At 69.2% G+C, this 44,206-nt stretch carries 37 protein-coding genes and 2 pseudogenes (1 of these 39 cut by a window edge); 15 read left to right on the forward strand and 24 right to left on the reverse strand.

Annotated elements, in window-relative coordinates; translation table 11 throughout:
• The 4 genes from ACFYYF_RS13385 to ACFYYF_RS13400 all read right to left on the reverse strand — a co-directional run.
• Positions 1-696, reverse strand: the 5' portion of a protein-coding gene (locus ACFYYF_RS13385; RefSeq protein ID WP_388774786.1) for a PP2C family protein-serine/threonine phosphatase. The gene continues 543 nt to the left of window position 1, outside the view; the window shows 696 of its 1,239 coding nt (coding positions 1-696); it begins with the start codon at positions 694-696; its stop codon lies off the left edge, out of view.
• A gap of 633 nt (positions 697-1,329) precedes the next feature.
• Entirely contained in the window at positions 1,330-1,557 is a 228-nt protein-coding gene (locus tag ACFYYF_RS13390) for a DUF5133 domain-containing protein (RefSeq protein WP_388774789.1), read from the reverse strand.
• A gap of 156 nt (positions 1,558-1,713) precedes the next feature.
• On the reverse strand, positions 1,714-2,040 hold the full coding sequence (locus ACFYYF_RS13395; RefSeq protein WP_388774792.1) for a plasmid stabilization protein: 327 nt from the start codon (positions 2,038-2,040) through the stop codon (positions 1,714-1,716).
• A 450-nt stretch (positions 2,041-2,490) separates the two neighbouring features.
• A complete protein-coding gene (locus ACFYYF_RS13400; RefSeq protein WP_388774795.1) occupies positions 2,491-3,138 on the reverse strand; it encodes a type III effector protein in 648 nt (215 codons plus the stop codon).
• A gap of 141 nt (positions 3,139-3,279) precedes the next feature.
• Here ACFYYF_RS13400 and ACFYYF_RS13405 point away from each other — a divergent pair, with 141 nt between their 5' ends.
• Both ACFYYF_RS13405 and ACFYYF_RS13410 read left to right on the forward strand, forming a co-directional pair.
• Positions 3,280-3,711: an Hsp20/alpha crystallin family protein gene (locus ACFYYF_RS13405; protein ID WP_388774798.1), complete on the forward strand. Its 432-nt coding sequence runs from the start codon at positions 3,280-3,282 to the stop codon at positions 3,709-3,711.
• A 173-nt stretch (positions 3,712-3,884) separates the two neighbouring features.
• On the forward strand, positions 3,885-4,331 hold the full coding sequence (locus tag ACFYYF_RS13410) for a DUF2267 domain-containing protein (RefSeq protein WP_388774801.1): 447 nt from the start codon (positions 3,885-3,887) through the stop codon (positions 4,329-4,331).
• 449 nt (positions 4,332-4,780) lie between these two features.
• On the opposite strand, the gene ACFYYF_RS13415 is transcribed toward ACFYYF_RS13410, so the two are convergent.
• From ACFYYF_RS13415 to ACFYYF_RS13425, 3 genes and pseudogenes are all read right to left on the reverse strand, one after another.
• Positions 4,781-6,925, reverse strand: coding sequence for an FUSC family protein (locus ACFYYF_RS13415; protein WP_388774803.1), 2,145 nt, complete (start codon positions 6,923-6,925; stop codon positions 4,781-4,783).
• A 230-nt stretch (positions 6,926-7,155) separates the two neighbouring features.
• Positions 7,156-7,618 (reverse strand): annotated as a pseudogene (locus ACFYYF_RS13420) (alcohol dehydrogenase catalytic domain-containing protein); the annotation flags it as partial.
• Between the two features lie 265 nt (positions 7,619-7,883).
• Positions 7,884-9,005 carry a hypothetical protein gene (locus ACFYYF_RS13425; protein WP_388774806.1) on the reverse strand — a complete coding sequence of 374 codons (1,122 nt, stop codon included), beginning with the start codon at positions 9,003-9,005 and terminating at the stop codon, positions 7,884-7,886.
• 354 nt (positions 9,006-9,359) lie between these two features.
• On the opposite strand from ACFYYF_RS13425, the gene uvrA reads away from it, so the two are divergent.
• Entirely contained in the window at positions 9,360-11,828 is a 2,469-nt protein-coding gene (uvrA, locus tag ACFYYF_RS13430) for an excinuclease ABC subunit UvrA (protein ID WP_388774808.1), read from the forward strand.
• Positions 11,829-12,129: 301 nt separating this feature from the next.
• On the opposite strand, the gene ACFYYF_RS13435 is transcribed toward uvrA, so the two are convergent.
• From ACFYYF_RS13435 to ACFYYF_RS13450, 4 genes are all read right to left on the reverse strand, one after another.
• Positions 12,130-12,693: a type 1 glutamine amidotransferase domain-containing protein gene (locus ACFYYF_RS13435; RefSeq protein WP_388774811.1), complete on the reverse strand. Its 564-nt coding sequence runs from the start codon at positions 12,691-12,693 to the stop codon at positions 12,130-12,132.
• A gap of 161 nt (positions 12,694-12,854) precedes the next feature.
• Positions 12,855-13,304, reverse strand: a complete 450-nt coding sequence (locus ACFYYF_RS13440; protein WP_388774814.1) for a DUF1931 family protein — start codon at positions 13,302-13,304, stop codon at positions 12,855-12,857.
• Between the two features lie 348 nt (positions 13,305-13,652).
• Positions 13,653-14,498: an aldo/keto reductase gene (locus ACFYYF_RS13445; RefSeq protein ID WP_388774816.1), complete on the reverse strand. Its 846-nt coding sequence runs from the start codon at positions 14,496-14,498 to the stop codon at positions 13,653-13,655.
• A 101-nt stretch (positions 14,499-14,599) separates the two neighbouring features.
• Entirely contained in the window at positions 14,600-14,803 is a 204-nt protein-coding gene (locus ACFYYF_RS13450) for a hypothetical protein (protein ID WP_388774819.1), read from the reverse strand.
• Positions 14,804-14,936: 133 nt separating this feature from the next.
• On the opposite strand from ACFYYF_RS13450, the gene ACFYYF_RS13455 reads away from it, so the two are divergent.
• Positions 14,937-16,361, forward strand: a complete 1,425-nt coding sequence (locus ACFYYF_RS13455) for an NAD-dependent succinate-semialdehyde dehydrogenase (protein ID WP_388774821.1) — start codon at positions 14,937-14,939, stop codon at positions 16,359-16,361.
• A 336-nt stretch (positions 16,362-16,697) separates the two neighbouring features.
• On the opposite strand, the gene ACFYYF_RS13460 is transcribed toward ACFYYF_RS13455, so the two are convergent.
• Positions 16,698-18,479, reverse strand: a complete 1,782-nt coding sequence (locus tag ACFYYF_RS13460) for a PucR family transcriptional regulator (protein WP_388774824.1) — start codon at positions 18,477-18,479, stop codon at positions 16,698-16,700.
• 275 nt (positions 18,480-18,754) lie between these two features.
• On the opposite strand from ACFYYF_RS13460, the gene dnaK reads away from it, so the two are divergent.
• From dnaK to ACFYYF_RS13505, 9 genes are all read left to right on the forward strand, one after another.
• Positions 18,755-20,653 carry a molecular chaperone DnaK gene (gene dnaK, locus ACFYYF_RS13465; RefSeq protein WP_388774827.1) on the forward strand — a complete coding sequence of 633 codons (1,899 nt, stop codon included), beginning with the start codon at positions 18,755-18,757 and terminating at the stop codon, positions 20,651-20,653.
• A gap of 8 nt (positions 20,654-20,661) precedes the next feature.
• Positions 20,662-21,267, forward strand: a complete 606-nt coding sequence (locus tag ACFYYF_RS13470) for a nucleotide exchange factor GrpE (RefSeq protein WP_388774829.1) — start codon at positions 20,662-20,664, stop codon at positions 21,265-21,267.
• A 6-nt stretch (positions 21,268-21,273) separates the two neighbouring features.
• Positions 21,274-22,227 (forward strand): DnaJ C-terminal domain-containing protein, encoded by a 954-nt coding sequence (locus ACFYYF_RS13475; RefSeq protein WP_388774832.1) that lies wholly within the window; start codon positions 21,274-21,276, stop codon positions 22,225-22,227.
• Positions 22,224-22,631, forward strand: a complete 408-nt coding sequence (locus tag ACFYYF_RS13480; protein WP_382785515.1) for a chaperone modulator CbpM — start codon at positions 22,224-22,226, stop codon at positions 22,629-22,631. The genes ACFYYF_RS13475 and ACFYYF_RS13480 overlap by 4 nt, the downstream gene beginning before the upstream one ends.
• Complete coding sequence (gene clpB, locus ACFYYF_RS13485; RefSeq protein WP_388774834.1) at positions 22,622-25,261, forward strand: ATP-dependent chaperone ClpB; 2,640 nt, start codon at positions 22,622-22,624, stop codon at positions 25,259-25,261. Before ACFYYF_RS13480 ends, clpB begins: the two co-directional genes overlap by 10 nt.
• On the forward strand, positions 25,258-25,704 hold the full coding sequence (gene trxA, locus ACFYYF_RS13490; protein ID WP_388774836.1) for a thioredoxin: 447 nt from the start codon (positions 25,258-25,260) through the stop codon (positions 25,702-25,704). Before clpB ends, trxA begins: the two co-directional genes overlap by 4 nt.
• Before the next feature lie 5 nt (positions 25,705-25,709).
• A complete protein-coding gene (locus ACFYYF_RS13495; protein ID WP_388774839.1) occupies positions 25,710-25,973 on the forward strand; it encodes a UBP-type zinc finger domain-containing protein in 264 nt (87 codons plus the stop codon).
• Positions 25,973-27,790, forward strand: coding sequence for an FAD-dependent oxidoreductase (locus tag ACFYYF_RS13500; RefSeq protein WP_388774842.1), 1,818 nt, complete (start codon positions 25,973-25,975; stop codon positions 27,788-27,790). The genes ACFYYF_RS13495 and ACFYYF_RS13500 overlap by 1 nt, the downstream gene beginning before the upstream one ends.
• A 425-nt stretch (positions 27,791-28,215) precedes the next feature.
• Positions 28,216-28,491 carry a GlsB/YeaQ/YmgE family stress response membrane protein gene (locus tag ACFYYF_RS13505; protein ID WP_388774845.1) on the forward strand — a complete coding sequence of 92 codons (276 nt, stop codon included), beginning with the start codon at positions 28,216-28,218 and terminating at the stop codon, positions 28,489-28,491.
• Positions 28,492-28,677: 186 nt separating this feature from the next.
• Here the strand turns inward: ACFYYF_RS13505 and ACFYYF_RS13510 are convergent, their stop codons facing one another.
• The 5 genes and pseudogenes from ACFYYF_RS13510 to ACFYYF_RS13530 all read right to left on the reverse strand — a co-directional run bounded on the left by ACFYYF_RS13510 (position 28,678) and on the right by ACFYYF_RS13530 (position 33,039).
• The gene (locus ACFYYF_RS13510) at positions 28,678-29,022 is read right to left on the reverse strand and encodes a hypothetical protein (RefSeq protein ID WP_388775702.1); all 345 of its coding nucleotides are present in this window, start codon (positions 29,020-29,022) and stop codon (positions 28,678-28,680) included.
• A gap of 369 nt (positions 29,023-29,391) precedes the next feature.
• Positions 29,392-30,084, reverse strand: a pseudogene (locus ACFYYF_RS13515) (hypothetical protein); the annotation flags it as partial.
• Between the two features lie 999 nt (positions 30,085-31,083).
• Positions 31,084-31,641 carry a hypothetical protein gene (locus ACFYYF_RS13520; RefSeq protein ID WP_388774848.1) on the reverse strand — a complete coding sequence of 186 codons (558 nt, stop codon included), beginning with the start codon at positions 31,639-31,641 and terminating at the stop codon, positions 31,084-31,086.
• 211 nt (positions 31,642-31,852) lie between these two features.
• Entirely contained in the window at positions 31,853-32,125 is a 273-nt protein-coding gene (locus ACFYYF_RS13525) for a DUF4383 domain-containing protein (protein WP_388774851.1), read from the reverse strand.
• 347 nt (positions 32,126-32,472) lie between these two features.
• Positions 32,473-33,039 carry a type 1 glutamine amidotransferase domain-containing protein gene (locus ACFYYF_RS13530; RefSeq protein WP_388775705.1) on the reverse strand — a complete coding sequence of 189 codons (567 nt, stop codon included), beginning with the start codon at positions 33,037-33,039 and terminating at the stop codon, positions 32,473-32,475.
• A 1,156-nt stretch (positions 33,040-34,195) separates the two neighbouring features.
• Between ACFYYF_RS13530 and ACFYYF_RS13535 the strand changes: the two genes are divergently transcribed.
• Complete coding sequence (locus tag ACFYYF_RS13535) at positions 34,196-34,744, forward strand: GNAT family N-acetyltransferase (RefSeq protein WP_388774855.1); 549 nt, start codon at positions 34,196-34,198, stop codon at positions 34,742-34,744.
• A 41-nt stretch (positions 34,745-34,785) separates the two neighbouring features.
• Here the strand turns inward: ACFYYF_RS13535 and ACFYYF_RS13540 are convergent, their stop codons facing one another.
• The 7 genes from ACFYYF_RS13540 to ACFYYF_RS13570 all read right to left on the reverse strand — a co-directional run bounded on the left by ACFYYF_RS13540 (position 34,786) and on the right by ACFYYF_RS13570 (position 42,285).
• Positions 34,786-35,742, reverse strand: coding sequence for an ABC transporter substrate-binding protein (locus ACFYYF_RS13540; RefSeq protein ID WP_388774857.1), 957 nt, complete (start codon positions 35,740-35,742; stop codon positions 34,786-34,788).
• Between the two features lie 146 nt (positions 35,743-35,888).
• Positions 35,889-36,767: a MurR/RpiR family transcriptional regulator gene (locus ACFYYF_RS13545; RefSeq protein ID WP_388774860.1), complete on the reverse strand. Its 879-nt coding sequence runs from the start codon at positions 36,765-36,767 to the stop codon at positions 35,889-35,891.
• A gap of 178 nt (positions 36,768-36,945) precedes the next feature.
• Positions 36,946-38,238, reverse strand: coding sequence for a cyanophycinase (locus tag ACFYYF_RS13550; protein ID WP_388774863.1), 1,293 nt, complete (start codon positions 38,236-38,238; stop codon positions 36,946-36,948).
• Positions 38,239-38,394: 156 nt separating this feature from the next.
• Positions 38,395-39,615, reverse strand: a complete 1,221-nt coding sequence (locus ACFYYF_RS13555) for a M20 family metallopeptidase (RefSeq protein ID WP_388774866.1) — start codon at positions 39,613-39,615, stop codon at positions 38,395-38,397.
• A complete protein-coding gene (locus ACFYYF_RS13560; RefSeq protein WP_388775708.1) occupies positions 39,612-40,364 on the reverse strand; it encodes an amino acid ABC transporter ATP-binding protein in 753 nt (250 codons plus the stop codon). Before ACFYYF_RS13560 ends, ACFYYF_RS13555 begins: the two co-directional genes overlap by 4 nt.
• An 8-nt stretch (positions 40,365-40,372) precedes the next feature.
• Positions 40,373-41,332, reverse strand: coding sequence for an amino acid ABC transporter permease (locus tag ACFYYF_RS13565; RefSeq protein ID WP_388774868.1), 960 nt, complete (start codon positions 41,330-41,332; stop codon positions 40,373-40,375).
• Positions 41,333-41,334: 2 nt separating this feature from the next.
• A complete protein-coding gene (locus tag ACFYYF_RS13570; RefSeq protein ID WP_388774871.1) occupies positions 41,335-42,285 on the reverse strand; it encodes an ABC transporter substrate-binding protein in 951 nt (316 codons plus the stop codon).
• A 319-nt stretch (positions 42,286-42,604) separates the two neighbouring features.
• On the opposite strand from ACFYYF_RS13570, the gene ACFYYF_RS13575 reads away from it, so the two are divergent.
• Positions 42,605-44,038 carry a pre-peptidase C-terminal domain-containing protein gene (locus ACFYYF_RS13575; RefSeq protein ID WP_388774874.1) on the forward strand — a complete coding sequence of 478 codons (1,434 nt, stop codon included), beginning with the start codon at positions 42,605-42,607 and terminating at the stop codon, positions 44,036-44,038.
• Positions 44,039-44,206: the final 168 nt, after the last annotated feature.

Below are 44,206 nucleotides of genomic sequence, written 5' to 3' on the forward strand. Positions count from 1 at the left end.
CGCGACGGCAAATCTGCCCTCGGTCAGGTCGACTACGTCGTACCAGTCGCCGCACACGTTCAGTGACCCGGCGGCGGGCAGATAGCGCACCGCGGTCTCCCGGTGCCGGGCCAGATGAGGCGCGTGGAGCATGGCCTCCTGCAAGGTGACGGCAACCTCGCGCTGCCGGGCATGGGCCTGATGCAGTTCCTCGTTCAACCGCTTGAGTTCACGTGCCCGCGCGTAGAGTTCGACCTCCCTGGCTTCCACGTCGCTGAGCGCGCCGCCTTCTCTCACGTGGGAGTGGGAGCGGATGAACGAGGTCACGTCCTCCCCCCGGTGCAGGATCCACTCCACCTGCCCATCCGGACCGAGTACCGGGGTGTTGATCGCGGACCACCACCGCTCCTCGAACACACCCGGTCGGCCGGCCACGGGAATGTCGTACTTCATCGGCGCCATCGTGTCCCGCTCCTTCGAGCGCAGGACCCGACGTAGGGAAGCGTGCAGATTTCGCACCCCGTCAGCATCCGGGTCCGCCGGATTGTCAGGGAAGGCATCGAAGAGGTACCTCCCGAGCAGATCTTCCCGGGTACGGCCAGTCACCAGGCAAGCTGCCTCGTTGATGTCCGCGAGCACCAGATCCGGGCCCAGCACCATACAGGGGCTGGGGGTGGCCGCGAAGAGCGCCTGGTAGTCGATCGCCGGCTCTGCCACACGGTGCGGCCGCAGACTCTCACCAGGGCTGTCCTCATCCCTCACCCTTACGTTCTACCGGCCGTCGGCGTTCTCGGCACCTTTGCACTTCGCAGTGAGCGTCGCGTTTCCGGGAGTGTGGCAGCCGTGGCGTCACGGGACGATGATCCGCGTCCAACACGATCAGTGTGTCGCCGCGGTCCCAGGTCATCAAGTGAGTTCGGTCGGGTGACATGCGGCAGTCAAGTACGAGGTCCGTGTGGGCCTCGAGGAGTGCGCCGGTGCGGGTCGACCGGATCTGCGTGTCGGGTCAGGCACGGCCGGCCAGTGCTCGGTGGTGGCGAAACGTGTACGTGTCTGTTCCCGCGTGAAGTGCTCACGAAGGCCGCAAGTTCTAGGACGCGGAGGCGGTGAACGTCGCCGATCGCGGTCCACGAGCCGTCCGCGGCCGGCCCGAGTCGGTGGACCTCATGCGGCTGACCGGGTAGCGCCGCGATCAGCAGCCCGGAACACGGGTCCCGGAGCAGGATCTGGCCCCACCACCGCAGGCTGCCAGGGCTGCTCGACCTGCGGCAAGCGCCAGATGTGGCTCCCCTACGACGTGGGCTTCGTTCCTCCTGGACAGCCGCGCCGAGCCCGCGCCGGTCCTCCGTCTCAGGGGCTGATGACCGAGTCGTCCCCGGGGCGAGCGCCAGGCAGCTGGTAACGGGCCGCGATCAGCGCGGTGTCGATGTCACCTGTGCCCGTAACCACACACAGGGTGTAGGAGACGTCGTCCATGCGCTGGCGTACCTCGTCGCTGCCGTTCTCCGCGTGCAGGAGGCGCAGTGTTTCGTACTGCTCGATCAGATTCGTCAAGACTGCCGGATGCGCCATGAGCATGAGAGCCTCCTTGATGATCCCCCGAACCAGTCTGGCATCCCCGCCAGCCTGCTCTTGTCAGGCACCTGAAGACGGGCGCACTGAGCCTCAGCCGGTTCCTGGCGCGCGGTTCGTCCGCGGGACGAGGGAGCCGTCCGCGAGCACGTCACGCTGCCATTACCGGCCCAGAGCGTCCTCCAACTGCTGTTTGTTCATCGAGGAACGGCCGTGGACATTGCGCTTCTTCGCCTCTTCGTACAGCTGGTCCCTGGTGGGGCCCTGTGCGCCACTGTGGGAGCGCTGTCCGCCGCGCTGGGAGGCCGATTTGCGGTCCTGGGTGGACGTCTTGCCGGCGGTCTTCGACTCGCCGGAGCGGGCCGGCTCCTTGTTCACGGTCCGCGCAGCGATCTCCTTCGCCCGCCCTGTCGACTCGCCGCGGTCCTGGGCACCCTTCTTGATGTGCTCGTACTGCCGCTCGCGCTTGGCGCTCGATCCTGCCGGCATGTCGCTGGTCCTTTCCTGCACCCGTGCGGCTGAACATCTCGTTCAACGGCGGCCAGGCGGTCCCGGTATGTCAGGGGTGGTCGGGGCGCTGACCCGGCGGCACTCCGCCGCTTTCGCCATCTTGAGACACCTCCTGGTGCCGGGGTCACGACGACGAGTTCCCCGAAGCACAGGGAGGAATCACGACACCCCGCACCGCCCAGGATGAAACAGCCAGCCCTGTTGCGGGGCGGCCGCCACAACGACTCCAGCAGGGGCTGACCGCCACCCGACCTCGTGGCCGCCGCCTGGCTCGAACCCGCCAGGCGCCGCTGGCGCGACCGCCACCGCGGTCCAACCGCAGGCAGGACCCCGGCCATCGCGCTACGCCCGGCAGCGGACAGAGCCCCAGTGAGGTCATTCCACGGGCCCGTCGGGCTTCTCCTCGGTGACCAGGCCTCCCGATGGCTGTCACTGCCGGTTCGAGGAGCGTTGGCGGTGTTCGTTCTCGCGCATTTCGCGGGTCTGGCGGCCGAGGTCGGTGACGCGGTCCGCGAGGTCGGGATGCGCCGAGCGCAGATGTGGGCCCGCGTCGGAAAGGGGGCCGAGGAGTTGGGACGGATCGCTGTCGCCGAGCGCGGCGTGCAGGGCGGTGAGCGCGCCGTCGGCTGCCGGTGGAAGGTCCGGCAGGGCGGTGATGGTTCCGGCGAGCTGGCGCAGCGCGGCGGCTTGAGCGGTGGCCCAGGTCGTGACGGAGCGGTCGGCGGCGCGCTGGTCGCGAGTGGCTTGCACGCGCTGCTCCTTGGTAGTGCCGTCGGCTCCGGGGCGTACGCGCAGGTATCGGCGCTCGGCGGCTTGGCGGCTTGCGACACCGAGTGGGTGGGCCAGCTCGCCCCAGCTGGCGCCGGCCTGCCGGGCCGTCTCGATCAGCGCGGGTTCCCACAGGACCAGTTGTTCGCGTACCTGACGCAGGAGCAGGAGGGCGGCGATGGCCTTTTCGGGGTCGTCGGTGGAGGCGTCCTCGGCGGTTCGCGCGGTCCGCATGGCCTGTGCGATGGCCTCAAGCGCGGTGGCGGTGGCTTCGAAGGAGGTCGGTGCCGGGACTTCTCCGTCGCTCATTGTGCTCCTCCACTGTCGCCGTCATCGCATGTCGTCTACTGGATGACATGTGAGCTTGTCGTCGTATGGATGACATGGTACAACGGAAACAGGTGAAGCGCATTGGCAGCAACTGCCTGAACTCATCTGGAGGTGTCTACCGTGTTGATGCGCACCGACCCGTTCCGCGAACTCGACCGCCTGGCACAGCACTTGACGGGTCCCGGAACATGGTCCCGCCCCTCGGCGATGCCGATGGACGCCTACCGCGACGGCGACCAGTACGTCATCGCGTTCGACCTGCCGGGGATCACCCCCGAGGCGCTCGACATCGACGTCGAACGGAACATGCTCACTGTCAGGGCGGAGCGACGCCCCCTGCCACGGTCCGAGAACGCCCAGACCGAACTGTCCGAACGGCCTCTGGGCATCTTTTCCCGGCAGATCGTCCTGGCCGACTCTCTCGACACCGAGAACATCTCCGCGGACTACGAAGCCGGCGTCCTGACGCTGCGCATCCCGATCGCGGAACGGGCCAAGCCCCGCAAGATCAGCGTGCGCAGCGGCGAACGCGAACGCGAGATCGAGAGCTGATCCGCCGACAGCCGGCGCGGACCGGCCCCCGCCGTCCGTGCACCCAAGTCTTGTCGGCGCCGGCTCCCCCATCCCCCTCGGACAACCAGTTCGTGCTCGGAGCGCCGTCCAGCGCGCTCCGAGCACGGGCTCGACTTCGCCCAACCGGCCCACGCCAGGAAAGCCGACGCGTCATGACCCATCTCTCGCCCCCCACCCTCTACGCCCCGCCGCCGGCCGTCACCTTCGACCAGATGCTGGAAAAGGTGCGCTACGAGGGCGTCTACTCCACCCCCGGGCAGGCCCGGGACGTCACACGCCGGGTCCTGCAGGCTCTCGGCCGCCAGCTTCCCGACGATGAACGCAGAGAGCTCGCTTCAGCCCTCCCGCAGGAGGCAGCCGAACTCCTGACCTCCCAGGACACCGACACCGTCACCATGCCCTTGACCGGGTGGGGCTTCGTCAAAGACCTCGCCGAGCGGACCGGCGCCAGCCCGGCCACCACTCGCTGGGACACCGGCGCGGTCCTCGGCGTCGTCGCCCGACTCGCCGGAGACGACCTGACAGCACGCATCGTCTGCCGCCTCCCCGAGGGTTACGCTCTGCTGTTCGGACGGGCGCAGCTCCTTCGGGCCGTCTGACCGCCCCAGCAGCCGCGCCCCGGGCCGGACGGTCCTCATGCCACCCGAACCCAGCCGTCCGATGACCGGTACGGGCCGATCACCGAAGCCAGCCAAGGCTGGTCGAAGCACGGTCGGCCCGTCAATCCATCCTGGACGCCGGCGAGGTGCCCTTCTGATGGGGCAGCAGCCCTCCACGCAGACGGAACCTGCTCACCCACAACGGCACGACGAGCTTGCCCGGGGGATCTCGGAAAACCGCAGTAGAGCCGCTCATTGGACTCGGCCGGCACCCACAGACCGGACAGGCCGCGCGCCCGGCTGTGGACCTGGCTCCAGCTGACCGGGCCTCCGGTCTTACGGCAGCGTCAGACATGTCGACCGAGTCGGTCCGCCGTGTGGCGGCGCGCGACACGGCGGGAGGCTGCTTGCCGCTCCAGAAGGCGAGGCGCTCGTCGTTGCCGCCTTCGTCACCCGCCCCGGTGCACGGGTCCTGATTCGTCATCTTCCGCCGCCGCGGCGGCCCGCACTCGCTGGTCCTCGCGAGCAGAGCCGACGTCCCGTTCCAGGGGTGTACGGCTCACGGCTGTCGCGAGGTCTTCCAAGGCCCGTTTCTGCAGTTCCGCCTCGCGCCGTACGACCGGGCTTCCATTGCCGGCGGCGTCCTCCCACGCACGGAGTGCCTCCTCCACGCGTCCCCAGTCCGGATTCCTGTGCTCGCGCACGGCTATTGCCGCCTTAGCGGTGTCCGTCTCCAGGGCCTCAGCGAATCGCTCCGACTCGGGGACGAAACGGCTGTCGGCGCTCGGGACGTGGCCCTCCATGAGCATCGCCGCCCGACCGAACCCCTTGAGCGCCTCCTGCGCTTCTTGCGCCTCGCGCAGCGTCAGACCCCTGGGGCGGACCGGTTCCTGCCTTGCCCGGTCGTACGCCTCCTGCCAGGCAGCGCGTGCCTCCCTGCTCTCCAGCAGTGCCTGGCGCATGTCGGTGTGATGCTCCCAGGTCGGTTCTGCGTAGTCCCGGAGCACCGCGGCCGCGTAGCGGCCGTTGGCAGCGAGCCAGTCCGCGAGCCGACCCGGAAGCCGGGGTGTCTCCCATGCGGGGAACACCACGTACGCCAGCATCGCCAGAGCCCCGCCGAGCAGGGTGAGCACCACCCGCTCCGGGACCGTCTGCTCCCATACCTGGCCGTCCATACCGAGCAGGAAGACGACGTACGCGGCGGTGAAGCACTGGGAGTAGGCGTAGCCGGTACGGTTCAGCATGTACGACAGGCCCGCCGAGACCACTGCCAGCGCGCCGAACACATGGGCGTCCGGAGCCAGGACCCGCACCATGCCGGTGGCGAGCGCGACCCCCGCCAGAGTCCCGGCGAGACGGGCCACCACACGCGCGTACGTCCGGTGGAAGTCCGGCCGCATCACCATCACCGAGACGATGGGCGCCCAGTAGCCGTGGCCCAAGGGCAGCCGGGCGGCGATCAGATAGCCGAGCGTGGCCACCGCCGCCAGGCGGACGCCGTGCCGGAACACGGGTGAGTCCCGGCGGAGTTCGCGGCGGACCGCCCGGACGACGACCGGGACCAGCCGGAGCATCGTCGGGCGCACCAGAAACTGTGCGCCTGCGAGGCCGGGCGGCGTGGGCGCCCTCCCCGGCGCGCAGCCGCTCCCGGCGATCTCCAACGCCTCGCCGAGTAGTTCCACGAGCCGCTCGGCGGCCCGCCGCGCGGGGCCCTCCAGCATGTCGTGCTCCTCGTCGACGCACAGGACGTCCGTGCTCTCGGGCCGCACCTCGACGGGAGTGCCGCGTCGGATCGAACGGGCGGCCGCATCCAGAACGTCGGCAGCCGCGTCGAGCAACTCCCGCGCGCGGTCCCGCCCGGGTCCCTCCGCCGGGGCGCCCACGTCCGGGTCGGCGAGCGCCGCGACCACCGGCCGAATGCGCTCGGCGAGTCCCCGGGGGCCGTGCAGGACAGGGGGACGGGTGCGGGCCTGTGACGGCGTCACGGCAGCCGCGTCCCGAGCCGTCATCAGCGGCTCCGGGTCGAACGGGGCGGTCGGGTCGTGCCGCAACCGGCGGGCGTAGTCCGCTACGGCGGCCAGGGCGTCGGCGAGCGCGTCACGATGCGCTCCCCACCGCCGGATCGGGAACAGCAAGATCAGCACGGCCTGCGTCACTCCCCCGAGTGCGATGACCCCGGCGTGCTCCAGGGCTCGCCCGATGCTCGTGGGCAAGGTAATGGTCACCAGCATGCCGCCCACGGTCGTCGCTGCAACAATCCCAGCGGTCGACCCGACGGCCCACGCCATTCCCGCGGCGAAGGCCCATACGGCCAGCAGCGGCAGGAACGTCACAAGTCGCCCCGCCGCCAAGTAACCCACGAAAGTGCTGAGCGCCAGACCGGCGCCCGCGCCGAGCGCGACGACCTTGCGTGGACGCCAGTTGCGCTGGAAGGTGGCCCCACCCGCGGAGTAGGCGCCGAGGGCGGCGGACGCGGCATACGCAGGGGAGACCAGCCACAGCGCCGACCCGATCACGATCGCCACCCCGACGGCCGCGCGCAGCGCGAGCAGAGGCTCCAGCCGAGTCTCCTCGATCTTGAGCCCAGATCGCACGACTTCCCCGAAAGCCCGCGGCCACGACGCGTGTCCGCCTGGCCGGAACGCCCTGCCGCGTCGCGTCGGCCTGTTCGAGGTGCGGCTACCGTCGGGCAAGGAATCCTCCCACACGGCCCGTCAGCCGGCCGGCGCCGCAGCGGCTGGAGGGGGTGCTGCCACTGAGGACACAGCTGGACGTCTGCCGTCCGTCCTCAGGCCGGCGCGCGGGCAATCGTTGTTGGTCAAGCGGTCTGCCGCTCGGCGGCGTCCTCGCCCAGACGCAGCGCGTTGAAGTCGCCGTAGGGCACGCGCAGCAGTTCCGCCTGGCCCCCCTGGTAGGGGCCCATGTCGGCGAATCCGTAGGCGGCTCCGGCGAGGGCCGGTTCCAGCTGCATGGTCAGGCAGTAGTTGGTCAGGCCCTGCTCGGCACTGCTTGCAGAAGCCGCAGGCGATGGTGAAGGGCAGGACCACGTACTCGCCGACCTGGACCTTGCGCACGGCCGAACCGACCTCCACCACCTGCCCCATGTTCTCGTGTCCCAGGGTGCGGCCGGACTCGAACGAGGTGCGTCCCTCGTACATGTGCAGGTCCGAACCGCAGATGTCGGTGGTGGTGATCTTGACGATGATGTCGCAGGGGTGCTCGATCTTCGCGTCCGGCACGTCCTTCACCGTGACCGTTCGCGGGCCTTCATATACCGCTGCTCTCATGATGACTTCCCTTGATGTCGCGGCATGGCGGTTCTGGAGAGGGCGCAAAGAGCCTGACATCCGGAAGTGTTGCGATGGCGTCCGCGGCTCCGGCGCGCCTCTGGTAGCCGTCCACCTGCGTCAGATGGAACGGTCAGTTGCAGTAAGCCCGCCAGTGAGCTTCGGCGCTCCGGCGGCGTTGTGTCCGGGTCCCCGTCGGCTCCCGAGGCGAAACCACCACGCACCGGCCGATCGGCGTAATCTCCGGACCCGGACGACCACAGACCTACGGCACATCTCCGACTGAGGTCACCCGCTGGTCCCCGTGGTCGTCCTGCAGCACGCTGCGACGTTCCTGTTCGCGTTTGGAGTAGGCGGCTGCCCGGATCGCCTCGTCGCTCTCCAAACCCGATCCAAGGGCTCCGCCCACGGTGGCGACCGAAGCGACGAACCAGGACAACGTCCAGTACTCCGCAGCGTCGAGCGGGGTTCGTGTCGTGGAGGCGAACACCTGGCCGTTGAGGATGAACAGCGCCCACACCAAGTTGATGACCAACAAACCCACGTAGCAGACGAGCACCCCGATCCCCACGGTCATGACCGTCGAGGCGTTGTACAGAGTTGCCCGCTTCCTCGCCTCTGGCGAAACCTCATCCGTTCGGTGCCACAGGTTCGCGTCCACGATCAACCATCCGATCATGATCGCGATTGACCCGACCATGGCGACCACGAGGCGTGGCGTGCCGATGGACGCGGCCAGACTCCAGACGGTGGAGTTCACGGTGGCGGCTGCTCCCGTGGCGAGTGCTGCCGCCAGGGCTTTGGACAAGCCAGGCACCAAGCGCCACGGCCGGTTGGCGCGGACCATACCGAGCAGCACCCTCAGGTAACCGCGCGGCCCACTGACGATGTACCGCAGATCGGCGATCTCCTCCTCACCGACCTCGCCCGAATGGATCGGTGTAAGACGACCGATGAAGGGTCCCCGCAGCGGCTGACTCCCCGGCGACCCCCCAGCCCCCGTGGCCTGCGGGCCCGCCAAGCTGAGCACGGCCTCTTCCACGGCCTGCCGGGCCCGTGTCTGCAGCCGGAAGCCCCCCAGCGCGGGAAGAGACAGCAGCGCCAAGCCGTGTACGTGACTCAGATCCACCACGAGCTTGCGCCCGTGTGAGTACAGCGGAAGATCGGTGAGGGCCACGACGACGTCCCAGTTCCCCTCACTTCCGCGGTCCATGATCCGGTGCATCAATGTGGACAGGTCCTCGGTCCCTGAGGTGAAGGGTTCACTGACCACCTCGACGTCGAACCGTTGCCCCCTGCCTGACCTGTCGGTGAGCCGATCAGGAAGTGTCCGAGCCATGCGCTGAGCGATATCCGTCGGCGCGTCCGGATCCGCCAGAAGAGCCACGATCGTAACCTCCTGAGACGGCACCCGCATGACTCCTTATCGTCGGCTGCTTCCGCGATCGCACGTGGCCACAGGATGCCCCCGAGGCAACGCCGACGCCGCGTGACACGCTGGCCCCCGCCAGCCGGGGCGGATCGAGAGTGGGTGCGAAACGCCGTCGCCTCGCGGCGGGAGCTCCATACGGCTTCAGCCGAACGATCGTCCACCTGGGCAAAGGGCGGGGCCCCAGGGACACAGCTCCCTTCATGCCCGCGTACGCGTCAGCGGTGAAGCAGGCTCGAATGTCTCCCGGGAGCGGGGCGCGGTGACGGCGCCTGTCGCGCGGTTCGCGGCGCAATCGGGTAGTCAGGAACGGTGAACAAGGACGCGACCGACCCCTTCGTGCATGTCCGGGGCGCCGGCGAGAACAACCTGCGCAACATCGATGTCGACGTTCCGCGGGACGCGATGGTCGCCTTCACCGGCGTCTCCGGTTCGGGCAAGTCCTCGCTCGCGTTCGGAACGCTCTACGCGGAGGCCCAGCGGCGCTACTTCGAGTCCGTGGCACCGTACGCCCGAAGGCTGTTGCAGCAGGTCGGCGCACCGCACGTGCAGGAGATCACCGGACTGCCGCCGGCCGTGGCCCTGCGGCAGCGACGCGGATCGCCCAGCTCGCGCTCGACGGTCGGCACCATCACCACGCTGTCCAATCTACTGCGCATGCTGTACTCCCGCGCCGGCACCTACCCGCCCCAGGCCGCACGGCTGGAAGCCGAGTCGTTCTCACCCAACACCGCGGCCGGCGCCTGCCCGGAATGTCACGGTCTGGGCGTCGTGCACGACGTCGCCGAGGACCTGCTCGTCCCGGACCCCTCACTGAGCATCCGCGAGGGGGCGATCGCCGCCTGGCCGGGCGCCTGGCAGGGCGCCAACCTGCGCAGCGTCGTGAAAGGCCTGGGTATCGACATCGACCGGCCGTGGCGCAGGCTCAGGAAGAAGGACCGGGACTGGCTGCTGTACACGGACGAGCAGCCCTCCGTGTACATCGAGCCGGAGGAGCACCGCGTCGACTACGGCTACCAGGGCACGTTCTGGAGCGCCCGCAAGCACGTCATGCACGTACTCGCCGACTCCAAGAGCGAGAGGATGCGCGAACGGGCGCTCCGATTCGTCAGGAGTGTGCCCTGCCCCGCCTGTCACGGCAGTGGACTACGGCCCGAGGCGCTCGCCGTGACCTTCGCCGGTCGTTCCATCGCCGAGATCAACGGGATGCCGCTCACCGAGGTCGCGGCGCTGCTGCGGCCCGTGGCAGCGCGGTCCGAGGCCGACGCCACCACGTCGACCGCACGGTCCGGGGAGACGACCGAGGTCGCGGTCCGGATCTGCGGCGATCTGGTCGCGCGGATCGGCGTACTGCTCGAACTGGGCCTCGGATATCTCGCCCTCGGGCGCCGCTCGACGACCCTGTCGCCCGGCGAGGCGCAGCGCCTGCGGATCGCCACCCAGCTGCGCTCGGGGCTGTTCGGCGTCGTCTACGTCCTTGACGAACCCTCCGCGGGCCTGCACCCGGCTGACGCGGAACCGTTGCTGGACGTCCTGGACCGCCTCAAGGGTGCGGGCAACTCGCTGTTCGTCGTGGAGCACGACATGGACGTCGTACGGCGGGCGGACTGGGTCGTCGACATCGGCCCCGGCGCGGGCGAGGGCGGTGGCCGCGTGCTGTACAGCGGCCCGGTCGCCGGTCTTGAGCGCGTCGGGGAGTCGGCCACGAGCCAGTACCTGTTCGGGCGCGCCCAGCCGCTCGATCACCGCCCGCGCACCCCGCACGGGTGGCTGCGCCTGGGCGGCGTCTCTCGCCACAATCTGCACGACGTGTCCGTCGACGTACCGCTCTGCGTACTGACGGCGGTGACGGGCGTGTCCGGTTCCGGGAAGTCGACGCTGGTGACGCAGGTGCTCGCCGAGGTCGTCCGTGGCCACCTCGGACTCGCGTCCGAGGAGCCCGACGAGGCGCGGCTGGAGGTCGACGTCCAGGACGCGTCGGGGGTCGAGTCGTTCGACCGGCTGGTCCTGGTCGACCAACGGCCCATCGGCCGGACTCCCCGGTCCAACCTGGCCACGTACACGGGGATGTTCGACGCGGTGCGCAAGCTGTACGCGGCGACGGACGAGGCCAGGGCGCGCGGCTACTCCGCTGGGCGATTCTCCTTCAACGTGCCCGACGGGCGCTGCGAGACCTGCCAGGGCGAAGGCTTCGTCGCGGTGGAACTGCTGTTCCTGCCCGGCACCTACGCGCCGTGCCCGACCTGCGATGGCGCCCGGTACAACGCCGAAACGCTGGAAGTCACCTACCGCGGCAAGAACATCGCGGAAGTGCTGGCGCTGTCCGTCGACGCCGCCGCCACGTTCCTGTCCGCCGTCCCGGCCGCCTCCCGCAGTCTGGAGACGTTGCGCGAGGTGGGACTGGGGTACCTGCGGCTGGGCCAGCCCGCGACGGAACTCAGCGGTGGTGAGGCGCAACGCATCAAACTGGCCACCGAATTGCAGCGAGCCCGCCGCGGGCACGCGCTCTACCTGCTCGACGAGCCGACGGCGGGGCTGCATCCCGCGGACATCACGCTGCTGCTGCGACAGCTCCACCGGCTCGTCGACGCGGGGAACACGGTCGTCCTCGTCGAACACGACCTGGACACGATCGCCACCGCCGACTGGGTCATCGACCTCGGCCCGGGCGGCGGTGACGCGGGCGGGCGGGTGGTCGCGGCGGGACCGCCGGCCAAGGTGGCGAAGGCCCGCCGCAGCGCCACCGCGCCCTACCTCGCGGCCCGGCTCACGCGCTCCTGACGACGGCGCGCGGAGCCCGCCGGTCAGCCGGCTGCGGGGCGCGGAGTCGCGGGCGTCGCCATGCCGCGTCCCGGCTTGTGGCGGAAACGGCCCTCGATCTGTCCCGTCGGGGCCCGTTGCACGAAGACTCCGGCGCGACGTGGCGCACCTTGATGTGCACGTGGGCGTGTCGGCATTCGACGGCGGTGCTACGGACGGCAGCCGTACGGAGGCGGCCGTCCAGGCCGCCCGGCCCGTGGGGTGGAGAGCGGGGCCGGCGGGGCCACCCGCACCGTGCACCGACTGCGACCAGGCCGCCGGGTCAGCCGGGCAGGGGGTGGTATGCCCGGGCGAACTGTTCCACGACGGCGGCGCAGAAGGCGGGCAGGTCAGCCGGGCTGCGACTGGTGACCAGCTGCCCGTCGACGACCACCTCCTGGTCGACGACCTCCGCTCCGGCGTTTCTCAGGTCGGTGCGGATGCTGGGCCAGGACGTCAGACGGCGGCCGCGCACGGCGTCGGCCTCCACCAGGGTCCACGGGCCGTGGCAGATCGATGCGACCGGTTTCCCGCTGGCCATGAAGTCCTTGACGAACTGCACCGCGTCGCGGTCCATGCGGAGCTGGTCGGGGTTCATGGTGCCGCCGGGCAGGAGCAGGGCGTGGTAGTCGTCGACGGACGCATCGGCGACCAGGCGGTCCACCGGGAAGGTTCCGGCCGCGTTGAGGTCGAACTGGCGGGCCTGTATCTCGCCGGGGTGCAGCGAGACGATCTCGGTCTTCGCCCCTGCGCCCTGCAGCGCACCGCGCGGTTGATCGAGTTCCACGCGCTCGACGCCGTCGGTGGCCAGAATCCCCACCCGCATCCCCCTGAGTTCCTGTGTCATGGTGCGGTTCCCTTCACGGGTCGCTGTTGCTGGGCCGGGAGCGGTCGGGACACCCGGCAGGTCTACCGCCTTGTCGACCACGAGTTCGTGGGAGACGATCCGCGGCGGCCCGGCCTTCGGGGTCCGAGACGAGTCCGGCGATACGTACCGGGACGCGAGTGCTACAACAACTGGTCGAACACCGCGGTCACGCCCTCCCAGTGACTGGTCTGCGGGTTCTTGACGTCCGGATAGATGATTTTGAACGTCTCGGCCAGGGCGACGCTGAGACCACCGATGATCTCGGGGTAGCGCTCTTCGGTCTCCTCAGTGGGTGTCCTGTCGAGGGGAGGGTGTGCGGCGAGCTGTTCCAGGATCGGCTTCAGGTCGACCTCCTCGTCGAGCTGCCGGAACCGGTGGATGCTCTCCTGGAGGCCCTTGGTGATCGGTAGATCCCACGGTTCGACGGTATCCCTGCCGTTGGCCTTGGCCGACGCCTGGCCGACGACCATGAGGTCGTAGAGCTTGGCGTCGACGAAATCGCCGTACCGCTTCAGGTCGTTCTTGTCCACGTCGAGGCTCGCGGCGGCGCGGAAGAACCTCTCGAACTTCGACACACCCATCACGGTCATGCCTCTCGCCTCCTCACCAGGAACGGACGGCGCCGTGCGTTTTCGCCCGCGCCGCCGTCGGCTGTTACCCGGTCGAGATTCGCAGAGCCCCCTGCTGAGCGCTTCCGCTCTCCAGGCCGAAAAACGGCGCCCTCTCCTCCCCTGGCAGAGCAGCATGGGGCGCTCAGACATCCCCCGGCCAGTCGTGCGGCCCTCCGCAGGAGGCTGCACGGCGTTGCGACGCCTCGTACGACAATTACCGACCGGACGACACGATCAGCGTGCCTGCTCGGCGTCGGCACACGCGGCGGGGTGCGCGGCGGCTCCTGATTCCGCGACGAGCGGGGCCGTGCCACCTTGGCAACCCCTTCAGAGCATCTCCAGGGGCCCGGGCCTGTCGGGCGGGGGGAACGCCTCGTCGAGGGCGTCGAGCGCCTCGGTGGGAAGGCGGAGGTCCACCGCGCCGCGGTTCTCCCGGACGTGGTCGGGTGATCCGGAACGCGGGATCCCGGCCACCCCCTGTTCCAGCACCCAGGCGAGTGCCACCTGGGCCGGCGTCGCTCCGAGGGCCCGGGCCACGGCGCCCAGTGCGTCGGCCCCCAGGAGCCGCCCCTGCTCGATCGGGGAGTAGGCCATGGCCGTCACCCCGGCCTCGCGGCACCAGGGGAGAAGATCCCACTCGATGCCGCGCCGGGAGAGGTTGTACAGCACCTGGTCGACGGCCGCGGCGTCGCCACCGGGGAGGGTGGTCAGCTCGGCCATGTCGGCGACGTCCAGATTGCTCACGCCCCAGTAACGGATCTTCTCCGCCTCCATCAGGTCGGTGAATCCCGCGAGGGTCTCCTCCAGCGGCCACCGCCCCCGCCAGTGCAGCAGGTACAGGTCCAGCCGTTCCGTGCGGAGCCGCCGCAGGCTGCCCTCGCAGGCGGCGACGGTGCCCTTCCGGTCGGCGTGGCCGGGCAGCACCTTGCTGACGAGGAAGACCTCTTCCCGGCGTCCCCTGAGGGCCTCTCCCACGAGTTCCTCGGCTGCGCCGTCGCCGTACATCTCCGCCGTGTCGACGACGGTCATACCCAGGTCCACGCCCAGCCGCAGGGCGGCGATCTCCTGTTCCCGCCGGCCCGGGTCCTCGCCCAGGTACCAGGTGCCCTGCCCGAGCGCCGCGATCTCCTCACCGGAGGGGAGCACAACTGTTCTGGCCGATTCCACAGACATCTCGGGGCCTCCCGTCCGCCGCGGATCCGTGTCGCGCGACCTCCACCGGGTGCCCAGGTCCGCGCTTCCCAGACAGCGGTGGCGCATGGGACACGAGGAGGTCACGAGGGGCGAGTGGACCGCGCCGAGAGCTCGCCGGGACCGGGTGCGCGATCCCGCAACGCGACGACCACCGACACGACGGCGCCGCAGGAGAGGATCGTCGCGAAGCCGGTCAGCGCGGTCTGCACGGGGAAGTGCCGCGGGGCGATGCCGAACAGGACGAAGGGCAGCCCCGTTCCCAGGTACGCGACGACGAAGAACACGGCGAGGACCTCCGCGGGTGAGGCGGGCTCGGCCAGTGAACCGGCATTTTCTCGATTGCTCGAATGAGACGAGTATGCATGTGTGAGCAGGCCCGGCGTGGAAACCCGGGGTGCCCCACCACAGGGAGGCATCATGGATGCCCATGTCACTGCCCAGGGAAGCCCCATCGCCACGGTCAACCCGTACACGGGTGAGAGGATTCGTGAGTTCCCGGCGCTGAGCGCGGAGGAAGTGGGGCGCGCGATCGACGCGGCCCACCGTAGCTTTCCGAACTGGCGTGCCCGGCCGACGGCGGGCCGGGCGGCCGTCGTGCAACGCGCCGGCCGGCTCATGGGGGAGCGCAAGGAGGAACTGGCGCACCTGCTGACGCTTGAGGTCGGCAAGCTGATCAGCTCGAGCCGTGCGGAGGTCGACCTCGCGTCCGACATCCTCACCTACTACGGCGAGCACGGCCTCGAGCTGCTGGAAGAACGGCCTCTGCCGGTGCCCGAGGGCACGGCTGTGCTGGTGAACGAACCGCTCGGCGTCCTCCTCGGCGTGATGCCGTGGAACTTCCCGCTGTACCAGGTGGTCCGGTTCGCGGCTCCCAACCTCGTCCTCGGCAACACGATCCTGCTCAAGCACGCGAGTAGCTGCCCCCAGTCCGCACTGGCACTCGAGCAACTGTTCAGGGACGCGGGTGTGCCGAGCGGGGTCTACACGAATCTTTTCGTGCGGGGCAGAGACGTCGGGAAGATCATCGACGACCCTCGAGTGCAGGGAGCGTCACTGACCGGAAGCGAGCGAGCGGGCGTGAGCCTGGGCGAGATCGCCGGCCGCAATGTCAAAAAGTCCGTCCTCGAGCTGGGTGGCAGTGATCCATTCGTCGTGCTGGACGGTCACAACCTCGAGCGCACCGTGTACGCCGCGTTCCTCGGCCGGATGGGCAACACCGGGCAGTGCTGCGTGGCGGCCAAGCGCTTCATCGCCCTGGGCGAAGTCTACGAGGCCTTCCTCACCGGGTTGCGTGACCGGATGAGCGAACTGCAACCAGGAGATCCGGTCGATCCCGCCACCACGCTCGGCCCGCTGTCCTCCGAGGCGGCGGCCGAACTGCTGATGGAGCAGGTTCGTGACGCGGTGGACAAGGGAGCCACGGTGGTGCTGGGCGGCGGGCGGCCCGACCTGCCGGGTGCCTTCGTCGAGCCGACCCTGCTCACCGATGTCACACCGGACATGCGGGCCTACCGGGAAGAGCTCTTCGGCCCCGTCGCCACGGCCTACCGGGTCGCCGACGAGGATGAGGCCGTGGCACTGGCCAACACCTCCCCCTATGGCCTGGGAGGCGCGGTCTTCGCCGCCGACCCGGAGCGTGCTCGCGGGGTCGCGGACCGGCTCGAGGCGGGCATGGTGTGGATCAACCACCCGACCGCGTCCCGACCGGAGTTGCCCTTCGGCGGCATCAAGCGCTCCGGCTACGGGCGCGAACTCGGCGACGTGGGCATCATGGAATTCGCGAACCGCAAGCTCGTGCGCTACGTCGACGCCGACGCCCCGATCGGAGAGGTGCTGGGCTGAACCACGAGCCGGCCGACCGCTTCCTCGCGGCGAGCTGGGGTTCGGGAACGGGACATGGTGGCGTTCGAGCGGCCCCATGGTGTTCGGCCCGGCCTACCGAGGCCGCGTCCAGACCGACTGGCCGTACGCCCGGCGTCGGGCGGCGATGAAGGCGCCTCTGCCGGTGGGCCGGCCACCGTGGCCGGTGTCCAGGACTCCCCAGCCGGCCCCCGGCCGCTCGACCAAGTCGCAGCCGGCCGTCCCGGCATCCGCGGTGCGGCCCAGATGTTCCTCCGCCGTCCGGCCCACCCACTCCAGCGCTGCTGACACCACACCCCCATGAGTTCGAGCGACGCGTCAGCCGCGTCCGCCCAGAACGATCCTCCACACTCGGGTCGCCACCTGGAGGTTCAGCCGGTCCTCGACGTTCGCGAGGTCGTGGCCGCTGATGTCGCGGATGCGCTGGAGCCGATAGCGCAGTGTGCTGCGATGGATCGTGAGGGAGTCGGCGGTCTCGTCGTAATTGCCGCCGCAGTCGAAGTACCGGGACAGGGTCTCCACCATCGCCCCGTGGTGCCGGGCGTCGTAGTCGATGAGCTGCCCGAGCCACTCGTGGACGAACGTCTCCAGTTCCCGGTGATCGCTGCCGGGTCCCAGGATGCGGTAGAGGCCGAGCTCGTCGAAGAACGTCGCGCCGTAGCGCTCGCGGGAGTGGCGGCGCACGTCCAGGGCGCGCCGTGCCTCCTGGTAATGGTGGGGGATGTCGTCCACGGCGTCGCAAGCGGCGCTCACCCCGATCGTCCCGGACCGTGTTCCGGTCTCCCGGGCGAGCGCCTCGTACAACGCGCGGACGTGTGGCCTGTGGCCTGTGATGAGGATGACGTGATCGGCGCGGTGCGTCAGCAGCGAGCGCATGCCCACCGCAACGGCCGCCCGACTCACGGTCTGCGCGAAGGAATCGTCCGCGGCCCGGTTCGACCACTGCACCACGACGACGTAGTGGCTGCCGTGCAGATCGTGTCCGACTGCCGCCGACCGGGCGTAGGCGCTCGGCTCGTCCGTCCCTGCCAGGAGGTCGTCGGCCAGCTCGCGGTGCAGCCTCAATTCCACTTCGGCCAGATCGCGCAGGTGCGTCAGCTCCAGGGAGAGCGACGCGGCGGCGTGTCCAAGCGCGAGTACGGTGTGCTCGTCGGCCTCGTCCCGGGCATCGACCAGCGCCAGCACGCCCAGGATCTCGCCGTGCGGGCGGATCAGGGTGATCAGCCGGTCCTTTATCCGCACCGGGCCGGCCTGTTTGGCGATGGCGTGCAGCATCTCGTCCTGGCGCAGGGGGTCCGGTTCGGGATAGGGGACGGGACGGCCGGGACCGGTCCAGGACCTCAGCCGGCCGAAGCGGTCCTCGATCAGCGCGGGAAGTCCGGTGAGCCCGTGCAGTGCGCGGGTGACGGCTTCCTCGCCGCCACCCGAGGCGGCGACGTCGGCCATGAGGGTGTGAACGGCTCGCTCGTAGCCCAGCTCCGCCACCACAGAGATCAGTTGCCGCTGGAGGGCTGTGTGTTCCTCCCCCAGCCGGCGCAGCTCCAGCGCGTCCTCCCGTTGGCGGCGGTGTGTGAAGACCACTGACAGTGCAGCAGCGGTGTGCCGGACGAGTAGGGCGAGCAGGGATCGCTCGGCCCGGGTGGGTTGAGAGCGGGACGTGACCACGAGGTAGCCGTGGAGTCCCCCAGGTCCGCGTAGCCCCAGGGCCCGGCTCCAGGGCCTGCCGGGCAGGGTCACGTCGCCGTCCTGTCCGGCCAGCTCCCGCACCCTCCGGCCCACGGTCAAGGCATGCGTCTGCCCGTTCCTCGGGCTGGGGACCAGGTCACCGCCCACCTTGAGGTATCCGGCCTCGGCGCTGTACGGCCCCGCGGCGCCTATGTGGTCCATGGTCAGGCGCAGGATCGCACCTTCGTCCGGAGCGCTGGTCAGGGCGCGGGAGAGCGCGACCAATTCGTGGAGGTCGTGGTCGGCCGGGATGCGAGTGGGCAGACGGGGCCCCTTGTGCGTGGCCGTGGGGTGCCGCCCGGCGCTACCCCGGGAAAGGCTGCCCTTCCGGTCGGCGTGGCGGTGGTACAGGCCGTACGCCCGGCTGCCGACCATGGGATCACTCCGTTCGAGGCGGTCGGCTTTCGCGTACCCGCTTCCAGGCCGGTGTACCCGAGACGTGTGGTTTCTTTCTCTCGTGCTCGTGGGGCGACTGGACCCGCGCATTCCTGGCTTGCCAGGCGCAGGCGTGGAGCCACTCGGTTCGTCACCCTGGGGAGTGCTCGAGATTCTCCGTGCGCACCGGTGGGAAACCGGCTGAGATCCCCCCGCCACCTGAACGTATGCGATCCGGAGAGTCGACGCAGGCGCCGCAGCGGGAGGAGTTCCTCATGGCCAAGGCAGTGGGCATCGACCTGGGCACCACCAACTCGGTGATCGCCGTGTGGGAGGGCGGTGAGCCGTCCGTCGTGCCCAACAGCGAGGGCAACCGCACGACACCGTCCGTCGTGGGCTTCACCGACACCGGGGAACGTCTGGTGGGCCAGTTGGCCCGGCGCCAGGCGATCCTCAACCCGAAGGGCACCATCTACTCGGCCAAGCGGTTCATCGGCCGGCACTTCGACGAGATCTCCGACGAGGCGAGGGCGGTGGCGTACGACGTCGTCGAGGGCGACGGCGGGGCGGCCCGCTTCAAGGTGCGCGACAAGCTGTACGCGCCTGAGGAGATCAGCGCACAGGTGCTGCGCAAACTCGCCGACGACGCGTCAAAGCAACTGGGGGAGAAGGTCACGGAGGCGGTCATCACGGTGCCCGCCTACTTCAACGACGCTCAGCGCACCGCCACCAAGGACGCCGGACGGATCGCCGGACTGGAGGTGCTGCGGATCATCAACGAGCCGACGGCGGCCGCCCTCGCATACGGCATGGACAAGAAGGAGCACGAGACCGTCCTCGTCTTCGACCTGGGCGGCGGCACCTTCGACGTGAGCATCCTCGACGTCGGCGACGGCGTGGTGGAGGTCCGCTCCACCGCCGGTGACAGCCACCTGGGCGGCGACGACTTCGACCGGCGTCTGGTGGACTACCTCGCGGACGACTTCCAGAAGGAGAACGGCATCGACCTGCGCAAGGACCCGCAGGCGCTGCAACGACTGTTCGAGGCGGCGGAGAAGGCCAAGACCGAGCTCAGTTCGGTGACGCAGACCCAGGTCAGTCTGCCGTTCATCACCGCCGACGCCTCGGGTCCCAAGCACCTCACCGACTCGATCATGCGGTCCACCTTCGAGCAGATCACCGGCGACCTGGTCGAGCGTTGCCTGGGACCGGTGCAGCAGGCGATGGCCGACGCGAAGGTCGGCGAGAGCGACATCGACGAGGTCATCCTCGTCGGCGGTTCCACCCGCATCCCCGCCGTCCAGACTCTGGTCCGCCGGCTGACCGGCGGCAAGGACCCGAACATGAGCGTCAACCCCGACGAGGTCGTGGCCCTGGGCGCCGCGATCCAGGCCGGGGTACTCAAGGGCGAGGTCAAGGACGTCCTGCTGCTTGACGTCACCCCCTTGTCGCTGGGTGTGGAGACGCGCGGCGGAGTGATGACGAAGATCATCGAGCGGAACACCACCATCCCGGTGCGCCGCAGCGAGACCTTCTCCACCGCCGAGGACAACCAGCCGGCCGTCGACATCGTCGTCCTGCAGGGCGAGCGCGAGCTGGCCGCCGACAACCGGGTGCTGGGCCGGTTCCAGCTCACCGACATCCGGCCGGCGCCGCGGGGCGAGCCGCAGATCGAGGTCACCTTCGACATCGACGCCAACGGCATTCTCAACGTCAAGGCCCAGGACCGGGACACCGGCAAGGAACAGGGCATCACCATCAGCGAGAGCTCCAACCTGGACCGCAGTGAGGTCGAACGCATGGTCCAGGAGGCCGAAAGCAACCGGGGCCAGGACCAGGCGCTCCGCGAGGCCGTCGACGCCCGCAACGAACTCGACGCCGTGGCCTACCAGGTCGAGAAGCGGCTCGCCGAACTGGGAGAGGCAGCGCCCGCGCACGAGAAGGCACGCGCCGAGATGCTCGTGTCCGACGCCCGGGCGGCGGTCAAGGAAGAGGCGGGCGTGGAGCGCGTACGGCCTCTGGCCTCAGAACTCCAGCAGGTGCTCGCCGGGCTGGCGGCCCACCAGGACGCCGCCGCGGACGGCGGCCCCGGCCAGGACGCCGCCACCGGCGGTCCCACGAGCGGCGGTGGCGGCGACGATGATGTCATCGACGCCGAGTTCGACAAGAGCTGAGGCGCGCCATGCCCACCCACCCCCAGGAACCCGACCCGGCCGTGTCGGATCCGGGCGCACGGGTCCCGGAAGGCGCCGGACCCGCTCACGGGAATCTGCCCCAACCGGGTCCGCACCCGCCCGAGGCAGCGAACGGCGAACCGGGACCCGATGCCGCCAGCCCCGCGCCTGCCGAGGACGAGTACACGACCGCGATCCAGGAACTGGAGGACCGCTGGCGGCGCGCACTTGCCGACCTCGACAACCTTCGCAAGCGTCACGCCAGGGAACTGGAGCGCGAACGGGCGGTCGAGCGGTCCCGCACAGCGGCCGCCTTCCTGCCCGTCCTCGACAACCTCGAACTCGCCCTGACGCACGCCGGCGCCGATCCGGGCGCGATCGTGGAGGGTATCCGAGCCGTACGCGACCAGGCGGTGAACGTCCTCGAACTGCTCGGCTACCCGCGGCATGCGGAGACCGGCGTCGCCTTCGACCCGGCCCGGCACGAGGTGGTCGGTGTCGTCCAGGACTCCGACGCCCCACCGGGCACGGTCGTCGAGGTGCTGCGCCCCGGCTACGGGGACGGTGAGAGGCAGCTCAGGCCCGCCGCCGTGACGGTCGCGAAGCGGGAGTGACCGGTCATGGCACGGGACTTCTACGAGGTGCTGGGCGTATCACGGAGCGCGAGCCAGGACGAGATCCAGCAGGCGTATCGCAAACTCGCCCGCCGGTACCACCCGGACGTCAACAAGGACCCCGGGGCGGAGGAGCGGTTCAAGGACCTCAACGAGGCACACAGCGTCCTGTCCGATCCCAAGACCCGGGCCCGTTACGACCGCTTCGGCGAGGATTTCCGCAAGATCCCGGAGGACTTCGACGAACGGGTCGCGGCGGGAGCGGGCGGCGGCTTCCGCGGTCGGAGGACCGCAGGCGGTGGCGGTCCCCACGTCCGGTACGCCACCGGCTTCGGCGACGACTTCGGCGCGGAGGGCATCGACATCGAGGACCTGCTCGGCTCCATGTTCGGAGCCGGAGCCACCCGAGGCGGCGTCCCCGGAGCGGACCAGGAGGCGGAACTGCCGCTCACCGTCGAGGAGGCGTACCGCGGCGGCCGTCGCACCGTCACACTCGCCGGCCCCACCGGGCAGCCGCGGCGCTACGAGGTCGACGTGCCACCGGGCGTCACCGACGGGCAGCGCATCAGGCTTGCCGGTGAGGGTGGCCAGGGCAGTGGTGCCGCCACCGCGGGCGACCTGTACCTGAGGGTACGCATCCAGCCCCACCCCCGGTTCCGGCTGGACGGCCGTGACGTGCACGTCCAGGTCCCGGTCACCCCGTGGGAGGCGGCCCTGGGTGCGACCGTGCCGGTACCCACGCCCGGCGGCGGCACGGCAAAGGTCACGGTGCCCGCGGGCTCGTCCAGCGGCCGACGACTGCGACTGCGCGGCGAGGGCATGCCGAACCCGCGAGGCGCGAACGGCGACCTGTACGCCGAACTCCGCATCATGGTGCCTCCCACCCTCGGCGACCGGGAGCGCGAACTGTTCGAGGAGCTCGCCGCCACTTCCTCGTTCGACCCCAGGAGGACGCGATGAACGACCGACCCCCGGGAGCGGGAGGCATCGGCTGGGCCGGCGCGGGCGCCCGTCCGGTACGAACGGGCGCCGACATCACTGCTTCGACGGCCGTCCGGTACGCGCTCGTGCCCATCCCCAGGCTCTCCCTGGCCACTGTGGCCCTTCGCTCCGGGCTCCACCCCGATCTGATCCGCCGGTTCGTCGCCCTCGGCCTGGTCGACGCCGAACGCGACTCCGGGGGGCGACTGGTGTTCGACGCCACGGCCCCGGCGGTTCTCGCCCGGATCCAGCGGCTGCGCACCGGACTCTGCCTCAACTACGCATCCATCGGCCTGGTGCTCGACCTGCTCGACCGCATCAGTCTGCTCGAAGCCGCCTTGCGCGGCCGCGGCACGAGGAGTGAAACACCCCCATGGACATGAACCGTCTCACCCAGAAGTCCCAGGAAACCCTCCAGCAAGCCCAGAGCGCGGCCGTCGGCATGGGGCAGACCGAGGTCGACGGGGAACACCTGCTGCTCGCGCTTCTCGATCAGGAGGACGGTCTGATCCCGCGGTTGCTGCAACAGGCCGGCGCCGAGCCGAAGGAACTGCGCGCGGCCGTGCGCGAGGAACTCTCCCGCCGCCCGAAGGTCACCGGTCCCGGCGCGGCACCCGGCCAGGTCTTCGTCACCCAGCGCCTGTCCCGCCTGCTCGATGCCGCCGAGCGGGAGGCCAAGCGCCTCAAGGACGAGTACGTGTCTGTGGAACACCTCCTGCTCGCCCTCGCCGAGGAGGGCTCGGCGACCGCCGCCGGACGCCTGCTCAAGGAGCACGGTGTGACCCGGGATTCGTTCCTGGGTGCGCTCACCCAGGTCCGCGGCAACCAGCGTGTCACCTCCGCCAATCCTGAAGTGGCCTATGAGGCTCTGGAGAAGTACGGCCGCGACCTGGTCCTCGATGCCCGGTCCGGGCGGCTGGACCCGGTCATCGGCCGGGACGCCGAGATCCGCCGCGTCACCCAGATCCTGAGCCGCAAGACCAAGAACAACCCCGTCCTCATCGGCGATCCCGGCGTCGGCAAGACCGCCATCGTCGAGGGCCTGGCCCAGCGCATCGTTCGCGGCGACGTCCCCGAGGGCCTGCGCGACAAGACGGTGTTCGCTCTCGACATGGGCTCCCTGGTGGCCGGCGCCAAGTACCGCGGCGAGTTCGAGGAACGGCTCAAGGCCGTCCTGTCCGAGGTGAAGGCCGCCCAGGGGCGCATCCTGCTCTTCGTCGACGAACTGCACACCGTCGTCGGTGCGGGCGCCGCCGAGGGGGCCATGGACGCGGGCAACATGCTCAAGCCGATGCTCGCCCGCGGCGAACTCCACATGATCGGCGCCACCACCCTCGACGAGTACCGCAAGCACATCGAGAAGGACGCCGCCCTCGAACGCCGCTTCCAGCAGGTGCTGGTCGAGGAGCCGGGCGTGGAGGACACCATCTCCATCCTGCGCGGACTGCGCGAACGCCTGGAGGTCTTCCACGGCGTGAAGATCCAGGACACCGCGCTGGTCTCCGCGGCCACCCTCAGCCACCGCTACATCACCGACCGGTTCCTCCCCGACAAGGCCATCGACCTCGTCGACGAGGCGTGCGCCCGGTTGCGCACCGAGATCGATTCGATGCCCGCCGAACTCGACGAGATCACCCGCCGCGTCACCCGCCTGGAGATCGAGGAGGCGGCCCTGTCCAAGGAGACCGACGCCGCCAGCAAGACCCGCCTGGAGGAGCTGCGCAAGGAACTGGCCGACCTGCGCGGCGAGGCGGACGCCAAACACGCCCAGTGGGAGGCCGAACGGCAGGCCATCCGCCGCGTCCAGGAGCTGCGCCAGGAACTGGAGCAGGTCCGCCACGAGGCGGAAGAGGCCGAACGCGCCTACGACCTCAACCGCGCCGCCGAACTGCGCTACGGCCGCCTTCGGGACCTGGAGCGCCGGCTGGCCGCGGAGGAGGAGCAACTGGCCTCGAAACAGGGACAGAACCGGCTGCTGCGGGAGGTCGTCACCGAGGAGGAGATCGCCGAGATCGTCGCCGCCTGGACCGGCATCCCCGTTGCCCGTCTCCAGGAAGGCGAACGCGAGAAGCTGCTGCGCCTCGACGAGATCCTGCGCGAGCGGGTCATCGGCCAGGACGAGGCCGTCAAGCTCGTCGCCGACGCCATCATCCGCGCCCGCTCCGGCATCCGAGACCCGCGCCGCCCCATCGGCTCGTTCATCTTCCTCGGCCCGACCGGCGTCGGGAAGACCGAGCTGGCCAAGACCCTCGCGGCGGCCCTGTTCGACTCCGAGGAGAACATGGTCCGCCTCGACATGAGCGAGTACCAGGAGCGGCACACCGTCAGCCGGCTCATGGGCGCACCGCCCGGATACATCGGCTACGAGGAAGGCGGCCAACTCACCGAGGCCGTGCGCCGCAAGCCGTACTCGGTCGTGCTGTTCGACGAGGTCGAGAAGGCGCACACCGATGTCTTCAACACCCTCCTGCAGGTCCTCGACGACGGCCGCATCACCGACTCCCAGGGCCGCACCGTCGACTTCCGCAACACCGTGATCATCATGACGTCGAACATCGGCTCCGAGCACCTCCTCGACGGCGCCACCGCCGACGGCGAGATCAAGCCGGACGCCCGCGCCCTGGTGATGGGCGAGCTGCGCGGCCACTTCCGCCCGGAGTTCCTCAACCGCGTCGACGACATCGTGCTGTTCAAACCGCTCGGCGAGCGGCAGATCGAGCGGATCGTGGAGCTGCAGTTCGACGAACTGCGCCGCAGGCTCGCCGAACGCCGCATCACTGTCGAACTCACCGCATCGGCAAAGGAGTTGATCGCCCACCAGGGCTACGATCCGGTGTACGGGGCCCGGCCGCTGCGCCGCTACATCTCCCACGAGGTCGAGACGATGGTCGGCCGCGCCCTGCTGCGCGGTGACGTCCAGGACGGCGCGACGATCCGCGTCGACGCCGAACACGGGGAGTTGGTCGTCACCTACGACCAGGCCGAGGACGTGAAGGGGGCGCGGGCGGCATGAGCACGATCGAGGCGACGACCATCAAGTGTCCCCACTGCGGGCGCACGAACCGGGTCCCCGCGGCAGCGGAGGGCCGTCCCAAGTGCGGCCACTGCAAGCAGCCCCTGCCGTGGATGGTGGACGCGGGCGACGACGACTTCACCGAGGTCGCCGAGCGGGCCGACATCCCCGTCGTGGTCGACCTGTGGGCCACCTGGTGCGGCCCCTGCCGCATGGTCAGCCCCGCACTGGAGAAGGTCGCCACCGATCTGGCCGGCCGAATCAAACTCGTCAAGGTCGACATCGACAAGAACCCGCGACTCTCGCAGCGTTTCGAGGTCCAGGCCGTACCGACACTGCTGATCCTCAATCAGGGCGAGACGGTCGCCCGGCAGGCGGGGGCGGCACCCGCCCCCGTTCTGCGCCAGTGGGTGGAAGAGTCGATCACCACCCGGAAAGGGTGATACGGATGACTTTGCATGCAGACCCCCACCTCGCGCTTGTCCAGCCGGTCCAGCCGCTGACCCCGGAAGGGTGTCAGGAGTGTCTGATGCTCGGCTCCCCTTGGGTCCACCTGAGGCTCTGCCTGACCTGCGGGCACGTCGGCTGCTGCGACTCCTCGCCGAACAAGCACGCGCGCAAGCACGCGGCCGCCGTCGCCCATCCGATCGTGCAGTCGTTCCAGCCCGGCGAGGAATGGCGCTGGTGCTACGTTCACGAGGCGTTCGTCTGATGTCCGGCGACCAGACGCTGCCGGGCGGAGAACCGGTACCGGAGGAAGCGAACGAGGCCGTCTCCTGGGAGACTCCGGACATCCACGGCGCGTATCCGCGGCTCACGGAGGACCAGACAGCACGTCTGGCGGAGCGCGGGCAACGCCGGAGCATGGCTCCGAACGACGTGCTGATCCGTGAGGGGGAGCGCTGCGAGACGTTCTTCGTCGTCCTCAGCGGTACGGTCGCCGTCGTCGAGGGCTACGGCACTCCCGAGGAGCGCGTGCTGCGCGTGCACGGCCCCGGTCGCTTCATCGGCGAACTCGGCCTGCTGTACGGACAAGTGGCCTTCTACACCGCTGTCGCCAGGGAGCCGGGCGAGGTCCTTGCCGTCTCCCTGGGCCAGTTGCGTCAGCTGGTGTCCCAGGACTCCACCATCGGGGACATCGTGCTGCGTGCCTGTCTGTGCCGTCGCGCGCTGCTCGTCGGACAGGGAGCCGGCTTCCGCATCATCGGCTCGCGCTATTCGCCCGACACCAGACGGCTGCGCGAGTTCGCCGTCCGCAACCGGCTGCCGCACCGCTGGATCGACCTGGAGACCGACGAGGAGGCCGAGGAGCTGCTGCGCCGCTTCGGTGTCGGCCCGGAGGAGACGCCACTTGTCATCTGGCGCGACACCACCCTGCTGCGCAACCCCAGCAACGCGGAAGTGGCCCGACTCATCGGCCTTCCGTCGCTACCGGCCGGAAACCGTCAAGGCGACGTCATCATCGTCGGCTCCGGACCCGCGGGCCTCGCTGCCGCCGTGTACGCCGCCTCCGAGGGACTGAGCACCACGGTGGTGGAGGCGATGGCCGCCGGCGGCCAGGCCGGCACGTCGTCCCGCATCGAGAATCTGCTCGGCTTCCCCTCCGGCATCTCCGGTGCCGAACTCACCGAACGCGCCGTGCTCCAGGCCGGCAAGTTCGGCGCCAGGATCAGCCTTCCGCTGGAGGCGACCGGTCTCCATCCCACGGGCGAGGACCAGTACGTGGTGGCGTTCGCCGACGGCAGCGAGATCGCCGCCCGCTCCGTCGTGCTGGCCATGGGTGCCCGATACCGCCGGCTCAAGGTGCCCGGCATCGAACGCCTGGAGGCAACGAGCGTGCACTATTCGGCGACCCTCTACGAGGCCCAGCAGTGCCGCACCGACCCGGTGGCCGTCGTCGGCGGAGGCAACTCGGCGGGCCAGGCGGTGCTGTTCCTCGCCGGGCACGCGCCGAAGGTGTACCTGCTGGTCCGAGGGGCCAGCCTTGAGACCCACATGTCCCGTTACCTGATCGACCAGGTCCAGCGCCATCCGCGGGTGGAGGTCATGCTGCACACCGAGGTCACCGAGGTCATCGGCCAGGAGGTGCTGGAGGAGCTCGACGTGGTCGACAACCGCACGGGCAGGCACCGCCGGCTCGCAGTACTGGGCCTGTTCGTCTTCACCGGCGCGGCCCCTCACACCGAGTGGCTCGCCGGCATGATCGCCCTCGACTCCCGCGGCTTCGTCCTCACCGGGTCGGAGGCCAGAGAGGCCTGTGCCTACCCCGAGGTGTGGCGCGGCCGCGGACGCTCGAGCATGACTCTGGAGGCCAGCCTGCCCGGGGTCTTCGCGGTGGGGGACGTGCGCAGCGGTTCGGTGAAGCGGGTGGCCTCCGCGGCCGGTGAGGGCGCGATGGCCATCCACTTCGTGCACCGGCACCTGGGGCACTCAGCCGTACCCGGCACCGCGGGCACGTCGGCGGCTGTCGCGGGCCACTCGGACATCTCCCTACGCATCCGTCACAAGGAGTCCGCATGGCTCGCGTGACGAATGGCGCCGGTCCGCCGCCAGCACGGTGGCGTGGCGGCCTGCCGGCACCCCGCGCGGGCGCGAGCGGTCCTCGGAGACCCGACAGGAGGCCGGGACCGCAATGTGCCCGGGACCAGTTGGATTGGATGCCCATGTGCAGCGGCACCTCTTGAAGCCAGTTGGCATCAGCGCAGGCCGAGAACGTGGCGCAGTGTCAACTACCGATCCTGGTCACAGCCACGGCCCTTTGGCTGGCCCAACATGACGCCACCTTGCAGGCCTGGATCTCGAAGAGGCCACGCGGCCGGCGTCGCCGCATCCCTTCCCCCTCGCGCCAGAACGATGACGACCGTCAAGCTCCGCGTCCACAGTGTTTGGAAACAGCGAAGCGGTAAACACGATGCGTTGACACCAGCTTTATGTGACGAGGTAGGAGACACATCATGGGCATCCTCGCCTGGATCATCATCGGACTGCTCGCCGGCCTCATCGCCAAGGCGCTCATGCCGGGCAAGGACCCCGGCGGGATCATCATCACGATGCTCATCGGTATCGCGGGCGGGCTTCTCGGCGGTTGGCTGGGCAAAGTCATATTCGGCGTTGACTCCATCGACGGCTTCTTCGACGTCTCTACCTGGATCGCAGCCATCGTCGGCTCTGTCATCCTCCTCGCCCTGTACCGGGTCCTGACCGGAAACCGGCGCACCAGCCGCGCCTGACTCACCAGCCTGCACTGCTCAGGTGGCTCCCCCTTTTTCACGAGGGTGGGGCCACTTGCCGTTCGGCCGTCGTGAACCGAGTTCGGGACGTCACATAAATGGCGTAGCGGCGGCGCGGGTGTAGCGGAGCGACGCAGTCCCAAATCTGATAGCAACCGCGGTGCCGCCGAAATACGGGGTCTGTGCTTATGCGGCGCTAGCGGCGATGGCGATGGCGGTGTCCGTGCGGGCGTGGACGACCAGACGCGTGACAGCGATGTCGGGCTGGATTTGGAGCCTGCGCCGAATGGAAGCACTGTGGGTGGCCACGGACATCAGCACGCCGAGGTCGCCGCACAGCAGGTGGGCGCTTAGCACCGCACTGGTTTCCGCGACGTGCGCGTCGTCGCCGAGAATGATGACGACAGCCCTCGGATCATGAGCATGGACGAGATCGCTTATGCGCCTCGGGAGATCGTCCTGGGCCCGGGAGCCTGAGCCGGCGTCCAGCGTCAAAACCAGCACGCCGTGCTCCAGGGAGTGAGTGATCATTGTTTCACGCCTCCTGTGCATGGCCCGAGAGGGGCACACGTGCGAGTACCCGCCATCACATCCATGATGCGGAAACCTCTCCCACGATCGCAGGCTTGTTGAGTGTGTCGCCGTACTTCTTCCGCGGCCCGAGGACCCCCTGGGCAGCGCGAAGCCGATAGAGGACGTTGACCTCCAGCAGCTGGTCGACGACCTCGCGGCAGGCGTCACCGATCTCGGACGCCTGGCTTCGGCGCCAGACGGCGTCCGCATCTGGAAGGCGATCTTCTTCGGCGGATAGTCGCTCTTGTCGGTGCGTTTGCCCTGGTCAAGAGCAGTGTGATTCTTGACGAAATGGCCGTCGTGGAAGACCTGGACCATCGTGGCGGTGGAGCGGACGTCGACCTTGCGGTCGATCAGCTTCCGCGGAACCGAGTAGAAAGTGCGGCCGACCTTGATGTGGATGTACGGGCCGACAGTAGCCGCCGACCAGGGGGCCAGCACGATTCGAAGGCGGCCGGGACAGACGGTGTGGGGTGTGGTGGGAAGGTTTGCAGGCGGTCGCCTGGGCAACGGCGACCGCCTGGTCCTGCCGTGGCTGACCATCACGGCAGACAGCCGCCCTTGCCGGAAGCGAGCGAGGGGCGACGTGACGCCTGATCGTCCCTCAGCCCTCTGACGCCAGGACAGCGACTCGCCCGGAGCCAGTCGCCACCGGCAACAACCCACCCGTCTGCCCGCAGGAAGACCGCCGCATGGTGTCGTACCCGACGCCGCGCCGTTGAACGGATCGGCGCGCGGACATCGACGCTCTTGAGACCCGTGCGTCCCATTCGAGGGCCCGAAGCACTGAGAAGCCCGCTTCGGGCCCTCACCCCTGTGCCGCACCCGCACGGCGCCGGCGCTCTCGTCGATGCAGGATGGCATTGCGGCCCGGCGCCGACTCACCCGCCGATGCCGGGCCGCCTCACCGAGGTCGGTGCACGGCCAACCACCGGGCGCGCGGGCCCGCCCGGATCGTCTCGGACGGCCCGCGTGGTCACAGCCGGTCTCCCCCGCACCGGTGGCGGAGTCCTCGACCATCCCGCGTACAGAACCCGGTTCTGGGAACACTCTCGGCTGATTGATCGCGGCGAGCCGTATCCACTGTGCAGGTCCCGTCGTTCACAGCATGCGCGTCGGCCTAGCCCGCCCGCCGTGGCCGGCGCGCAATCCAGCTGAGGGCGCTCCTTTCGCGATGTGGGCTGGCCCTTCACCGGCGACCCGGGCTCGTAATTGCGGCTCTGCAGGCCCGGGTCGCACCACCCCTTCAGCAATACCGTCACCCGTCTGGCCCGCCGGTATCGCGGCGCTGGGCCTTCAAGACAAGACTGATCCTGACAGGCGGCCCGGAACGCCCCTCCAGTGCATCCCCGGGCCGCCTCTCCTATGCCGCGCCCGGTGGCGTCTCTTGGTCCGCGCGTAGCGTGACCGGATTCCGGCATACCATGCAGCGGCGGCCAGGGGCGGTCGTCCCGGCGGGGAGACGACCAGACGACCGTCCCGCCTGCCACGACATACCACACCAGGCCGACCCGCCTCTCTCATACGAGCCCACAGGACGAAAGGCGGATCACCCATTGCGCACGACTTGTTGCCTCAGGTGATGCGGTGGGCCGGTCAGCACGTCCCGGGACGCCCGATAGCCTCAGGGACGGTTCGGCTCTGACAACGCTCTGGCAGGGCCGGACCGCCCAATAAGGCCACGGCTCCCCCTCCCGGGTCAGGTACGGAAGCGGGACAGCCAGCCGCTCGCCTTTTGTGCGGCAGCCTGTTCCACCGCCTCCAGGCGCAGTCGCTCCCCCACCTCACTTGCCACCCTGTTCGTACCAGAACCGGCAGTCCTTCAGAGCACCGTGATTGGGGCCGGTGACCTTGAGCCTTGCGTGACATGACCAGCAGGATCGGCTGGACGGACCGACGACGGCGGGGCTGCCGAGGCACCTCTCACCGCCTGGAAGCAGCAGGTGATGGGCCGTCAAGCCGATGTATCCGCCGCCTGATTTGCCGGGCGGGTCTCCCCTGGCAGCGCCGGCGGCAACGCTATTGAGCGTTGCGCGCGAGCATCCTGAGGCCCCGGGCCTGCTGGGAGGGACGTTGCTGCTCACCGTGCAGGGCGTTCAGAACGACGAGGCCCGCGGTCAGGGCGGGTACCGCCCACTGCATCAGGGCGAGCTGCTTTTGCGCCCCCTCATAGCTCAGCGGTGCTTCCTCGACCATCTCCTGCTCCTCTACCTTCTCGGACGTGGCCAGATCGACCTTCTTGCCGAGCACGCGCGTGTAGGCGGTAACCGCCAGTGCCGCACCGGTGAGAACCGTCTTGGCGGCGGTGGAAGCGGCAACACCCTTCTGACCAACGACCCGACCACGGTTGGTCACCAAAAGACCGGTACCGCCGAGTAGGTTCGCGCCTACAGCGAGCGCGCCCAGTGGTGCCCACTTCGCCCAGCCCGCCGAGGCGATCCGGGTCGTTCCGGCGTCTGTTGCCCCCTCCGACTCGGCCGCCCCATTGAGTCCGACAGCCCCCATGAGCGCTCCGCCGAACCAGGCGGCAAGACCCAGATCGTGCGTGCTGCGCAAGAACGTGTTGCGTTCACCCATGATGATCCTCCTTCTCGTTACTCATCTCGCGGCATGGCCGCAGCGCATCAGAGTCCAGCGGTTTCTGCGTCGGCCGGTCCGTCTTGCGTCGAGAGGGCCGGGTGACCATGCACGCCCCGACCAAACCGACACGCGACGCCAATCTCGTCACGGCCCGACAGCGCCACAGCAGGCAGTGGCTTCGCCGGCGCCGGGTAAGGCGCGGCGGGCGTCATGTCGTACCGGGTGCTCGGTATGGCGCTTTCGGGTCAGGAGCGCACGAGCTGCGATCATTTCCCAGACCGAGAATCAAGTGCCGCCAGTTGCCGTCCGAGTTGATGGGAACGAAGTTCGCGCCGCTGTCCCTGTCGATGAACACGCCGTACAGCCGCAGCACCACATAGATCACCCCGCCGGTCGGCAGATATGTCATGGCGCGAGCAGCTGATCGCGACAGGGCCGCCTCGCCGCCACCGAACGCCAGGTGAACCAGGTTGTGCAGCACAGACCGGAAGAAGATGCCCAGGCGCTGGGCCTGGGTGCCATAGAGGTGAAGATCATGTTGTTCACGCCCACAACCCGCCAGGCAATGGGCCGCCGGGCGCCGTCTCGCTGGGACACGGGGCCTCCGGCATCCTCGTCGCCCAGCTCGCCCGGGAGCCTTGGACGGTCACACTCGACGGCCCGGAACGTCGCGGGCTACTTCACCTGTGCGGCCCTGGGGGCGTGGACGCGTTGCGTTGAGCAGGATGCACCACAAACGCCGACACAATGCACCCTATCGCCGGGACCGGGGAGCCTGCGCTCATCAGTCACGGGGACGGGGCGCGGCCCCGGCCGACGCCTCATCGCTCAGGAGCCGACCAGGGCCTTGCTGACAGCACTGAGGAAATCGTCGAGATCCTTCGGCGTCCGGGACGTGACCAGCGTGTAGCCATTCGCGCTGTCGCTCACGACGGCTTCGTCGATCCATGCCTTGGCCCCGGCGTTTCGGGCATCGGTGCGCACCGACGGATAGGAGGTAAGGGTCTTACCCTTCAGGACGTCCGCTTCCACCAGCGCCCAAGGTCCGTGACAGATCGCGGCGATCGGGCGGCCCGACGCCGCAAAAGCCTTGATCGTCTCGAGGGCCCTGGACTGCAAGCGGAGCTGATCGGCGTTGAGGGTGCCGCCCGGGATCAGTAGCAGCTGGTGGGCGCTGGGATCCAGAGCCTCGAGCGTGGTGGTGGGTTCCACCGTCTCGCCGGGGTCACGGTCGCCCACAAGCGTCTGGATAGGGTCTGGGGACGCGGCTGCGATGGTGACGTCCGCGCCGTCCTCCCGTAGTCGGCGGACCGGTACCAGCAACTCGTCCTGCTCAACCCCATAGTTGGTGACGAGCACCAGGACGCGGTGACCGTTGAGCGGCTTGTCCGACATGATCATGCACCTTTCCCTGGTCCGGAGGGCCGCGCGCCTCGGTGCGCACACTCACGGGACCAGCAAGCACCGTTACGCGCGGCAATAGCTCCGTCCGCGCAAGCGTGGTCCGGGTATCTCCGCACGAGTGCCCACTGCCGATTTCGCAATGCATCGTTGACGGCAGAACCCGTCTCTCGGCTACCGGAACGCCCGAGATGCCGTCGTCGCGCGCAAGAGGGCCTCCGCGGGATCGTGGTAAAGGAGCCAAGCTCCTCCGATGCCCTGCGAGGCAGCGGGCATCACCGCGGAAGAACCGCGGAGTGCGGGCACCGATTGCGGCGTGGTCCCCGCGCGGGACCGCCGTAGCCGGGCCGGACGCGGGGCGCTCCGGTGATCACCCGTATCACGAACGTAACGGGTCCTTGCGCGTCCGATCACACCAGAGCGTGGGACGCGGGGCGCTGTCGTGCTCGGGTGCTGGACAGCCCATCACCCGTCCCCGCGCAAACGTCCAGCCGCCGTCCCAGCGGTAGGGCGCCCAGTCCGATGCCGTGACGACAACGCCGAGCAGGATAGCCGGGCTCGTCAAGAGCGTGCGGATGCGATTTGGCCGAGGTGAACTCGTCGACATAGTCCTGACCTGCGGCACAGCCGATTTGAAGGCCGTTCCATTCATCGGTGGAGGTGGCCTTGCTCGGGGTCTTCCTCGGGGGTGCTCCAGCCTTCTCCACAGCGCGGGGGGTCTTCGAGGACCTGGCGCGCCTGCTTCTCCTGCTCCCGCGAGGGCAGCGAAGCAGACTCTCGGCGCCGGGCGGAGTTCCGGTGACCTATAAGGAACGCTGTCAGCAGCATCGCGATGAGCAGGACGCCCACCATCAGCAACCAGAGCCCAGTAGGGGAGGACGCCAAGACGATGTGGGGTTCAGTAGCCATGCCCAACGAGTGTCCCCACTGCGTGGATATACCCAGCCCCCGGGGCACTGGGGTGACGCCTTCCATAGATCCGGCGTCGCACGAGGGGCTGATGCCCGCAGCCCAACCGGCAAGCGGTCATCCAGGAGGTCGTGGACCGCCCCGCCACGGATCGACGACCCGTTCCAAGCATCGCGTTCTTGACCTGGCGCCAGGGCGAGTGGTCGGGTTCAGCGGTTCTGTGATCCATTAGGGTTGCGCAATGTTCGAAGGACAGCTGGTAAGGCTGCGGGCGCTGCGCTCCGAGGATGCGGAGCATCATCTTCGGTGGCGCAACGACCGTGAAGTGGTGCGCTGGGCCACGGCCGGTGACCCGTGCTTCGGCCCGGTCACGGCGGAGGCGATCGGTCTCGGCTTCGACACTATGTTGCGCCTGAACCCGAGGGAGTCGGCCGTGTTCACGGTCGAGGACCTGGCGGGTGGGAGCGTGATTGGGATGGTCGACTACCGGGACTTGGACCCGTACGCCGGTGTGGCCACACTGGGAGTCACCATCGGCGAGCGGGAGTTCTGGGGCTGCGGCCACGGGAGTGACGCGTTGCGGCTGCTTGTGGACCACCTGTTCGGCGCGTATGCCTTGAGTCGGCTGGAACTGGACACCTGGAGCGGCAACGAGCGCGCCGTGCGCTCCTTCACCAGGTTGGGCTTTCGAGAGGAGGGCCGTCGCCGGTCGGCCGTGCTGCTGGACGGGAAGCGCTACGACAGCGTGCTTTTCGGGATGCTCCGCGAGGAGTGGGCGAACCGTGCGTGATGGCGTACGCCGTTTCCCCGGAACGGCGTACGCGCTCTTGCTCAGGATCCCGCGTTGACGGTGGCCTTCGGGATGGCGATTCCCGGCACGTGGTACTTCTCAAGGATCTTGGTATAGGTGCCGTCGTCCATCAGGGACTGGAGGGCCGCCTGGACCGACCGTGTCAGCTGTGGGTCGGTCTTGGAGATCCCGATGCCCATGGGAGAGGGGTTGTGGGGGCCCACCGCCTTGTCGCCCGTGACCGTGGAGAACGTCTTGCCGCCGTCCGTGGTCGAGGCGACCCAGGCGGCCGTCACCTCGTCCAGGTAGTCCGCCACGACCCGTCCGCTGCGCAGCGCGAGCTGGGCCTCGGAGTCCTTGGCGAACGCCAGCACCTTGATCGGGGGGAGACCTGCCGCTCGGCAGGTGGCCTGGCGGTCCTTCAGGAGTTGTTGGTGGTTGGTTCCGCTCTGGACTCCGACGGCCTGCCCGCACACGTCGGTGATCTCGTCGAGGCCGGTGGGGTTGCCCTTCTTCACCAGCCAGCCGGGCCCGGCATTGAGGTAGTCGACGAAGTCGACCGCGCTCTGCCGTTCCTTCTTGTCAGTCATGGCGGACATCACCACGTCGAACTTGCCCGCCTGCACGGCGGGGAGAAGCCCGTCGAACTTCTGCGGCGAGAACTTGAACGTGACGCCGAGCCGCAGGGCGATGGCACGGCCCAGGTCGTAGTCGATCCCGGTCAACTGCCGGCTGCCCACCTGGGTATACATCTCGAACGGCGGATAGGGCACGTCGGTGGCCACCTGGACGACCCCGCGCTCGCGGATCCGCGGGTTCAGACCGGCACGCAGCTTGGAGTCGGTCTTGACGGTGACTCCGGGTATCACCTCGGCAGACTTCGCCGCATCCGACGACGGACCGGCATCCTCCTCGCTTCCGCAGGCGGTCAGGACGAGCGAGCCGGCCATGAGCAGCGGCACCGAGATGAGGGTGATCAGCCTGAACTGTCTGGGCATGACGAATCCTTCGGTGGAGAGGGAGCAAGGGCAGGAGGGCCACGGCCGTGGCCGGATGTGCGGTGCGGGCTCTGTGTGAGGTGTTCCGGGCAGTGGTGCGACGGGATCGGCCGGCCGCGCACCGAACCAGGTGGGGGTCCGAGCGGTCAGACCAGGCCGATGCGCTGGGCGATGTCTTCGCCGTGGCGCAGGCGCTGGTGTGCCGTCTCGCCCAGCGACATGATGACCGCGGCGACGACGGTTTCGATGACAGCCATCGTCGGGACCAGGCTGTCGTACGGCGAGGGCGAGGTGACCTGGCTGGGCAGGACGACCTCTGCATGGGCGGTCACCGGGGAGAGCCAGGTGTCGGTGAAGAGGATCACCTTGCCGCCCCGTTCCCGCAGAAGCCGGGCCATGGCGACCTTGTCGTCCTCGTAGCGCCGGTAGTCGAACACGACGAGGACGTCCCGTCGTGTCAGTGCGGCGAGGACGGCGGTACGTTCGACGTCACGGTCCGGCAGGAAGGTGACGTCGTCGCGGAGTTGCATGAGGTGCAGACCGAGGTACTGCGCCAGCAGGTGGGTGAACCGGCCGCCCGCCAGGATGATCTGCCGCTTGGGGTCGGTGAGGAGTTGGGTGGCCCGGTCCAGGTCGTGGGGCGGGAGTTCTGCCAGGGAGCGGGTGAGAGCGGCTGCGAACAGCCTGCTGCCGCTCTGCAGCAGCGGTTCGTTGTCTTCCGGGTGGCCCGGTTCGTCGGACCGGGTCAGGGGGGCCGATTCGTACAGTGACAGGGGTGAGGCGCTGCGTTGTTCGAGTTCGTCGCGCAGAGCGGCCTGGAAGTCGGGGTAGCCGCGAAAGCCGAGGCGTCCCACGAACCTGAGGACGGTCGGTGCGCTGACTGCGGCACGTTCGGCGATGGTCGCGATGGTCTCGAAGCCGGCTGCCGGATATCCGGCCAGCATGATCCGTCCGACCTTGCGTTCGGCGGGGCTGAGTTCCCCCAGCTTGAGCCGGATCTCGTCGGCCAGGGTGCCAGAAGCCATCGTGAAGTTCCTTTTCCGAGCCGCAAAGGCCTTGTCCTTGGACCCTACCGGGCAGATCGCAGGCCGAGGGTGCGTGCGGCGTGGTTCGGGTTCCGTGCGGGTCCACGCCGCCCTGCGGGGCTGGGTGCCCCGTCGGGCATTCCGGGCGCTCCCGGCTCGTTCCGCGCGATGAGCGGGGTCAGTTAGGGGTGACGGACACGGTCATCCCGATGAGGGTGTCCGCGGTGGTGCCGTCGTCGGTCAGCGGCGTGAAGTGCCGGTTCTTGTCGAAGGTGACGGTGAATCGCGGCCCGGACTCGAAGGTGGTGGCGGTGGCCTCCCGCTGTCCGGCGGACTGCGCGAGGGCTCGTGCGGTGCCCAGGAAGCTGTAGGGGACGCCGTCGTCGTTGGCGAGGGAGTAGAAGACGTCGTTGTTCGCGGGGACGGCAGTGGAGTCCTGCGGCTGGAGCGGGCGCTTGTGGGACGCGGGCCGGACCCGCCAGCGGCGCGGCTCGTAGCGGTCTCCGTCGGTGAGGTAGCTGTACCGTGCCCCGGTGAGGGACCAGCCACCATCACGTCGGCCTGCATGCGCCTGGCGCAGATCGAACACCGCGAGTCCCTGGGGGCCGACCACGCGCATGCTCTCGTCGGGCGAACCCGGATGCTCGACGACGAGCGCAGTATTCTCCTCCAGCGCGTAGACCCGCTGGTGGCCCGTGTCGGAGGCAAGCCGCAACGAGCGGCCCTCGCGCCCGGACGTGCCGGTGTGGGTGTCCAGCAGCCCCGAGCGCAGGAAGCCGAAGCCGCCCTCGGGCAGGTAGCCGAGCTTCGAGGCGTCTTCGAAGTAGCCGGGGGCGCTGCCGTCCCGCAGGGCCTCGTATGAGTCGCCGCCGGTGATCATGTCTGCCCCGGCCGCGATCTGCGCGCCGGCGCTCGACCCGGCCACCACGGCACCGCGTGCGAGCTTGGCTCGGATAGCGGCCAGCACCTTGGAGTCGGTGTGCGCGGAGCCGTGCAGCAGGCTGGTCACGTACCGGTACTGGTCTCCGCCGCCGAAGAAGAAACCGGTCATGCTGTTTACTTGGGCGACGACACGGTCGGAGTCGGCCGCGGAGAGGTGGTCGAGGTCGACGGGGATCCATTCGGCGTCGGCTGCGCCGTGACGGGTGAACAGGTCGGCGTAATAGGCGCCGTTGCAGGCGGAGTTGGAGCAGGTATCCGGGTCACCGGCGTTCGGGTCCTGACTCTCGGGCAGCGAGGCGGCGGTCAGCACGCCGATCCGTGCGCGTCCCTTGCCTCCGGCCCTGTCGATGATTTCGCCGTACACCTGGTCGTTGTTGTCCTTCAGGCCGCCGCCGACCAGGACGAGGGAGCCGGCGGAGCGGTGTGCGGCGGCCGGGTGTGCCGAGGCCGCCGGGGCGGCTGCCAGGGCCAGCAGGAGCGCGGTGCCGGCGGCCAGTACGGTACGGCCGGCTCTGTGCGGGGTGCGCATGAGGTGCCTCCATGATGGGTGCTGACGTGGGAGATGTGCGGTCGGGCAGGCCTGTGTTGGGCCGTCTTCGGCTGGACTGGTGCGGGTGCTGGTCGGGGGTGCCGGCCGCTTCGGGGCCGGCCGGGCGAGGGTGCCCGACCGGCCTGAAGGGCCGGTTCAGACGGTCAGGGTGTTCTCGCGGCCGAGTTCGGCGATGAGCGAGGCGAGCAGGGCGACACGGGTGACGATCGTGGTGGTGTCCAGCCACTCCTGCGGGCTGTGATCGCTGCCGCCGACCGGTCCCAGTCCGTCGAGAACGGGAACTCCCGTACCGGCGATGAAGTTTGCGTCACCCACTCCGCCGGTCGCGGCCGCCCCGAAGGACACTCCCAGTTCCTCGCCGATGTCCTGGGCGGTGCGCAGGATCCGACGGGAGGCATCGGTGTCCTCCATCGGTGGGCAGAGGTCGAGTTGCTCCACCGTCACGCTGGTTCCGGCCACGACCGGGCGCGCGGCGAGTTCCTCGATCGCCTGCCGGGCCCGCTCGATGCCCCGTGTCGTCGCCGAGCGGACCTCGACGTGCAGTTCGGCCTCCGGGCAGACGATGTTGGTGCGGGTGCCGGCGTGCAGCATGCCCACGTTGACCGTCACGTCGTCCCAGCGGCCGTTGAGCCCCTGCACGGCGACGGTGAGATGAGCAGCCGCCAGGGCGGCGTTCGCGCCGCGTTCCGGTTCGATGCCGGCGTGGGCGGCCCGCCCCTTGACGGCCAGCCGGAAGTCGGCCACACCCTTGCGGGCGATCACGACGTCGCCGTTCTGGCGAGCGCACTCCAGCGCAAGGGCGTAGTGCATGCCGCGTGCCGTCTCTTCGGTGAGCGGGCGGCTCGCCGGGGATCCGATCTCCTCGTCGGGCACGGCCAGGAACACCAGCTCCGCGTACTGGTGGAAGCCGGTCTCCTCGAGGATGCGCAGCGCGGTGAGTCCTGCGACCAGTCCGCCCTTGTCGTCGCTCACGCCCGGCCCGTGGGCATGCGAGCCGGCCATGGCGAACGGTCGCACCGCGGCTGTTCCGTCCTCGAACACCGTGTCCATGTGAGCGGCCAGGAGGATCCGGCGGCCGCCGTCCTCGACGGACAGCGATCCCCTCTTGCGCGCCACGACCACGTCACCCGTGCGGCGGGCGCCGACTGGCGGTGGGCTGAGGCGCTGGGTGTCGAACCCTAGGGCGCGGAGCCGTTCGCCGACGATCTCGCCGACCCGGTTGACACCATCGGCGCTGTAGGACCCGGAGTCGATCGCGACGAGTTCGGCAAGGTCCCGCAGGTAGCGGGGCTTGTGGGCGCGGGCGAGCGTCAGCAGTGCGGCCGTGCGGGGCTGCTGACGGACCGGGGCGCTCACAGAACCTTCGAGAGGAATCCGCGGGTGCGTTCCTGCTCGGGATCGACCAGGACCTGCTGCGGGTGCCCGGCTTCCACGACGACGCCCTCGTCCATGAAGACGGCGGTGTCGCCCACCTCGCGGGCGAAGCCGATCTCATGGGTGACGACGACCATGGTCATGCCATCGGCCGCCAGTTGCCGCATGACGTCCAGAACGTCGCCGACGAGTTCCGGGTCGAGTGCCGAGGTCGGCTCGTCGAACAGCATGAGCTTCGGTTTCATGGCCAGGGCGCGGGCGATGGCGACTCGCTGCTGCTGTCCGCCGGAGAGCTGCGCAGGGTAGTGTCCGGCGCGGTCGGCGAGGCCGACCTGGTCCAGCAGGCGCATACCGTCCTCGCGCGCTTCGACGCGGTTGACGCCCGCGACCCGTACGGGTGCCTCGGTCACGTTCTCCAGGGCGGTGAGATGGGGGAAGAGGTTGAACCTCTGGAAGACCATGCCTATGTCGCGTCGGCGCGAGGCGACTTCCTTCTCGCGCAGTTCGTACATCCGGTCGCCCTGCCGACGGTAGCCGACGAGCTGGCCGTCGACGGACAACCGGCCGCCGTCGACGGTCTCCAAGTGGTTGATGCACCGCAGGAAGGTGGACTTGCCCGAGCCCGAGGGGCCGAGCAGACAGCACACCTCTCCCGCGCCGACGGTCAGGTCGATGCCCTTGAGGACCTCGAGCCTCCCGAAGTGCTTGCGCACGCCCTGTGCGTGCACCATGGGGGTGCTCATCGCTTCGACTCCTTCTTCGCGCGGCCCAGGCCGGCGGCGCCCGCGAGCATGCGCTGCAGGGGTGAGATCCTGGCGCCTCCCGAGGTGCCGCGGCCGTAGCGCCGTTCCATCCATGCCTGCGGGATGCTCAGCAGGCTGACCAGGGCCAGGTACCAGATGCTGGCGACCACGAGCATGGGGATGACCTGGTAGTTCTGCGCGTACACGTCCTGGATGTTCGACATCAGGTCGTGGGCGGCGATGACGGAGACGAGCGCCGTCATCTTCAGCATGTTGATGGTCTCGTTGCCCATCGGCGGGATGATCACCCGCATCGCCTGGGGCAGGACGATCCGGCGCATGGTCAGGGCGGGACGCATGCCGAGCGAGTGGGCCGCCTCCGTCTGTCCATGGTCGACCGACTGGATGCCGGCGCGAACGATCTCGCTGGCGTAGGCGGCCTCGTTGAGGCCCAGCGCGAGCAGGGCTGCTACCGCCGGTGTGAGCAGGGAGTTGGTGTCGGCCTCGACGAACGTGATGCCGGTGAAGGGGATGCCGATCAGGACCTTCTTGTACAGCGCTGCGGCGTAGCCCCAGAAGATGATCTGGACGAGCAGCGGCGTACCCCTGAAGACCCAGACGAACAGGGAGGACAGCGCGTACAGGACGGGATTGGCCGACAAACGCATGACCGCGATCAGGGTGCCCAGCACCAGACCGAGGGCCATGGCCGCGGCGGTCAGCCAGAGCGTCGTCGCCAGGCCGTCGAAGATGAGCCCGGCGAAGAGGAAGTGGCCGATGACGTCCCAGTGCAGGTTGGCGTTCTTGGCCAGCGAGCCGATCAGTCCGCCGACGGCCGCCACGGCCGCCACGGCGGCGATCCAGCGCCCGTAGTGCCTGACCGGGATGACGTCGAGGTCTGCGGGGGTGGACTCGCGGTGCGCCGTCGCGCTGGCGGGTGCGGAGGGGGCGGTCATCGTCAGTCCACCGCCGCGTTACGGGTGGCTTCCTTGACCGCGATCGAGGCGACACCGTACTTGTCGAAGATCTTGGCGGCCGTGCCGTCGTCGATGAGGGCCTGGAGTGCCTTCTGGATCGCTTCGGTGAGTTCGGGAAGCTTCTTGCTGACGGCGATGCCGTTGGGTGAGGCGTTGTAACCGCCAGGCGCCTTGGAGTCCTCCACGAGCTCGAAGGCCTTGCCGTCGTCGGCCGTCTTCGCGGTCCAGCCCGCGGCGGGCTTGGTCAGCACGTCGGCCACGACCTTCCCCGAACGAAGCGCCAGTTGAGCGTCGGAGTCCTTCGGGAAGGTGGAGATGGCGATCTTGGGCTTGCCGGCCGCGATGCAGTCGGCCTGCGTCTCGGTGAGCAGCTTCAGCTGGTTGGTGGCGGCCTGCACACCGACCGGCGACCCGCACAGGTCGGTGAGGGTGGTGATCTTCTTCGGGTTGCCCTTCGCCACGAGAATGCCGGACCCGGACTGCGAGTAGTCGACGAAGTCGACCACCTTCTGGCGGTCCTTGTTGTCCGTGATCGCCGACATCGCGGCGTCGAACTTGCCGGCCTGGAGGGCCGGCACGATGCCATCGAACTTCTGCGGGGTGAAGTCGAAGTTCACGCCGAGCTTGGCGCCGATGGCCTGACCGAGGTCGTAGTCGAGTCCGGTGATCTCCTTTCCGCCTTCACTGACGAACATCTCGAAGGGGGCGTAGGGGACGTCGGTGGCGACGCGGACCGTGCCGGACTTCTTGATGACGGAAGGCAGGGTGTCGTGCAGGGCCTGGTCCTTCTTAACGGTCACTCCGGCGACCTTCACGGCCGCTGGCGGCGCGGACTTGCCGGTGTCCGACCCGTCGTCGCAGGCGCTCACCGTCACCAGTGTCACGACTGCGGTCGCGATGGTGATCACGGCACGGCGGGAGGAATGTGGCATCACGATCGGTCCCTCTCGGAAGTACTGCCGGGGAAGGTCTGCCCTCACCCTCTGACAGGTCAGGAAACTACAGGTGTCCACGGACTCTGCATAGATGTAACGCTGATTACATTCCAGCAACACGGTCCTGGAGCCGCGAAGGACCCTGAAGTGTGCCGCTTTCACCCGCTTCTGGCGCCTTGACGAACCCCGCTTCCCGGATTCCGCATTACATCTTCCCGTAACAGACAGTTGCTTGTATGTTCCACTACTGCCTCCCGAATCCCCGCTGTCGGCCCCCTCAGGCAGGAGGGCGGGGCCCACACCTCCAGGAGCCCCGATGACTTCACGCGCGCTGAACAGACCCCTCGCCTCGCTCGTCGTGATCGCGGCGACCGCCGCGACTCTCGCCGTAGCCAGCGACCCCGCCCATGCCTCCGCCGACCGCATACGCCTCGGCAGCGCATCCGACGTGAGCCGGTCGAGCTGGTCCGGCCCCGCCTTCACCATGAACGGCGACGGCAGCGTCGTCGGAGGCTCCATGACCAAGGCCATCGACGCGATCCGCGGCAACACCGGAAGCCTCGACGTGGTCGTGCTGGCCGGCTCGGCCCCCACGTCGGGCAGCACAACACCCGAGTGCGACACGATCACCGCGCTCTCCGGCGTCAATTCCTGCACCACCTGGACACTCACCGCCGCGTCCGACGGCAACAACACCCAGCTGAACACCGATATCCGCAACGCGGAGTTCGTCTACTTCGCCGGCGGCGACCAGTGCCGCTACGCGGCCTGGAAGGGCACCACACTCCAGGCGTCCGTGCAGTCCGTGGTCGCCAAGGGCGGCGGCTCAGGCGGCGGCAGCGCAGGCCTGCACATCAACAGCTCGATCGTCTATGACGCCTGTACCGCGAGCGCCACCTCGGCCGGTGCGCTCGCCAACCCATACGACAAGTCACTCACGTTCACCACCGGCATGTTCAACTGGCCGAACTACGGCGACACCATCAACGACTCCCACTTCGTGGCTCGCGACCGGATGGGCCGCACCATGGCATTCGTCGCACGCGCTCTCAAGGACGGCCTGACCACACAGGGCAAGGCCTGGGGTGTCGGCATCGACGAGGGCGGCAGCTCTCTCTACATCGACAAGAACGGCCTGGCAACGCTCTACGGCAACGACGCGTACGTCGTACTCGGCGACCACCAGCCGGAGAAGGCCGTCTCCGGCCAGCCCCTGACCTTCTCCGGATACAAGATCTGGCACCTCACCAGCAGCCAGACGTTCGACTTCAAGAACCGCCCCACCTGCGGCTACTACCGACGCAGCGTCACCAACGGAGTAGCCGACACCAACCTCTACAACGGCACACCCGAGACCAGTTGCGGCACCACAGGAGGAGGCACGACGGTGAGCGAGAGCGAGCCGAACGACTCCCGCTCGGCCGCCGACGACATCACATCGAGCACTCCCCCGGTGTCGTTGACCGGCGCACTGAGCACCACCTCCGACCGGGACTACTTCAAGTTCACCCTGGCCTCCGGCAGGACCGCGAGCATCTCCTGCGCCATACCCGATGCATACGACGCGGACGCCTATCTCCTCGATGCGTCAGGATCCACCCTGACGAGGTCGGTGAACGACGGCCGGGGCAGCGACGAGTCCCTCACCTACACCCGCACGGCCTCGGGCAGCGGAACGTACTACCTGGACCTCGAGGCATACGCCGGATCCGGCTCCGCCACCTACGCATGCGACCTCAACACGGCCTGAACACGGCCACGGTCCGAAGACACGTCGTTTCGTTCGGCTGCCCCGTGGGGGGGGGGGGGGGGGGGGGGGGGGGCCGCGCCCCCGCGGGGGGGGGGGGGGGGGGGGGGGGCGGGGGGGGGCCGCGCGCAAGGACGAGCCTGGGGCGCCCCCCCACCCCCCCACACGCCC

The sequence above is a fragment of the Streptomyces sp. NPDC001914 genome (assembly GCF_042891215.1).
Taxonomy (GTDB): Bacteria; Actinomycetota; Actinomycetes; order Streptomycetales; family Streptomycetaceae; genus Streptomyces.

Excerpts from the sequence above, each read along its gene's own strand:
- ACFYYF_RS13390 (WP_388774789.1), bottom strand. The coding sequence starts at position 1,557 with ATGCTCATGGCGCATCCGGCAGTCTTGACGAATCTGATCGAGCAGTAC.
- ACFYYF_RS13395 (WP_388774792.1), bottom strand. The coding sequence starts at position 2,040 with ATGCCGGCAGGATCGAGCGCCAAGCGCGAGCGGCAGTACGAGCACATC.
- ACFYYF_RS13400 (WP_388774795.1), bottom strand. The coding sequence starts at position 3,138 with ATGAGCGACGGAGAAGTCCCGGCACCGACCTCCTTCGAAGCCACCGCC.
- ACFYYF_RS13410 (WP_388774801.1), top strand. The coding sequence starts at position 3,885 with ATGACCCATCTCTCGCCCCCCACCCTCTACGCCCCGCCGCCGGCCGTC.
- ACFYYF_RS13435 (WP_388774811.1), bottom strand. The coding sequence starts at position 12,693 with ATGACACAGGAACTCAGGGGGATGCGGGTGGGGATTCTGGCCACCGAC.
- ACFYYF_RS13440 (WP_388774814.1), bottom strand. The coding sequence starts at position 13,304 with ATGACCGTGATGGGTGTGTCGAAGTTCGAGAGGTTCTTCCGCGCCGCC.
- ACFYYF_RS13445 (WP_388774816.1), bottom strand. The coding sequence starts at position 14,498 with ATGTCTGTGGAATCGGCCAGAACAGTTGTGCTCCCCTCCGGTGAGGAG.
- ACFYYF_RS13455 (WP_388774821.1), top strand. The coding sequence starts at position 14,937 with ATGGATGCCCATGTCACTGCCCAGGGAAGCCCCATCGCCACGGTCAAC.
- ACFYYF_RS13460 (WP_388774824.1), bottom strand. The coding sequence starts at position 18,479 with ATGGTCGGCAGCCGGGCGTACGGCCTGTACCACCGCCACGCCGACCGG.
- dnaK (WP_388774827.1), top strand. The coding sequence starts at position 18,755 with ATGGCCAAGGCAGTGGGCATCGACCTGGGCACCACCAACTCGGTGATC.
- ACFYYF_RS13470 (WP_388774829.1), top strand. The coding sequence starts at position 20,662 with ATGCCCACCCACCCCCAGGAACCCGACCCGGCCGTGTCGGATCCGGGC.
- ACFYYF_RS13475 (WP_388774832.1), top strand. The coding sequence starts at position 21,274 with ATGGCACGGGACTTCTACGAGGTGCTGGGCGTATCACGGAGCGCGAGC.
- ACFYYF_RS13480 (WP_382785515.1), top strand. The coding sequence starts at position 22,224 with ATGAACGACCGACCCCCGGGAGCGGGAGGCATCGGCTGGGCCGGCGCG.
- clpB (WP_388774834.1), top strand. The coding sequence starts at position 22,622 with ATGGACATGAACCGTCTCACCCAGAAGTCCCAGGAAACCCTCCAGCAA.
- trxA (WP_388774836.1), top strand. The coding sequence starts at position 25,258 with ATGAGCACGATCGAGGCGACGACCATCAAGTGTCCCCACTGCGGGCGC.
- ACFYYF_RS13495 (WP_388774839.1), top strand. The coding sequence starts at position 25,710 with ATGACTTTGCATGCAGACCCCCACCTCGCGCTTGTCCAGCCGGTCCAG.
- ACFYYF_RS13500 (WP_388774842.1), top strand. The coding sequence starts at position 25,973 with ATGTCCGGCGACCAGACGCTGCCGGGCGGAGAACCGGTACCGGAGGAA.
- ACFYYF_RS13505 (WP_388774845.1), top strand. The coding sequence starts at position 28,216 with ATGGGCATCCTCGCCTGGATCATCATCGGACTGCTCGCCGGCCTCATC.
- ACFYYF_RS13510 (WP_388775702.1), bottom strand. The coding sequence starts at position 29,022 with ATGATCACTCACTCCCTGGAGCACGGCGTGCTGGTTTTGACGCTGGAC.
- ACFYYF_RS13520 (WP_388774848.1), bottom strand. The coding sequence starts at position 31,641 with ATGGGTGAACGCAACACGTTCTTGCGCAGCACGCACGATCTGGGTCTT.
- ACFYYF_RS13530 (WP_388775705.1), bottom strand. The coding sequence starts at position 33,039 with ATGTCGGACAAGCCGCTCAACGGTCACCGCGTCCTGGTGCTCGTCACC.
- ACFYYF_RS13535 (WP_388774855.1), top strand. The coding sequence starts at position 34,196 with ATGTTCGAAGGACAGCTGGTAAGGCTGCGGGCGCTGCGCTCCGAGGAT.
- ACFYYF_RS13540 (WP_388774857.1), bottom strand. The coding sequence starts at position 35,742 with ATGCCCAGACAGTTCAGGCTGATCACCCTCATCTCGGTGCCGCTGCTC.
- ACFYYF_RS13545 (WP_388774860.1), bottom strand. The coding sequence starts at position 36,767 with ATGGCTTCTGGCACCCTGGCCGACGAGATCCGGCTCAAGCTGGGGGAA.
- ACFYYF_RS13550 (WP_388774863.1), bottom strand. The coding sequence starts at position 38,238 with ATGCGCACCCCGCACAGAGCCGGCCGTACCGTACTGGCCGCCGGCACC.
- ACFYYF_RS13560 (WP_388775708.1), bottom strand. The coding sequence starts at position 40,364 with ATGGTGCACGCACAGGGCGTGCGCAAGCACTTCGGGAGGCTCGAGGTC.
- ACFYYF_RS13565 (WP_388774868.1), bottom strand. The coding sequence starts at position 41,332 with ATGACCGCCCCCTCCGCACCCGCCAGCGCGACGGCGCACCGCGAGTCC.
- ACFYYF_RS13570 (WP_388774871.1), bottom strand. The coding sequence starts at position 42,285 with ATGCCACATTCCTCCCGCCGTGCCGTGATCACCATCGCGACCGCAGTC.
- ACFYYF_RS13575 (WP_388774874.1), top strand. The coding sequence starts at position 42,605 with ATGACTTCACGCGCGCTGAACAGACCCCTCGCCTCGCTCGTCGTGATC.